Annotated in this window: 52 protein-coding genes; 29 read left to right on the top strand and 23 right to left on the bottom strand. The window is 55.6% G+C overall.

Going from position 1 to position 47,092, the window contains the following annotated elements; translation table 11 throughout:
* Window positions 1-242 precede the first annotated feature (242 nt).
* The 8 genes from ACR0M9_RS19415 to ACR0M9_RS19380 all read left to right on the top strand — a co-directional run bounded on the left by ACR0M9_RS19415 (window position 243) and on the right by ACR0M9_RS19380 (window position 6,055).
* On the top strand, window positions 243-464 hold the full coding sequence (locus ACR0M9_RS19415; protein WP_267367433.1) for a hypothetical protein: 222 nt from the start codon (window positions 243-245) through the stop codon (window positions 462-464).
* A gap of 240 nt (window positions 465-704) precedes the next feature.
* On the top strand, window positions 705-2,582 hold the full coding sequence (locus ACR0M9_RS19410) for a ParB/RepB/Spo0J family partition protein (RefSeq protein ID WP_480774406.1): 1,878 nt from the start codon (window positions 705-707) through the stop codon (window positions 2,580-2,582).
* Between the two features lie 50 nt (window positions 2,583-2,632).
* Window positions 2,633-3,499 (top strand): hypothetical protein, encoded by an 867-nt coding sequence (locus tag ACR0M9_RS19405; protein WP_480774405.1) that lies wholly within the window; start codon window positions 2,633-2,635, stop codon window positions 3,497-3,499.
* The gene (locus ACR0M9_RS19400; protein ID WP_480774404.1) at window positions 3,496-3,879 is read left to right on the top strand and encodes a hypothetical protein; all 384 of its coding nucleotides are present in this window, start codon (window positions 3,496-3,498) and stop codon (window positions 3,877-3,879) included. Before ACR0M9_RS19405 ends, ACR0M9_RS19400 begins: the two co-directional genes overlap by 4 nt.
* Before the next feature lie 54 nt (window positions 3,880-3,933).
* Window positions 3,934-4,167: a FitA-like ribbon-helix-helix domain-containing protein gene (locus tag ACR0M9_RS19395; protein ID WP_475214494.1), complete on the top strand. Its 234-nt coding sequence runs from the start codon at window positions 3,934-3,936 to the stop codon at window positions 4,165-4,167.
* The gene (locus tag ACR0M9_RS19390) at window positions 4,164-4,586 is read left to right on the top strand and encodes a PIN domain-containing protein (RefSeq protein WP_480774403.1); all 423 of its coding nucleotides are present in this window, start codon (window positions 4,164-4,166) and stop codon (window positions 4,584-4,586) included. Before ACR0M9_RS19395 ends, ACR0M9_RS19390 begins: the two co-directional genes overlap by 4 nt.
* A gap of 12 nt (window positions 4,587-4,598) precedes the next feature.
* A complete protein-coding gene (locus ACR0M9_RS19385) occupies window positions 4,599-5,141 on the top strand; it encodes a hypothetical protein (protein ID WP_480774402.1) in 543 nt (180 codons plus the stop codon).
* Window positions 5,142-5,857: 716 nt separating this feature from the next.
* A complete protein-coding gene (locus ACR0M9_RS19380; RefSeq protein WP_480774401.1) occupies window positions 5,858-6,055 on the top strand; it encodes a hypothetical protein in 198 nt (65 codons plus the stop codon).
* Window positions 6,056-6,335: 280 nt separating this feature from the next.
* On the opposite strand, the gene ACR0M9_RS19375 is transcribed toward ACR0M9_RS19380, so the two are convergent.
* The 4 genes from ACR0M9_RS19375 to ACR0M9_RS19360 all read right to left on the bottom strand — a co-directional run bounded on the left by ACR0M9_RS19375 (window position 6,336) and on the right by ACR0M9_RS19360 (window position 9,565).
* Window positions 6,336-6,533, bottom strand: a complete 198-nt coding sequence (locus ACR0M9_RS19375; protein ID WP_480774400.1) for a hypothetical protein — start codon at window positions 6,531-6,533, stop codon at window positions 6,336-6,338.
* Window positions 6,534-7,554: 1,021 nt separating this feature from the next.
* Window positions 7,555-8,196: a LysE family translocator gene (locus ACR0M9_RS19370; RefSeq protein ID WP_480774399.1), complete on the bottom strand. Its 642-nt coding sequence runs from the start codon at window positions 8,194-8,196 to the stop codon at window positions 7,555-7,557.
* The gene (locus ACR0M9_RS19365) at window positions 8,196-8,699 is read right to left on the bottom strand and encodes an anthrone oxygenase family protein (RefSeq protein WP_480774398.1); all 504 of its coding nucleotides are present in this window, start codon (window positions 8,697-8,699) and stop codon (window positions 8,196-8,198) included. The genes ACR0M9_RS19370 and ACR0M9_RS19365 overlap by 1 nt, the downstream gene beginning before the upstream one ends.
* Window positions 8,700-8,719: 20 nt before the next feature.
* Complete coding sequence (locus ACR0M9_RS19360; protein WP_480774397.1) at window positions 8,720-9,565, bottom strand: DUF6920 family protein; 846 nt, start codon at window positions 9,563-9,565, stop codon at window positions 8,720-8,722.
* Window positions 9,566-9,654: 89 nt separating this feature from the next.
* Between ACR0M9_RS19360 and ACR0M9_RS19355 the strand changes: the two genes are divergently transcribed.
* From ACR0M9_RS19355 to ACR0M9_RS19345, 3 genes are all read left to right on the top strand, one after another.
* Complete coding sequence (locus ACR0M9_RS19355) at window positions 9,655-10,287, top strand: TetR/AcrR family transcriptional regulator (RefSeq protein WP_480774396.1); 633 nt, start codon at window positions 9,655-9,657, stop codon at window positions 10,285-10,287.
* Entirely contained in the window at window positions 10,280-10,582 is a 303-nt protein-coding gene (locus ACR0M9_RS19350; protein ID WP_480774395.1) for a chorismate mutase, read from the top strand. The genes ACR0M9_RS19355 and ACR0M9_RS19350 overlap by 8 nt, the downstream gene beginning before the upstream one ends.
* Window positions 10,583-10,955: 373 nt before the next feature.
* Window positions 10,956-11,150 (top strand): hypothetical protein, encoded by a 195-nt coding sequence (locus tag ACR0M9_RS19345; protein ID WP_480774394.1) that lies wholly within the window; start codon window positions 10,956-10,958, stop codon window positions 11,148-11,150.
* A gap of 486 nt (window positions 11,151-11,636) precedes the next feature.
* Here the strand turns inward: ACR0M9_RS19345 and ACR0M9_RS19340 are convergent, their stop codons facing one another.
* Window positions 11,637-12,053: a MerR family transcriptional regulator gene (locus tag ACR0M9_RS19340; RefSeq protein WP_170574518.1), complete on the bottom strand. Its 417-nt coding sequence runs from the start codon at window positions 12,051-12,053 to the stop codon at window positions 11,637-11,639.
* Between the two features lie 70 nt (window positions 12,054-12,123).
* Here ACR0M9_RS19340 and ACR0M9_RS19335 point away from each other — a divergent pair, with 70 nt between their 5' ends.
* Genes ACR0M9_RS19335 through ACR0M9_RS19325 form a run of 3 tightly spaced genes read left to right on the top strand, consistent with a single transcriptional unit; the run spans window position 12,124 to window position 14,077 of the window.
* Window positions 12,124-12,894 carry a transglutaminase-like domain-containing protein gene (locus tag ACR0M9_RS19335; RefSeq protein ID WP_209599654.1) on the top strand — a complete coding sequence of 257 codons (771 nt, stop codon included), beginning with the start codon at window positions 12,124-12,126 and terminating at the stop codon, window positions 12,892-12,894.
* On the top strand, window positions 12,894-13,529 hold the full coding sequence (locus tag ACR0M9_RS19330) for a cation efflux transmembrane domain-containing protein (RefSeq protein ID WP_209599655.1): 636 nt from the start codon (window positions 12,894-12,896) through the stop codon (window positions 13,527-13,529). The genes ACR0M9_RS19335 and ACR0M9_RS19330 overlap by 1 nt, the downstream gene beginning before the upstream one ends.
* Window positions 13,529-14,077, top strand: coding sequence for a methyltransferase family protein (locus ACR0M9_RS19325; RefSeq protein ID WP_170574509.1), 549 nt, complete (start codon window positions 13,529-13,531; stop codon window positions 14,075-14,077). The genes ACR0M9_RS19330 and ACR0M9_RS19325 overlap by 1 nt, the downstream gene beginning before the upstream one ends.
* Before the next feature lie 285 nt (window positions 14,078-14,362).
* Here the strand turns inward: ACR0M9_RS19325 and ACR0M9_RS19320 are convergent, their stop codons facing one another.
* The 9 genes from ACR0M9_RS19320 to ACR0M9_RS19280 form a co-directional block, all read right to left on the bottom strand.
* The gene (locus ACR0M9_RS19320; RefSeq protein WP_480774393.1) at window positions 14,363-16,735 is read right to left on the bottom strand and encodes an autotransporter family protein; all 2,373 of its coding nucleotides are present in this window, start codon (window positions 16,733-16,735) and stop codon (window positions 14,363-14,365) included.
* Window positions 16,736-17,322: 587 nt separating this feature from the next.
* Window positions 17,323-18,150: a citryl-CoA lyase gene (locus ACR0M9_RS19315; protein ID WP_170417803.1), complete on the bottom strand. Its 828-nt coding sequence runs from the start codon at window positions 18,148-18,150 to the stop codon at window positions 17,323-17,325.
* On the bottom strand, window positions 18,147-19,343 hold the full coding sequence (locus ACR0M9_RS19310) for a CaiB/BaiF CoA transferase family protein (protein ID WP_170417806.1): 1,197 nt from the start codon (window positions 19,341-19,343) through the stop codon (window positions 18,147-18,149). The genes ACR0M9_RS19315 and ACR0M9_RS19310 overlap by 4 nt, the downstream gene beginning before the upstream one ends.
* On the bottom strand, window positions 19,343-20,788 hold the full coding sequence (locus ACR0M9_RS19305) for an aldehyde dehydrogenase family protein (RefSeq protein WP_170417809.1): 1,446 nt from the start codon (window positions 20,786-20,788) through the stop codon (window positions 19,343-19,345). Before ACR0M9_RS19305 ends, ACR0M9_RS19310 begins: the two co-directional genes overlap by 1 nt.
* Window positions 20,785-21,480, bottom strand: a complete 696-nt coding sequence (locus ACR0M9_RS19300; RefSeq protein ID WP_170417812.1) for a hypothetical protein — start codon at window positions 21,478-21,480, stop codon at window positions 20,785-20,787. Before ACR0M9_RS19300 ends, ACR0M9_RS19305 begins: the two co-directional genes overlap by 4 nt.
* Entirely contained in the window at window positions 21,477-22,487 is a 1,011-nt protein-coding gene (locus ACR0M9_RS19295; protein ID WP_170417815.1) for an agmatinase family protein, read from the bottom strand. Before ACR0M9_RS19295 ends, ACR0M9_RS19300 begins: the two co-directional genes overlap by 4 nt.
* On the bottom strand, window positions 22,484-23,359 hold the full coding sequence (locus ACR0M9_RS19290) for an arginase family protein (protein ID WP_170417818.1): 876 nt from the start codon (window positions 23,357-23,359) through the stop codon (window positions 22,484-22,486). Before ACR0M9_RS19290 ends, ACR0M9_RS19295 begins: the two co-directional genes overlap by 4 nt.
* Window positions 23,359-24,033 (bottom strand): hypothetical protein, encoded by a 675-nt coding sequence (locus ACR0M9_RS19285; protein ID WP_170417821.1) that lies wholly within the window; start codon window positions 24,031-24,033, stop codon window positions 23,359-23,361. The genes ACR0M9_RS19290 and ACR0M9_RS19285 overlap by 1 nt, the downstream gene beginning before the upstream one ends.
* Window positions 24,026-24,703, bottom strand: a complete 678-nt coding sequence (locus tag ACR0M9_RS19280; protein ID WP_170474326.1) for an arginase family protein — start codon at window positions 24,701-24,703, stop codon at window positions 24,026-24,028. The genes ACR0M9_RS19285 and ACR0M9_RS19280 overlap by 8 nt, the downstream gene beginning before the upstream one ends.
* A gap of 178 nt (window positions 24,704-24,881) precedes the next feature.
* On the opposite strand from ACR0M9_RS19280, the gene ACR0M9_RS19275 reads away from it, so the two are divergent.
* Window positions 24,882-25,589, top strand: a complete 708-nt coding sequence (locus ACR0M9_RS19275) for an IclR family transcriptional regulator (protein ID WP_170417827.1) — start codon at window positions 24,882-24,884, stop codon at window positions 25,587-25,589.
* A gap of 8 nt (window positions 25,590-25,597) precedes the next feature.
* Here ACR0M9_RS19275 and ACR0M9_RS19270 read toward each other — a convergent pair whose 3' ends face one another.
* Genes ACR0M9_RS19270 through ACR0M9_RS19255 form a run of 4 tightly spaced genes read right to left on the bottom strand, consistent with a single transcriptional unit; the run spans window position 25,598 to window position 29,518 of the window.
* A complete protein-coding gene (locus ACR0M9_RS19270; protein WP_170417829.1) occupies window positions 25,598-26,401 on the bottom strand; it encodes an ABC transporter permease in 804 nt (267 codons plus the stop codon).
* Window positions 26,402-26,411: 10 nt separating this feature from the next.
* A complete protein-coding gene (locus tag ACR0M9_RS19265) occupies window positions 26,412-27,314 on the bottom strand; it encodes an ABC transporter permease (RefSeq protein ID WP_170417832.1) in 903 nt (300 codons plus the stop codon).
* Window positions 27,311-28,399, bottom strand: coding sequence for an ABC transporter ATP-binding protein (locus tag ACR0M9_RS19260; protein ID WP_170417835.1), 1,089 nt, complete (start codon window positions 28,397-28,399; stop codon window positions 27,311-27,313). The genes ACR0M9_RS19265 and ACR0M9_RS19260 overlap by 4 nt, the downstream gene beginning before the upstream one ends.
* Before the next feature lie 60 nt (window positions 28,400-28,459).
* The gene (locus ACR0M9_RS19255; protein ID WP_170417838.1) at window positions 28,460-29,518 is read right to left on the bottom strand and encodes an ABC transporter substrate-binding protein; all 1,059 of its coding nucleotides are present in this window, start codon (window positions 29,516-29,518) and stop codon (window positions 28,460-28,462) included.
* Window positions 29,519-30,038: 520 nt separating this feature from the next.
* Between ACR0M9_RS19255 and ACR0M9_RS19250 the strand changes: the two genes are divergently transcribed.
* Window positions 30,039-30,671 carry a tyrosine-type recombinase/integrase gene (locus ACR0M9_RS19250; protein WP_093037018.1) on the top strand — a complete coding sequence of 211 codons (633 nt, stop codon included), beginning with the start codon at window positions 30,039-30,041 and terminating at the stop codon, window positions 30,669-30,671.
* Window positions 30,672-30,793: 122 nt separating this feature from the next.
* Here ACR0M9_RS19250 and ACR0M9_RS19245 read toward each other — a convergent pair whose 3' ends face one another.
* Window positions 30,794-32,455, bottom strand: a complete 1,662-nt coding sequence (locus ACR0M9_RS19245) for a caspase family protein (protein WP_170417841.1) — start codon at window positions 32,453-32,455, stop codon at window positions 30,794-30,796.
* Between the two features lie 998 nt (window positions 32,456-33,453).
* On the opposite strand from ACR0M9_RS19245, the gene ACR0M9_RS19240 reads away from it, so the two are divergent.
* The 5 genes from ACR0M9_RS19240 (at window position 33,454) to ACR0M9_RS19220 (ending at window position 35,982) form a co-directional block, all read left to right on the top strand.
* Complete coding sequence (locus tag ACR0M9_RS19240; protein WP_480774392.1) at window positions 33,454-34,326, top strand: DUF932 domain-containing protein; 873 nt, start codon at window positions 33,454-33,456, stop codon at window positions 34,324-34,326.
* 58 nt (window positions 34,327-34,384) lie between these two features.
* Entirely contained in the window at window positions 34,385-34,942 is a 558-nt protein-coding gene (locus ACR0M9_RS19235; protein WP_480774391.1) for a hypothetical protein, read from the top strand.
* Between the two features lie 62 nt (window positions 34,943-35,004).
* Entirely contained in the window at window positions 35,005-35,292 is a 288-nt protein-coding gene (locus tag ACR0M9_RS19230) for a hypothetical protein (RefSeq protein WP_170514446.1), read from the top strand.
* A 41-nt stretch (window positions 35,293-35,333) separates the two neighbouring features.
* Complete coding sequence (locus ACR0M9_RS19225) at window positions 35,334-35,582, top strand: hypothetical protein (RefSeq protein WP_480774390.1); 249 nt, start codon at window positions 35,334-35,336, stop codon at window positions 35,580-35,582.
* A 241-nt stretch (window positions 35,583-35,823) separates the two neighbouring features.
* On the top strand, window positions 35,824-35,982 hold the full coding sequence (locus ACR0M9_RS19220) for a hypothetical protein (protein ID WP_480774389.1): 159 nt from the start codon (window positions 35,824-35,826) through the stop codon (window positions 35,980-35,982).
* 10 nt (window positions 35,983-35,992) lie between these two features.
* On the opposite strand, the gene ACR0M9_RS19215 is transcribed toward ACR0M9_RS19220, so the two are convergent.
* A complete protein-coding gene (locus tag ACR0M9_RS19215) occupies window positions 35,993-36,241 on the bottom strand; it encodes a hypothetical protein (RefSeq protein WP_480618261.1) in 249 nt (82 codons plus the stop codon).
* Window positions 36,242-36,268: 27 nt separating this feature from the next.
* On the bottom strand, window positions 36,269-36,676 hold the full coding sequence (locus ACR0M9_RS19210) for a hypothetical protein (RefSeq protein ID WP_480774388.1): 408 nt from the start codon (window positions 36,674-36,676) through the stop codon (window positions 36,269-36,271).
* Between the two features lie 181 nt (window positions 36,677-36,857).
* Here ACR0M9_RS19210 and ACR0M9_RS19205 point away from each other — a divergent pair, with 181 nt between their 5' ends.
* The 6 genes from ACR0M9_RS19205 (at window position 36,858) to ACR0M9_RS19180 (ending at window position 42,465) form a co-directional block, all read left to right on the top strand.
* Window positions 36,858-37,277, top strand: a complete 420-nt coding sequence (locus ACR0M9_RS19205; RefSeq protein ID WP_480774387.1) for a hypothetical protein — start codon at window positions 36,858-36,860, stop codon at window positions 37,275-37,277.
* Between the two features lie 35 nt (window positions 37,278-37,312).
* On the top strand, window positions 37,313-39,127 hold the full coding sequence (locus tag ACR0M9_RS19200; RefSeq protein ID WP_480774386.1) for a relaxase/mobilization nuclease domain-containing protein: 1,815 nt from the start codon (window positions 37,313-37,315) through the stop codon (window positions 39,125-39,127).
* Window positions 39,128-39,214: 87 nt separating this feature from the next.
* Entirely contained in the window at window positions 39,215-40,252 is a 1,038-nt protein-coding gene (locus tag ACR0M9_RS19195) for a hypothetical protein (protein WP_480774385.1), read from the top strand.
* A gap of 224 nt (window positions 40,253-40,476) precedes the next feature.
* The gene (locus ACR0M9_RS19190) at window positions 40,477-40,770 is read left to right on the top strand and encodes a hypothetical protein (RefSeq protein WP_480774384.1); all 294 of its coding nucleotides are present in this window, start codon (window positions 40,477-40,479) and stop codon (window positions 40,768-40,770) included.
* Window positions 40,771-40,975: 205 nt separating this feature from the next.
* Window positions 40,976-41,590, top strand: coding sequence for a LysR family transcriptional regulator (locus ACR0M9_RS19185; RefSeq protein ID WP_480774383.1), 615 nt, complete (start codon window positions 40,976-40,978; stop codon window positions 41,588-41,590).
* 2 nt (window positions 41,591-41,592) lie between these two features.
* Window positions 41,593-42,465, top strand: coding sequence for a VOC family protein (locus ACR0M9_RS19180; protein WP_480774382.1), 873 nt, complete (start codon window positions 41,593-41,595; stop codon window positions 42,463-42,465).
* Window positions 42,466-42,982: 517 nt separating this feature from the next.
* On the opposite strand, the gene ACR0M9_RS19175 is transcribed toward ACR0M9_RS19180, so the two are convergent.
* Complete coding sequence (locus ACR0M9_RS19175) at window positions 42,983-44,458, bottom strand: NAD(P)/FAD-dependent oxidoreductase (RefSeq protein ID WP_480774381.1); 1,476 nt, start codon at window positions 44,456-44,458, stop codon at window positions 42,983-42,985.
* 305 nt (window positions 44,459-44,763) lie between these two features.
* On the opposite strand from ACR0M9_RS19175, the gene ACR0M9_RS19170 reads away from it, so the two are divergent.
* Entirely contained in the window at window positions 44,764-45,642 is an 879-nt protein-coding gene (locus ACR0M9_RS19170) for a TauD/TfdA family dioxygenase (RefSeq protein WP_480774380.1), read from the top strand.
* Window positions 45,643-45,661: 19 nt separating this feature from the next.
* The gene (locus tag ACR0M9_RS19165) at window positions 45,662-46,306 is read left to right on the top strand and encodes a LysE family translocator (protein WP_480774379.1); all 645 of its coding nucleotides are present in this window, start codon (window positions 45,662-45,664) and stop codon (window positions 46,304-46,306) included.
* Between the two features lie 109 nt (window positions 46,307-46,415).
* Here ACR0M9_RS19165 and ACR0M9_RS19160 read toward each other — a convergent pair.
* Window positions 46,416-47,092, bottom strand: a 677-nt coding sequence (locus tag ACR0M9_RS19160; protein WP_480774378.1) for a type IV secretory system conjugative DNA transfer family protein, incomplete at its 5' end; no start/stop codon positions are given.

Raw genomic sequence — 47,092 nt, 5'->3', positions numbered from 1 at the left:
CGCGTCGTCTCCATGTCAAAAAAACCGGTTCCTCCCACGCGCAAGCGCGCGGTTCCCTCCCATTTTTTTGCCACTCCGACCCCGTGACAGTCCCGCCCCAGGCCACAGGCAGGGCTTCGCCCTCCTGTTCTGCCAGCCGATAGATGTGGTCCATCTATCAGCTAACAGATCAGAAGGCCGCGCCCATTAGCGGATAGCCGGGAAACATCGGCAACCGCATCGCCACGAAAGAAAGAGTTGTCATGACTGAATATCGTCTTGGATCATCCGATTTGGTTCATACCCCCGGTCTAATTGCATGGGCCATCAACGGGTATCACTTCGCAGATGATCGTCCGGTCCTGCTGAACAGCATGTGCCAGAGCTTCCCATCTGTCCCAGCCACCGCCATCGAACAGCTTTTGTCCAAGGCCGTACCGTACACGGTCGAGGACAAAACGGTCGTTTTCAGCGTGGACGAATAGTCCGGTTCTGAAACGGCCAATGCGCAACCCGCGCACGAAAGGAGGTGAACACCATGAGCATTGAAATGATCGAACAGCGTAAGCGTGAAGCCTATGCGCTGATCAAAAAGGGAGGTCTCTCCGCCAAGATCGGCCTCGCCTTCTTGAAAACTCAAGCTGCCGCCTAAGCGGCCTCGCTCTACCCCGCAAGGGGTAGGGCACCAATAACAAAAACTTAGCCACGAAACAAGGACTTGCCCAATGAGCAAACACGAAACATTCACCGCACCGGAAACCATCGAAACCGTTGCCCTGTCCGATCTGTACCTGTCTGAAATCAATCCGCGTCAGGAAGTTGCCGACGAAGGCATTGCGCTGCTGGCCGAAAGCCTCGTCACGTGTGGCCTGATCCAGAACTTGAGCGGTCTGCGCGACAAAGACGGTAAAATCGGCATTGTCGCAGGTGGTCGCCGGTTTCGCGCCCTCAACATCGCTGTAACCGAGCGCGCCGATCTGGCGCAGGTGCCGGTCAAGATCACCGATAACCCCTTTGTGGCCGAGCAATGGGCCAATGCCGAGAACACCGCCCGCGAAGAACTGGACCCTATTGACGAGGTTCGTGCCTATGGGAAAATGGCTGCGAAATCCCTGTCTGTTGGTAAGATCAGCAACGCATTTGGCGTGACAGAGGCGCACGTGCGCCGCCGCCTTGCGCTGGCCGATCTGCCCGATCCTGTCTTGGATGCGGTCAAAGCCGGGGAAATCAGCCAAGGCATCGCCAAGGCAATGACCATTTGCGACGACGAGGCCAAAATCCTTGAGGCGCTGGAAGGCGCAATATCTGGGCGTTTGTATAACGAATACTACGTGCGCCAAGCCCTGACACCGGAATCCGTGCGCAACACAGACCGCAAGGCAAAGTTTGTTGGTCAGGATGCCTTTGAAGAGGCTGGCGGCACCGTCACCAGTGATTTGTTCCAGAACGAAACCCTGTTCAAAGACCCTGAATTGCTGGAACGCTTGTATTCTGAGAAACTGGACGCCGAAGCCGAAAAGCTGCGCGAGGCGGAAGGTTGGGCATGGGCCATGACCACCGACGACAGCAATCCCTATTTCTACGAGGTTCGGGATGCCCACGGGGTTGCCCAAACACCAGTGATTGAAGGTTTATTGACCGAGGAACAGGCCGAGCGGTTTGACGAACTGGCCGAGCTTGAAGAAGGCGATGCACTGGACGAAGCCGGTCAAGCTGAATTGGATGCTCTGCAAAAGGTTCTGGATGGTGAATATCAGCCAGAGCAGAAAGCGATTGCAGGGATCATGGTCTTTGTCCGTCACAATGGCGAAATCTCTGCTTTGCGTGGCCTCATTAAGCCCGAGGATCAGGCAGCGGCTATTGAACAGGAGTTCATCGAAGCCCCCTCAAAACCTTCTAAGCCCACTGCATCGGAAGCTGAAAAACCGGCATTCTCGCAGAAGTTCATTGACGACATGAAAGCGATCCGGCTGGCGGCTGTTCAAACGGCCATGCTGGACAAGCCCGATTATGTTCTGAGCCTATTTGCCTTCTATGCGACACCGGCATCCGGTCACTACACCAGCCTGTTCGGGTTCGGCTACGGCGGGGCGGAGAACAACACGCCCGAGATTGACGATCAGTTTGTTCTTGATCCGCGTCTTGGTGGTGAGCGGGATGAGGCCGCAGAGGAAGCCTACAGCCAGTTTCAGGAAATGGCCGGGAAAGGCAGCATCGAAGCGTTCAAGGCATTCCGCGATCTGGGCAAGAAAACCCGCAACGGCGAAATCACCGCGTTTCTCGCGCGGCGCTTTACAACCCAGCGGGCCGACTTCATGGCGGAAATCGCGGCTGATGTTGGCGCTGATATGCGCTCGATCTGGACACCATCAGAAACCAACTGCTTCAAGCGTTTGAAGGGCTGGCAGCTTGACGACCTCTATAAAGACCTTCTGGGTTTGCACATGGATACCGACGACTACCGCGCGTTCAGCAAGTCCAAGAAGGGCGAGAAGAACGAAGCGATGCACAAGCTGTTCAACGATCCAGAGCATCAAAAGGCTTTGCGCGTCACCCCTGAACAGAAGGCCCGCATCGACGCTTGGGTTCCCGAGTGCTTCTGAAACCAGCAGGGCAGGGCGCAATGCGCCCTGTCCACAGCAGGGATTTAACCATGTTCGACGCGACCCAATACAAACACCCGATTTGGCCCGGTGTCAGTGAGCCAGTTGAGAATGCCGACCTCAGAGTTCTTTCGTTGGGGGCAGGCGTTCAAAGCACTACGCTGGCGCTGATGGCGGCTCACGGCGAAATCGGCCCAATGCCTGATTTGGCTATTTTCGCAGATACCGGATGGGAGCCTAAAGCGGTTTATGAGCATTTGGACTGGCTTTCATCTGGGAACGTCCTGCCGTTTCCGATCCACCGTGTAAAGGCCGTGGACTTGCGCGCGCAAGTCCAGGCTCGCGCGGATCGCGCCGAAGGCCGATTTGTAACTATCCCTTATTTTCTGGGCCAAGGCGGGATGAACCGCCGCCAATGTACCCGAGAGGCCAAGATTGATCCGATCCGTGCCGAAGTTCGCCGCCTGCTCGGGGTTCCCAAAGGCGCGCGCGCGACCGCGTTTCGCGTAGAGCAGTGGATTGGCATCAGCACCGACGAAATGGAGCGGATCAAAGATGCGCCTGAAAGTTGGATCACGCATCGTTGGCCGCTCGTAGAGGCCCGCATGTCGCGCGGTGACTGTTCCGAGTGGTGCAAGCGGCATGGATACCCGGAGCCGCCCAAATCCGCGTGTATTGGTTGCCCGTTCCGCACGAATGCACGTTGGCTCGAATTGAGCATCAACGACCCAGACGCCTTCTTTGATGCTGTTGAGCTGGATGCTGCGATGCGCCGCAACGGTCCCGCAGCCGGGATGCGGGCGCTGGAATACATGCACCGATCTTGCCGACCTCTTGGCGACATCGACTTTGAAGCCGAAACAGGTGGGCCAGACTTTGATTTCCGCAGCGAATGTGACGGGGTTTGTGGAACATGACACGCTACATTTACACGACGCCCGGAACGCGGGTGCGATGGAGCAACGTGGCCGAATGGTGTGCGGCAGCGTGGAAATTGAACAGCCGTCGATGGTCGCGCAAAATGCGCCGTGACCTTGAAACCCATGCAATGTGTATGCCGCTGGACATGATCAAGATCGAGGATGATCTTGAGGCCATCGAGAGCGCCGTTTGGTTGCTTAAACATGGGCCGACCGGCTTGCAGCGCCCGCAGCGTGGCCACCGTGGCGACCATCCGACCACTGCTGTCATAGTGGCACTCAACAACCGCGCCGCAGTGTTGAGGCGCGAGGCTGATGTAATCCCGCATGGTGACAACTGGAAAGCAATGAAAGATGATAGCATACTTGATATTTGATTGCACTGCTATCAAATACACTGTATGCTATCACTACCCAACATGGAGGATGAAATGGCAAATCTGACAGTCAGAAACCTATCTGATGACGTTCACAGTCGCGTTCGGTTTGTCGCGGCAGAACGTGGCATCAGCACGGAGGAAGCCGCTCGGCAACTTCTCGATGAAGCGTCTCGACCAGCCGAAAAGGTTGGTGACGTGATTGTTGAATACGTGCAGGGCCTTAATGCGTTCTTGCCTGATATTGAACGCAGTGACGACAAAGCAGAACCGGCGGACTTCGGGTGATTATTTTAGACACAAATGTACTGTCCGACCCCATGAAGGAAACCCCTTCGCAGGCGGTGATTGGGTGGTTGAATGCGCTGCATAGCGCGCAGTTTTACACCACGACAATCACCATCTTTGAGGTACGATATGGGATTGAACTACTGCCTGACGGCAAGCGGAAAGCTGCGCTTTGGAAAGGCTTCGACTTTACGCTAGGCCGTCTCTGCGGCAACCGGATTTTGCCATTCGACCGTGCGGCTGCGGAAGCCCTTGCGACCATGCAAGCCGAGGCGAAAGCCTATGACGTGAAGTTGGCAGACGCGCAGATCGCGGCGATTGCAAAGACACACGGTTTTTCTGTAGCAACCAGAGACGTGAAGCCGTTTCAGTTCTTAGGCGTCAATGTTTTGAATCCTTGGGATCACCCATCCGATTGAGGGACTGAAAGAATGACAAAAGCCACCGCCGTAACGAAGGTTGAAAAAGCCGCTCGCCGCGTCTGGAAGTCCGCGCAGATGTATATTGCGTTCCACAAGGACCAGAATAAACGCCAACGCGACGAACCGAAGTTCTGGCCGCCGAAGAACGGCAGCGCGTCGATTCATGGTGCCCCTGCCGAGCAAGAGGCCATTGTTGTGGTCAAAGCCGCCGATCCAGAAGATACCCAAGATGTGCAAATCAAGCTGCATCCCAATCGGATTGTTGTGCGCCGCGATGCTGAAATCTGGTGGCAAGGGGTTGCTGTTGATGACCATTCTGTAACTGTCCGAATGGCAGACGGTACAATCATTGAGGTTCACCATGATGGTTCTGTCAAACGCCGTGCCGCTGAAGATGAAACCCATGTCGAAGCGGATGGCAGTATCTTCAAATGGACCGAACACGCTGAAACAACAATGACAGGTGACGGGATCGAGATGACCCGCCGCACTGAAGATCGGATTACCGCGATCACCTATGACGGCGTTGTCGATCGGGCGCGCAACCGTTAGCCTCAACGCGCTTTTTTGTTTTCCTCTCGTGGCGAGAGACCTTGGCCCGCTTCGGCGGGTCTTTTCTTTTTCGTTGTCCTGGCTTTGAGGTGCCGTTGTTGTCCCTTGGCACCTGGGGCCACGGCCCCACGTGCCGGCGCGACTGGTCGCTTCGCTTTGACGGCCGCCACGGCGGCCGGCACACCATTGCCGCGTTGCGCCTGGTGCTGCCCGGGCAGATCGCGTCCGGCTGTTAACCTGTCCCGCGAAACGCGGCCCAGGGCCGGACGGCCCAGCCTTTCGCCTACGCTATCGAGAAAGGGCGACTTGCACCGCCAATGCGCCCAATATCCATGTTCTGCAGGTCATTCCGCTTCGGGAAAGCCACCAGCTCGCGGATCTGCGCACAGAGCTTGTGTCAGATCGAGGTGATGTTGCCGCGTTTCCCTTTGTTCAGGTGTTCCGCTCGCAGCGGGCCCAGAAGTTCTTGCCTTTCACTCGGTCTGACAGCCTCAAACCCGTTGCCAGTGAAGATCCTCGTTCACGTGTTTCTTTCAAGATGAACATAATCGGGCAGTCGGAGTAGCCGCGCAGCCCCCGTTCCGGGCGCTCCGCTTCAACAGGTAATTTCCCCTGCGCTGATCGCGCATTCCTCGCGGGACAAATTACCTGCTGACAACTCCTTTATGCCCGCTTCTTGCATGTTCATCGAAACACTCAAAAACGAGGATCAAACAATGGCAACTCAAACTCTGAAACTGAACGTCAAAGCCGGTGAAAAAGATGGCAAGAACTTCTGGAACCGCTGCGGTGTCGCCTTTGTAAACACCGATGATCACGGCAACATCACCTCGATCCAGGTCAAGCACGATATGTTCCCCGGCGTCGAAATGGTGGCTTTCCCGAAGCGGAATGACGACGACGAGCAGAACTGAGGGAAGGGCAGGGCGGCGCAAGTCGCCCTTTCCTTTGCTCCGGCTCCAGGCTGGTCGGTCTCGCACACGAACCCGTGACGCTTTGGCGCTCATTTTCGCCTTGTTTGTAAAGGCTGGCTGTTCTACCTGTGGCTGAGTCAGGAATTACTCTGACACTCACGGATAGCCGCTGCAGCTCGTTTGCGTTTCCCCCTCGGAGTGCGCCCCAATTGCTTCCCCCAAGCATATCGGGCAGAGCTGTAGCGGCTTGCACCGCCACAACTTTGTACAGTAGCCCCAGCTACACACAGCCAGTCGATTTTGCATACACAATGCTCTTGTCGTGACCAACTGTGTCAGTCACCACAAGCTCAACTTCAAAACCTTCCCCATCAAAAAATAGACCGTCACCGAGTCGCGGTTTAGCTTCAAACGTGCGTGTAATTTCGTCTCTTGAGCCGTTCGCTCTTTTCAAAATCACCTTAAAATCTTCAGTCATAATCAGTTACTCCTATAAAATTATGCAGTAGTATTTATCTCCAAAGCTCAGCGAAATTGCCGTTTTTGCTTAGAAAAAACGTGTTTGAGCCAACTTTTTTGTAAGCAATGCGGTTTGGTGTTTGCCTTTGGTTTAACCAGCTCTGACTAGAGTAGTTGGGCAAATCCCGCGCCTATGGGCGCGTGACCGCGTGCTAGTCGGACGCCGGCAGACCGGCCTCCGACCCGAACCAATCAAGTGCGATCTCCCTGTGGCCCAGGTGCGGATAAACCTGTCTCATCCGAGCCAGCTTTAACCGCGGCCACAAGTCGCCTGCACATGCTTGTTTCGGCCCAAAGGGTAACGCCCGCTTTTGCAATAGGTCTGGGAGATCCGCGCGAGGCGCGCGGCTCGCATTGATTATTGGACAGGGCAGGGGATCGACGCGCTAAAGCGCGCTCACCCCGGCCCTGGCATTGTCCAATAGTGGGTCTGCTGTGACCGGCAGGCCGGTCCCATCATCCCGATCCGCCCGCATCCTGCGTCGGGCCGGTCAAGGGGCAAGCGCCGCGCGGTGCGCGTCGTCTCCATGTCAAAAAAACCGGTTCCTCCCACGCGCAAGCGCGCGGTTCCCTCCCATTTTTTTGCCACTCCGACCCCGTGACAGTTGTCGGGCGACACATAGTTTTGCCATTCATGATCAGCTAAGCTACTGATTTAGAACCGAGTGGAGGCGAGCTGTTACGCTGACTTTGCCATTCACGACTCAAAGATTTTCCATTGCCGAACGCGGCCGTTCGATCTCGGCGCAGCAAATACCATGAGAGCCCTGAGCTGCCGTCGACCGAGCTTTGGTCTTTCGCATGTGCGGCACGTAGCCTACCGCACATTCCGGACGTTTAGAACTAGGCGGCAAATGGTAGGTGAGCGGACAAAGTGCGCTTTCGCTGCGGTTGCGCCAAGGTCGGCTTCGGTAGCCAGGGCTGTTAAAAAAACGATTGTCTTCTCGGCCGCGAGCATCCTTGGTTTGAGCGGCAGAGACCTACACATCGGCGCGCTTCAGGAAGGTCAACGCAAGACCCAAGGCGACAAGAAGACTGCCACATACCCTGTCGATCCAGAGCGCCCCGCGATTGCTGAGAAACTGAACTGCTTTTGCGCCCAGTCCCGCATAGGCGGCCATGACGATGACATCGACCGTGATAAAGACCAGTGCCAGCGTTACATATTGTTGAAACACAGGCTCTGTCGGTTTGAGGAACTGCGGCAGGAAAGCAGTAAAAAACAGGTATCCCTTGGGGTTTGTGACCGCGACAAGAAAGCTCTTTCTTAAAACCGCTCGGTTGTTGCGAAGCGCACCCGATCTCACGTTTTCGGACGGGTTCGCGACTGGCCCCAACTGACCGGATGATCGCATCATTTGCACGCCCAGCCAGACGAGGTAAGCGACGCCGATCCATTTGACGATGCTGAACCAAAAAGCTGACGCGGCAAGAACAGCTCCGAGTCCTAAACCGGCTGCCGTGATCAGAACAGCATCAGAGATAGCAGCCCCGGCAATACCGTACCCTGCCGTAGCGATGCCGAACCGTGATCCATTGGACAAGGCAAGTAGAACAGTCGGACCGGGTGTCATAACGACAACGAGCGCCAGAAGGGTGAATGTCAGAAGTGACAGTTCCATCACGTAGACTCCAAGTTTAGAAAGAAAATAGCTAGGCCAGTCAGGATTAGGCAAACTCCGCTCACCAGAGTGCGAAGCAAGTTCCAGACCTGCCAGGAGGTTGAGTAGTTTTGCCAAATACCTTGGGCGGCCCCGATATCCGAAGGCACAACGACTTCTGCCAGGGCTTCATTCATGGGGACATTCACCGTCGCTGTGACGAAGAAGGCCCCTACGATGTACAAAATGGCAGCCAGTCCAAAGAGCACGGCTGATTTTTTTCTGGCTTGCCGGGCGGCGATGATGGCCGTTGCGCCCAGAATGACTGGTGTCAGGAAGAAGGCCGGGAAGAACACCACGTTTCGGACCGAAGCATTCATCGCTTGCATCGCGGCAATGGCTGTTCGTGGATCCGTCGCGTCCAACCCCCACATTGTTGAACAGACCCAGGCGTAGAAAAACCCGAAGATAGCGCCGATGCTCAAGAGCGAGAGCATCGACATGAAGGTGAGAATTTTTGGCATTGGTCTGGCTCTTTGCAGGGTCATTCGAAAGTGAACCCAGTCAACTGTGCATCAAAGAACGGGTAGACTTCGCCGTCTGCCATGCGCGAAATAACAAAGGCATGGGGGATCATTACGCCGCTTATTTCGCGGTAATCTGAACGTGTGACATGTTCACCCGAGCCGTGATAGGGCGTATTCAGATCGCCGTCCTCTTCAGCCACCATATGTGTGATGGCGCCATTCTCGGCGAAATGCACAATCATCGTAGACCGAAGCCCATCGGCGGCGACAATGGCGCGCGCGCTGTTAGCGTTGATCGGTTCCCATGTGACCGGCCCACCGGGCAAGAGCGCCTGTGGAAAAAGGGCACTTTCCAAGAGCCAACGGCGCAGTGAAACAACATTGAGTTCAGGCGTTTCGCGCTCATCCACGACCGACAGTGTAGAGAGAATCTTCGCCTTCATCTCCATCTCGCCGTCGGCAAAGTAATCATACGCACGGGCCCAGATGCCAGGGAGGATCGGCGTGGTCGCCGAGAACATAAGCGCCGGTTCCGAAATAGCGATTACCTGTTCTGCCGTGGTGAAGTTGAACCCGTCTGTCTGTGGACGTCGGAATTCTCCCTCGGACGTGAGCCGCACAAGGCGCGCCTCTGGGACCCCGTTGGGGAATGCAAAGTCGAAGTAGCGTTGGACGGGCGAGGGCAAGGCGTCCAGATCGATCTGACCTAATGTCGCAAAGTCGGACGGGCGGGCCCGCTCTGCGATGTGGGACTGGAACGCGGAGATGTCTCTTTCGGTCCTGTAACTGCCAATCCCGATTGCGATGCCAGCGCCCAGGGCCAAAACGGCAACGCTACCCAGTGTCCATTTCAGAATACTCATGACTTTTTCCTCATGCTTAAAAACGTAATAGATATTACGGTTGCACTTATCCGTAATATTGGTTACGGTTTCTGTCAACAGGCTGGAGAATGATTTTGCGTGAAGAGAAACGATCCCTGCGCCAGCAACAGATCGAGGCGGCTGCCTACGAGGTGCTGGAGGCCAAAGGGTATGGGGGCACGTCCATGCAGGGCATTGCCAAACAGGCCCGCGCATCAAATGAGACCTTGTACAATTGGTACGGGGATAAGCAGGGGCTGTTTCGTGCCCTCGTCACGCGCAACGCGGAAGAAGTGAAGTCACACCTGGAAGCTGAATTGGAAACCGACCATGACGCGCTTACAATTCTGGGAACGCTGGGTCCAAAGCTTTTAGACTTACTGACAGGTGATCGCGCCGTTGCCCTCAATCGCGCCGCAGCAGCTGATAGCAGCGGTGAACTCGGCGCGACACTTTCAAAGGTCGGGCGCGAATCCGTGTTTCCCTTGTTAGAGCAGGTGCTGCTTCGTGCACGGCGCGAGGGTCAACTGAACTTTGAGACATCGGGAGAAGCTGTTGACCTCTATCTGGACCTGTTGATCGGCGACCAGCAAATCCGGCGTGTGATCGGGCGACTCCCAGCTCCAACAGCGGAATTTTGTGTGGCGCGCGCTCAGAGAGCTGTGAGCCTTCTTCGCCAGCTCCTTAGCAACCAAGTTACTACTGAAGAAAATCATGAGTAAACTTATTCCGCCCGAGGCCTGCACAACTATGGCTGAGCTTCGCGTTCAGATCGACGCCATTGACGTCGAATTGCTCACCCTTCTGGCCACCCGCACCGGCTACATCGACCGTGCTGTCGATTTGAAGAAGATCGAAGGCTTGCCTGCAAGGACAACAGATCGCGTGGCCGAAGTGCTTGAAAAAGTAAGCAAGACGGCATCCGGGAAGCAACTGGACCCCGAACTGGCCCGAAGGCTCTGGGGCGAACTCATTGAGTGGTCAATTCAACGCGAGATCAAAGAGCTTGGGGCCTAGCAGGAGAAATGGCCAAACAATACAAAAGCTTAAACGCAAACTTGAAAGACTTCATTGAACGGCAACAGATTTTCTTTGTTGCGTCCTCCACCCAGACCAGCCGGGTCAATGTCTCGCCTCGTGAAACGGCTTCGCTCCGGATATTGGACGATAACTCAGCCATATACCTGGACAGAACCGGAAGTGGGAACGAAACTGCGGCGCATATGCTGGCGGATGGCCGACTTACATTCATGTTTTGTGCGTTCCACGGTCCCCCAGAATTCTGAGGCTTTACGGGGTCGGCAAATCAATCGGTAGGGAAACACCGGAATTCAAGCAACTCATCGCTCAACATTACGGTGGTACACCCCCCCTGGGAACAAGGCAGATCATGCGGCTCGACTTTGATCTCGTGCAAACCTCCTGCGGAAACGGGGTGCCGCTTTTTGAATACAAAGGGGAACGAGCGGCGATAGAGAATTGGCACCAAAGCAAGGGGCCGGACGGCATTCAGGCCTATTGGAAAGAAAAGAACCTCAGCAGTATGGATGGCCTGCCGACCGGGTTGCAGCTCGACGATGAGTAGAGCGGCCAGCGGTTCAACAAAGTGGATAAAAAAGTGTCAAAAATCATATGGATGTCAGACCCCCATTTTGTTGTATTAGGCGAGGTTTAGGGCATTGATCCAAGAGCGCGCCTGCACGCCGCCATATAGGAAATCAACGCCCATCATGCAGACGCGGCGTTCTGCATTGTTTCAGGGGACATGGTGGATTGTAGAGCCTCAGTAGAAGTGCATTTGGTTCTGTCGCGTTTTGTCCGGTCTTTTCCTATAGCCGCCTTTGGCGCGAAGTGCAGCATTTGTCAGAGTGGGCTCTGTGCCGTCATTCTCTGCGGCTTGCAACGACCGGCGGTTTGAGCCCACAGCTGCCGTCGACCGAGCTTTGGTCTTTCGCATGTGCGGCACGTAGCCTACCGCACATTCCGGACGTTTAGAACTAGGCGGCAAATGGTAGGTGAGCGGGACTTTGCCGACGTTTGGCTATACGATGTGATAGTCTGCTTTACCTTTTCAGTGATCGCGCTCGCAAAGGCCATGATCCGACAAAGAAGCCAGGACATAGCAGTCTTCGGTCACTCCGCCGCCATCGCAGCCGTTGGAAATCCGCACCAGTTCTTTCTCAAGCGCGCGGAGGCGTTTGATCTTTGCGCGCACGTCCGAGAGCTGAGCCGTCGCAATATCATTGGCCTCTGCACACGACCGGTCCGGGTGGCCCTGTAGCTCGATCAAGGCAGCAATAGCTTCAATCGAGAAGCCGAGGTCGCGGGCGTGCTTGATGAAGCTCAGGCGCTCCAGCCCCGCCGCATCATACCGACGCTGATTGCCTTCAGTCCGTTCCGGTGCGTCGAGAAGCCCAGACTCTTCGTAGTAGCGGATTGTTGGAACCTTGACGTTCGTGCGCCGCGATAGCTCGCCAATGGAAAACATGAAAATACCTCTTGAACCTCTAGTCACTAGAGATCGTATATCAGTTGGGACGCTGAAACCAGAGTGAACCATGTCCCAGAAATACCTCGCCGAAACCCCCATACTCGATTTTCGATCCGATGCGATCCAGGCATTGATCGCCGAGCGCGGGTGGTCTTCTCTTGACCCCACCGCACGCATCGGCACGGCCTATGATTTCGTGCGGAACGAAATCCTGTTCGGATACAACAGCGACGATGCGCTGCCTGCCTCCCGAGTGCTGGCGGACGGCTATGGGCAGTGCAACACCAAGGGCACGCTTCTGATGGCACTGCTCAGGGCGTTGAATATCCCTTGCCGGTTTCATGGTTTCACCATCGACAAGGGCTTGCAGCGTGGCGTTGTGCCAGAGTTGGTTTTCCCGCTGGCCCCCCGAAGCATCATCCATTCCTGGGTGGAAGTTCTGATCGACGGCAAGTGGATCAATCTCGAAGGGTTTATCCTCGATCAAGGCGTTCTGGGAGCGCTTCAGGAGACCTTTCCGGATCGCACGTCGCTCTGTGCCTATGGCGCGGGGACAGATTGCCTTCAGGCCCCGCCCGTCGAGTGGTCTGGCCAAAGCACATACATCCAGAAGACCGGGATCAACCACGACTTCGATGTCTTTGACAGTCCGGATGATTTCTACAAGGACCACCACCAGCTGTCCGGTTTTCGCGGGTTGCTCTATCGTCTTGTCATACGGCACTGGATGAACCGGCGCGTGGCGCGGATCAGGCAAGGCTATGTGCCAATCATCCCCGGCGGCGCAGAGAACCTTCTTCCTAAACAGGCACCAATCATTCTAAAGGAGGCCGTGTGATGTCAGGGTGTTGTGGACATGACGCTAAGTTCGATGGCGTATCGGACGACTACAAACGGCGGCTGTGGATCGTCATCGCGCTGAACGCGACGATGTTTGCCGTCGAGATGACAGCAGGCCAGGTCGCACAGTCGCAAGCTCTGAAGGCTGACGCCCTCGACTTCTTGGGCGATGCTCTGACCTATGGCATCTCACTTGCTGTCATCGGTGCTTCGATCCGCGCGCGGACGAATGCAGCGCTCGCCAAGGGCATCAGTCTTCTTCTGATGGGCCTGTGGGTCTTCGGCTCGACAGTCTACCGGGTTTTCTATGTCGGCGTACCGGAAGCGGAAATCATGGGCGTTGTCGGCGCTCTGGCTCTGGCGACAAACCTTGCAAGCGTCCTGCTGCTGGTCAGCTACAAGGACGGGGATGCCAATGTGCGCTCTGTCTGGCTCTGCTCGCGAAACGACGCCATCGGCAACGTCGCCGTGATGTTAGCAGCTTTGGGCGTATGGGGCACGGCCACCGGCTGGCCCGACCTGATCGTCGCTGCGATCATGGCCAGCTTGTTTCTGTCCTCAGCGTTCCAGATCGTGCGCCAGGCGCTCGCTGAACGCCGTGAGTTCAATTCACACAATCATGCCGAAGTCTGATGGAGGCCTTTCTTGCTCTTCTTGGCTTGGGGATTGCCGCAGGAACCTTGGCCGCGCTCGTTTGGTCGTTTGCGCGTCCATCGCGGCGGCTCTGGCCCCCGGAAGAATACACGATCAGAACGCCTTTCCTTGTCTGGGTTCCAACATTCACTTTGTTCGGCGTGCTTGTTCTGCTTGGCATTCTTGGATGGGCGACCCTGCCATTTCCAGACTGGATGCGGTTCTGGATCGGGGTGCCTTTAATCCTCACCGGAAACGCAGCCGTCTGGTTTGAAGTTGTACGCTTTGGCATCGCCCAAACCGGCGGTGCCGTTGGGCATCTGCGAACCGACGGTCTTTATCGCTACTCCCGCAATCCCCAGTATGTCGCAGATATCTTCATGGTCATCGGATGGATGCTGCTGACGGCGGCACCGCTGGTCTTTCCGGTCGGAAGTGCCGCGGTCCTCGTGCTGTTGGCTGCACCATTCGCGGAAGAGCCATGGCTGCGCGCGCGCTACGGCGCGGACTTCGAGGAATACGCCTCCCGCGTTCGGCGTTTTCTCTGAAGCGGTCATTCGCCACAACGCAGAAACTTGGGAGGTATGGGCTCTGTGCCGTCATTCTCTGCGGCTTGCAACGACCGGCGGTTTGAGCCCCGAGCTGCCGTCGACCGAGCTTTGGTCTTTCGCATGTGCGGCACGTAGCCTACCGCACATTCCGGACGTTTAGAACTAGGCGGCAAATGGTAGGTGAGCGGGACAAAGCGGACGTCCACTGGGTTCGATTGTGAAGGCACAACAACGATGGTCGGCGTGTGTGATTCCTAAGGTTGAAACAACCGTACGGACAATTCAGAACCGAACACTTAAATTCGCACCTAGGCCATGTTCTTGGCCATTGGAGCGAACAGAATAGCCATATCCTGCCGTTAGTCTTGCCAGATCAGAAATCTGATAGCCCAGTCCAAGCCCAAGAACGAAACCATTGGCGCCTCGGTTTTGTCCGACTTGCGTGAATGTCCCAAATATCGGGCTCGTGACAGTGATTTCGTGCTCACTGTCCTTGTTGGCAAAAAAATCATACTCGTAACGAGCAAAGGCCATTGGGGTTAGCACGCCATTCTCTGTCAAGAAATCCCGCTGGTAGTCAATTCCAATAGAAGCGACCAGCGATTCTGCGTTCGCTTTTTCAATCGAGTAATTGAAATCACCACCGCCAGTCTCTGTGCCTGAACCTTGTTGGATACGCCCGTAGTTCAATCCAAAAACCGTAGAAACCCTTGCGCCGCTCTCCAGGTTAAACAACTTCCGTGCCTGGATACCGGCGTGGATTCCCTCTTGGTCCAAATCCGATTTAGCCTCGCCCCCCGTAAAGCCATCAACAGAAGGGTTGTTCCGCTTGGCATCAGTTTCACCGAACATGTAACCGATCAGTCCGGAGAACTCCCAAGTTCCGGTTGTTGTACGCCCATACACGCCCACATGATAGCTGTCGGTCGAAAAGTCCTGATCGACTTGATCGTGTTCATCCATGGAGGATGTCCCAAATCCTGCGTACACGCCGACCACGCCTCTATCGGTGCTTGCGACATCCGCTCCGACCAAAATGGTGCCCAGCGAATAGTCGAATGTCCCGAGGCCTTTACTTCCATCAACGTCCCCGCTCACATACGCTGTGTCGATCCACCAGCGCCGATCAGAGCAGTCTATTGCTCCGCTAGGGCTCTGGGCCAAGTCGATATCGCCTGCTGCAACGGGTTGATCCTCGTTGCTGAAGCCAACTGCTTGATACTTGCGGCAGTCAGCGTGGCTCAGCACGGTGTTGGTTATCAGGTCAAGTTGCTCCAGCCCAACGGTCAAATTGGAGGAATAGGGTTCTGCGTGCACACGATTAAACCCAGCTAAACCTGAATTGGTGAGCGTGTTAACGGTATTACCCAGGGTTGAGCCGTTGGTCAGGTTGGTTCCAGGTGACGTGTTTGTGGTGTTAGCCACCGCACCAGCAAGGTTGCTTGCGTTGGGAGATCCAACAACTGATGGATGTTGCGGTAAACTCGAGACGGGGAGAGTCGAAAACGTTATGTCGATTCTACCGTCCGCGGTTGGCGTGTTTGAGATACTCAGACTGGATAGGGCGGGCAAAGATCCTCCTGCAACAAGAGTTGGGGAGTTTCCATCGAAACGCGAGGCTTGAAAAACCGTGTAGTCGTTGCCAGCAGCATAGTCCTGCGCAGTCAGGCCGGGACGAGCGGCTTCGACTTGTATGGTGGCGCGGTTAATCCCTGTAACGGGCCCGTTGGATGACACCAAGTCGGCTTTCTGACCGGCCGTCGGATCGACTTCGCTTAAAAGTCTTGACCCAGTTTCAAAAGCGATTCCGCCACTATTGTTGAGCGTACCAATTGAAAAGCCCGGCGAAAGTACCCCTCCGTTCTTAACTGTGAAGTTGAATGCGTTCACGGTTCCCGTTCCGGCAAGCGTGCCAAAATTCTCAAAGTTTACGGTGTTCAAACTGCTTGCGGCATCAAGCCGAATAGTCGTGCCTGCGGCTATCGTCATATCACTGGTTGAAGAAATCAAACTATTCGTCAGTGTGAAATCAGAAGCTTCAGCAACCCGGGTTTGGATATAGTACGCCCCGAAAACCACTTCGGTAGCCCCCATAACAGTCAGGTTGTCGTAGGTTAACGGTCGGTCTGACTGGAAGTAAACTTCAGTGGGGTCGATATTCGCGCCGTTGAACGGAACGAAGGTCATTGATCTGCCGGAACCAATCGAAGTTCCAATGAGGTTCACTCTGAGCTTCCCGCTGATGTTTGTTGCCAACGCTTCCCGGGATACAAAGTCTCCGCTGCCTGCGGCGACATCAACATTCAGAAGAGTTAAAACTGAAGCATTGCTTGGAACGGTATTTTGGCCAGGAACATACAACTCAATTTCACCTGAGGACGTGATAGAGGAGTTACCAATTGTAAGTCCTGTTATGGGTCCGTTTGGGATCGGCAGACACGTGCGTTCCGTCGTTGAAATTGTTTGATTAACGCGAGTGCTTTCAGATCCGGATGAATATTCTATCCGAGGAGAGCCCAATTCTACGCAACCCTGTGCGCTTTGGGCCTGCGCGTCTTCCACCACTAACACATAAGCCAAGACCCCCAGTGACAACTTAATAATTAATGCACGCTGAACGCTTAGTGCCGCAAGTGTCGGGCCCAGTGTTTCCATCAGCTTTCTCCTCTTACTTGATAAGCGAGAGTACACCCAATTGTGATACACGGTGAGTTTTGTGAAATGCTCAAAAAAGTCAAACGATTGACCGCTTCGGGCTCGCCGCCGCCATTCTCTGCGGTTCGCACCGAATGGCGGTCAGAGCCCATTGCCGACCTCGACCAACGCGCGGACCTGCGCTCACGCAGCATGACGGTGCGGCCCATTCCTGCCGTTGACCGAGGGCGCGCATCGCTGCGGTGCGGCCCACCAGACCGGACTTTAGCTGCGACTGCGAAATCCAGCGATCGACAAACTCACGCATCGCGGACCAAGTGTGAATTCGCCGCGCTTGTCGCGATGGCAGCTCGGTGCGCTTCGCTGACGTCAGAACAAGCGTGAAAATGTATCGATTCTCGCCTGGATTGAAATACCTTCAAAGACAACACCAAAGAAGTGAATCTTTGTTCAGACTAACATGTTGGGTCTGCTTCTAGGGGGGGATGCCCAATGACCGAGACCGGCAAAACAGTCCACACGCCAGTGGCGCTTCAATGCCAAGTTCGGTGTGAATTTAGGCGTTCGCACCATCAATGGTCATCGGGTTAGCGCTCCGATTTGACACCAATATATTCCGGCAGATAACGCGGCGGCATTGGCCCCTTGTTCCGCCCGCCCTGTTGAATCTGTTCCCAGCCATGAGACAAGACGCCAACCGAGCGGGAAAGACAGAACAATCCCCGGGAAAGCGGTGCCGGGAACCCCAATTCGCAAAAGATAACAGCCGTGGCCCCATCGATATTCATCGCGATATCGGCACCGCGCTTACGTCCGATTTCCGTCTGTATAGCTTCACCGATATCGGCAAATCGCCCTTCTACAGTGCCTGACATCGCGGCCTCGCGTACCAACGCCATCAATCGCGGTGCGCGGGGATCGACGGGCTTGTGGAAACGGTGGCCAAAACCCGAGACGATCTTGCCATTTTCCTCACACCAGGCGGCGATACCGTCGCGGACGGCAACTTCCTGTTCAGCGCCGTCATCCATCCGTTTGGCGACGTCGAAATAAAGCTCGGCGCATTGTTCACCGGCGCCGCCATGCACGTCACCCAACATGTTGACCCCGGTGGCCATGACGTTGTTGAGCCCCAGCCCACAGGTCGCGGCCATACGCGCTGCGGCTATCGATGGCGCCTGCGGACCATGATCCACGCCCGCCACCAGCGCGCATTCAAAAAGCGCCGCCTGTTCTGGCGTGGGCAAATTGCCGCGCACCATGAGCCAGATCATCTGAGCAAAGCTGACGTTTCCGATCAGGTCCTGGATCGGGTGGCCGCGAAAGGCGATCCGCCCCGGAGCCATGTCGATAATTTCGGTGCGCCACCAGTGGCAAATGGCATCGGCGTCATTGCGTCCTGCGGGGTCCGTCATATCGCGCCATCCTTTGCCAGTTTTTCAATGTCTTCCGGTGAAAGACCTAACTCGCTCCAGATTTGAGAGTTGTGCTGCCCCAATGTGGGCGGTGGTGCATCGACGGTGGGCGCGCTGCCGTCCAATTTGATCCCGGTCGTGGCAACCTGAATGTCGCGTCCGACGCCGGGGACGTTTTCAAACTGGTCGAGGAAACCGCGGTCTGCAACCTGCGGCATTTCCAATACTTCCGGCACTGTCAAAACCGCTCCTGATGGCACACCAATGCTATTGAGTTCCTTGGCCCAGTCGCGCGGTGACCGGGTCTTCAACACGGTCTCCAGCTCAGTTTTCAGAGCCAGCCTATTGCGTTTGCGATCCTCGCGCGTGGCATATTCAGGCCGCTCGCGCAGCGCGGCCAATCCCAGGTGGTCCGTCAGTAGCTCCCATTGCTGGTCTTTGTTTGCGGCAATGTTGATCAACCCGCCCTTCGCTTCAAACGCACCGGAAGGCGCCGAAGTGGGGTTTTCATTGCCATTGGCAGTCGGATTGACGCCGGCGATCAGATAGTTCGACACCACCCAGCCCATTGTCGCCAGCACCGATTCCAGCATCGACACATCAATAAAGGTGCCGCGCGGATTGGCGTTCAGAGCAGATGAAATCGCAAAGGCTGCGGTGATGCCCCCCACAGTGTCTGCCACCGGATATCCAACGCGCAGCGGCGCGCTGTCGCTATCCCCGGTGATCGACATCACACCCGAGGTTCCCTGTATGATCTGGTCATAAGCCGGGCGGCGTATCCACGGGCCCTCTTGGCCAAAGCCGGAGATAGCACAATAGATGAGGGTCGGATTGGCCTCTTTCAGGGTCTGGTAGCCCACGCCGAGGCGCGTCATGACGCCGGGCCGGAAGTTTTCAACCACGACATCTGCAGTTTCGACCAGTTTCAGAAAAATCTCTCGACCCCGTGGGTTCTTGAGGTTGACCGTGACCGATTTCTTGCCCGCGTTCTGGGCGAGAAAGGACACGCCCATGTTGACTTTGTTCAGCTCTGGGTCGGCCCCCAGTTGGCGGGCGAGATCGCCCCGACCGACGGCTTCGACCTTGATAACCTCGCCGCCCAGATGCGCCAGATGATGACAACAGAACGGACCGGCAAGGACATTGGTCAGATCAAGAACACGAATGCCCTTCAAAGGTGTCTGCGACATTATCCGCGCCCCGCGTGTACAACCTTGGCCGCCGTGAAAAACTCGCGGCAATAGCTGCCTTTTTCCGGTGCACCATAAGAGGATCCCTTTCGGCCCGTAAAGGGTGCGTGGAAATCCATGCCGGCGGTGGGCAGATTGACTTGTATCATGCCTGCTTCGGCGTTCTGCGAGAAGTGATCGATTTTGGCGGGATCCCGCGTGACAATTCCTGCGGACAATCCAAATTCGCAGTCGTTGGACGTGGCCAGGGCGGCGTCGTAATCCGGCACGCGTAACACGGCGGCGATGGGCCCAAAGATTTCGTCTCGTGCCACGGCTGCGTCGGGTGACACATCCGTAAACAACGCAGGCGCAAAGTAATGGCCGGTTGTTTTGGATTTGACCTCGCCACCACCTGCGGCAAGCGTTGCACCGTCATCCACAGCCTGAGACACGTATCGTTTGTCGATGGCGAGCTGCGCTTCACTGGCGACCGGACCAATCTGGGTTTCCGGAGCGCGCGCATCACCGATCCGAAGGTCTTTCATTGCCGCGCAAAGACGGTCAACAAATGCGTCGTGAATGCCCTCGGTCACAATCAGGCGGGAAGACGCTGTGCAGCGTTGTCCGGTTGAGAAAAAGCTGCCCTGAACGGCGCAGTGCACCGCCAGATCCAGATCGGCGTCATCCAGCACGATCAAGGGGTTCTTCCCCCCCATCTCCAGCTGCATTTTCGCTCCTCGCGCAAACAGCGCCGCCCCCATATGGCGACCGACGGGTGTGGAACCGGTGAATGTGACCCCGGACACCTTGGGGTGCGTAACGATTGCCTCCCCAACCTCACGGCCTTTTCCCATCACAAGGTTGAACACCCCCTCAGGCACGCCCGCACGGGCAATAATATCGGACAACATCCATGCCGATCCGGGCACCAGTTCGGCAGGTTTGAACACAACCGTATTGCCATAGGCCAGAGCGGGTGCGATTTTCCATGCGGGGATCGCCAGTGGGAAATTCCAGGGCGTGATTACGCCCACAACGCCGATTGGCTCGCGTACAACATTTAGCGACACACCTTCGCGCAGAGATTGGTAGGTGTCGCCGGTCGCACGATACGCCTCAGCCGCGAAATATTTGAACAAATGCCCGGCGCGATGCGCTTCGGCCTTGGCTTCGGGCAAGGTTTTGCCCTCTTCGCGGGCCAGCATATCGCCCAGCTCGTCTACACGGGCGAGGATTTCCGACCCGATCCGGTCGAGCGCTTCGAACCGGACCAGAGGCGATGTCTTGCGCCAATTCGGCAGGGCCGCGGCCGCGGCCTCGATTGCGTCAACCGTTTGATCGGCGCTTGCCCGGGCATACTCGCCGATCGTGTCGTTCAGGTCGGACGGGTTGACATTGGGGGCCGCGTCGCTGCTAGCAACCCATGATCCGGCGATAAAGTTGGCAAAGGGGTTTGCAGTCATAGCGCTTCCTCAAGAACTGGTCGCCACCCGATATCTTCATGCCGGTGGTCCACAGTATTCACGTAAAAATAGGTCGGGCCATGATAGCCCCTGCACACCCGCCCATCGGCCCGTCTGGCAACCGGTTCGGCGGTCCAGCTGACCGCGCCGAACCAGTTCCACAAACGGTTATGAGGCGAGGTCAGATGATCCGGGCAAAGCGGTGCTGTACTATTGGCCGGGTCCGGTTGCGGAGCGTTCAACGCCCCGCTGCCCCCCACCAGCGCATCCCATTCATTGGGGCGCGTCGCCCCCTGAAAAGGGTCACTACAGGGCGTATCCCCCCCCGTAAGCAACCGGCAGCGAAACAGGCGTCCATCAATCGACAGCTCTGTGCCATGGACATACCCCGCATCATCCAGATCCTGCCAGCTGACGCGGCTCATAAGCATCCGGTCGGCGACCATCAATCTTCTTCCACCGTCCTCAAATAGATGCCAGTTCAGGCGCAGGTTCGGGTCTTTGGGACTGTCGGTGAGCGCCCAGTTGTCCCAATTCGGGTCGCGTTCAAATTCCGGTAGGTTCCCGGGTTGCAGGCCCTCGTAAGGGCAAAGCGCTGACAGGTCTGTGATCCAGGGCCGTGTCGCGGGCGCAAGTGTTTTTCCTGCATGGGAAAACCCACCCAGCTGCTCTGTTCCTTTGTAGTCCATCATTGCTCTGTCACCGCCCCGGTCACAGGTTGTGTGCGGAAGCGACGCAGGATCCGGAACAACATTTCTGCAGCCAGAAATTCGGTACGCTCCGACGGATCAAGAGGAGGGGACACCTCAACAATATCCAGTCCACCCAACGGGGCCTCGGCCAGCCCATCCAGCAGATCGTAATACTGACGCGGTGTAATACCGCTATGAACGATTGAGCCGGTGCCGGGGAGGTAGCCAGCGTCCATCGCATCGATGTCGATTGACAGATACAGTTCGTCACATCCCTTCATGGCATGCTCCAACGCCTGACGAATTGCCTCTGCCGTCCCCAATTTATGTACGTCGCCAGCCGAAAACACCCGACCGCCCTGCTCTTCGATCAAGGCGAGTTCACCGCTGTCGACCCAACCGGTGATCCCGACCCAAACCATATTGGACACGTCGACATTGGGCAGTTCGGAAATCCGACGGGCATTGGTTGCGTGGTTATGGCTGCCCCACGCGCCAAGCCGGTCAGAGAAATCCAGATGACCGTCGATCTGGATATACCCAAAACGTGCATTTGGTGCGCGTTTGGCCAACCCACGGGAATAGCCAAGGCAGGCCGGGAAGCTATTATAGTGATCACCGCCCAGTGCCAGAGGGATCGCCCCTCCAACGCTCAGCGCCTCGGTCATTGCGGCAATGGCCTCGGTGGTTGCGTCTACATCCTCAGGGGTGATCACTGCATCCCCGCAATCCACGAGCCAGTCGCTGGCCGTTGCGCTTCTTTGGCCCGTATCTGGATCAAAACTGACCCCCTGCGGTCGCATGGATTGCAATACCGTCGTTGCCTTACGCAGCGCCTCGGGACCAAACCTGGTTCCGAGCCGGCTTGAATGTGTCCAATCGCTGGGCATACCCACCACACCGATTTGGCCCGGACGGACGTCGGCGGCATCGAGCAGAGGCCCATCAAACAGCCGATACCCCGGTTGTGCCAGAGGCGGGAGAAATGTCGTTATCGCTGCAGTCATGTCAGTACTTTTTCCTTGGAAGTTTGGCGGCGCGGAAAATCAATCCCAAAGCCGAGGCGCGCATAGATAAACGCCAGAAGAGCCGTGACCATCAGGCGTTGGCCAACCTTCACGACACCCATTCCGGGACGGTTCGGATTCAGACCGGTCAACATAATGGCGCTGACCTCGTGCCGTCCCAAAAGCTCAAGCCATTGCACCACCGTCGCAAGATCGCAGCCCCCCAAACGGGGCCGATCACAAAGCGCACTGAGCGATGTTTCAAACACCGAGAGATCAAACCGAACAAACAACGGCTTTGATGGATCCCGCCACTCTGAAAACGCGGCACGCTGCGCGGCAGTATCTCTATTTACCGGCGTGGTCGTTCCGTTCGGCAAGGGCGCAATATGAAAATCGCGCGCATCGGCTGGTGTACCGCCAAGCTGCACTGTCTGACAATGAGGGAGCGCGCTCCGCGCCGTCTCGGACATGCGATCTGATCCGCCCAAAAAGATTGCACAGGCGCCATTGTCGCTGATCTGACGCATGGCCGCCTTCAAGGCCGCGTGGATCGCATCTTCGGACCCCGGTGCAATATCTCCGAGATCACAAAGCCGCTCGTGCAGGCCATCGGTACTGATATCCTGACGCGCATCGATATCTACGGGGTGACTGAATTGTGGATTTGCGTGCCAACCGAAATAGACCGAGGTTTCGCGTAATGCACGCGGCGCCAGAGATTGCCCTGCATGAGGTGCGTTTGTATCTTCAAACGGGATGCCCAGTACGGCCAGATCTCCAGACCGGACGTCGCCGATTGCTTTGGTCTGAGAGCGCATGAACGACAGATGCCCTGCCATGCGCGGCAACGGGGCCGAACGTAGAGGCATCAGCCTGCTCCTTTCTCAAGACGAGCTGTGACCGCTTGCAGGATCGCCAGTGCAGCGCGGGTTTCAGCCTTGCCACGGTTGTCCAGTTCCGGGGCAAGCCCAAAAACCGCAGCCGCGATGGTATCGCCCGGGGTGGCGTCAATTTGCGCGATCATTTGTGCTGGTGACATTCCCGTCAGGCGATGCGGGTGCGATACCCATTTGCCCGCAAGCTCTTGTAAATCCACAGACAGGATGACCGGTTGGGTGCGGGGCAAATGGCTCACTGCGCCGCCATTGACCCCAATGATGGGAACATCCGCACCTGTGACCTGTCTTGCGGCGACGTCAAGCGCTTCCAAACCGCTGGAATCGCCGCCTACCAACACCATGCGGGCACCGGTTTCAAGAACCGATTCACATTGCGAGGCAACTGCGAGAAAATGCTTGTCAGGTTCTAGCGGAAAGACGTTCACGTCCCCAAGGTCAATTGCATTCGCGGGTGTTACTGTGGGGCAGGACGCATACCGAAGCTGGCGCGCGAGATAGCGTTGCCCTGCCGATGGCCGGGCGAGATTGTCACAAAAATAGCCTGCAATCGCGACCTGACCGGGCACGAGATCTTCCAGATCGCCAATGGATGCGCCCAGAAAACTGGGGATCGCGTCAAACTGTATTTGCGCCGCTTCACTCATTGTGCAACGCCGCGTTCAGGGTTTCGATCGCCGCCAGTTCCGACATTCCCCTGGTGTCGCGCGCAGGCGCAAGGCCGGTGATCACAATCGCCTGCCATTTACAGGACATGGCACCAATGACGGAAACCAGCGTTTCAGGTTTCATCCCGCCGGGATTTAGGCCGACGCTGCCAGCTGCATGCCCCAGATCAATGACCGATATGTCGATCCACAAGACAGCGCGCTCGGGCGTGTCAGAATAGTCGCCGTGCCCTTCATCCAACTGCCGCGCGGTGCGCCAATCCATCTTGCGCTGGCTGATCAGATCCCAGACACCAGCAGGTTGATCGCCGTTCAATCCCACCCAGATCGTGTTGGCTGTTCGCGTCGCGATATCACGCCGGGCCAACGGCATGGCCGCGACAACTGGCAGATCAGGCAAGGCCCCCAGCACACCCGAGGCGACATCAGACGCGCCACCCAAGACAACGGGTACAACACCGTGATCCACCATTTGCGTCACAAGTTGTTCCAACGCGGCAGGCCAATCCCCTGACAGGTCCAGATTGCCAAGATCCCGACCATCTACAGGCAGTCCGATCCCAAGTTGGGCAGTCATTTTGCGCAGCGCATCGGGTGCCAGAGAGGTGCCGGATCGGGGCCCGGTGTTAACTTCGCTCGGAACGCCCATAACCCCAACACAATCAGCCTTACATTGCGAATGAATGCCAAAAGGAAGGTCCGCATAACCAGCTGTTATCATTTGTTTCCGCGCGCTATTCATTGCCAGACGCCTTCGTTATTTGCGATTTCCAATTGCGCTCAAACCGGCTATAAAAAGCGACGGATTTGCGTCGAAAGGTCTGCCTATGCCCGACAAGCCCCGATCCCCTGACGCCAATGGTGGTGTCGAAGCGGTAGAGCGCGCATTGCGTGTGCTGGACATCTTTGAGCCGGGCGATGCAGGCCTCTCTTTGAAGGAGGTTGCGGACCGCAGCGGGGTCAACAAGGCGACAATTCTGCGTCTGAGCGTGTCGCTTGAAAAGTTTGGTCATATTACGCGAGACGCCGAGGGTCTGTTTCACCTCGGGCCGTCTTTGTGGCGTCTTGGATCCGTGTTTCGCCAAAACCTGCGGATGGGGCCAATTGTGCGACCGGTGCTTGCGAATTTGGTGAATGCGACCGGCGAAAGTGCGTCGTTTTATGTGCAACGCGGCAACTCTGGCGTGTGCCTCTACCGGGTCAATTCGCCAAGGCTTGCGCGGGATCACGTTCAGGAGGGCGAGATCATTCCGCTGAGCATGGGCTCTTCGGGTCAGGTGCTGGATGCTTATTCCATCCGGCAGGGAAAACAGGCGGCCAGCATCCGAAAGGCCGGGTATTATCTCAGCCTTGGTGAACGCGATCCTGACGTCGCCGGACTGTCGGTTCCTGTTCTTGGGTTCGAAGATGAATTGCTGGGCGCGATCAGCTTGTCCGGCCTGCGCGTCCGCTTCAATGACACAGCCGTCGAAAAGTATCGCGCGGCGGTCCTTGATGCCGCCCGCCAGATTCGGGTGGAGTTTGGCGAAAAATAAGACCCGCATCATTGTGCCTTGTCTTTCCGACGCCCGATCATCTGCACACCGATAAGCGCCGTGATGGACACGACAATCAGACAGGTCGAGATCGCCGCGATTGTCGGATCAAGCTGATCACGCAGTGAATTGAACATGCGCCGGGTGATTGTGGCGTTTTCCCCGCCCGAGACCAGCATCGAGATCACAACCTCGTCCAGCGACGTGATAAATGCCAGAAAAGCCCCTGTCTGGATCGAGAATTTCACCTGCGGTACGGTGATTGTCCACAATGCGTATGCACGGGACGCCCCTAAGCTGCGCGCTGCAAGCTCCTGATCGAAATCATAATTCTGCAATCCCGACATCACCGTCACGATCACGAATGGCAGCGCCAGCGCAGTATGGGCGATCACGATCCCGGTCAGTGTGTAATTGAGCCCCAGCTTGGCATAGAGGCTGAACACTCCAACAGCGATCAGGATCACTGGCACGACAATCGGCATGATCACAAGGATTTGAGCCGCGCTCCTGATACGAGGCGCAGAGCAATGCAGACCATAGGCACAAAGTGAGCCCAGGGGCGTCGCGATTGCCGTGGTCAGCGCCGCCGCGATCAGCGAGGTCTTTGTTGCGCTCATCCATTCCGGCGACGTGACATAGGCCACGTACCAGCGAAACGAGAGCGATGTCGGCGGGAATTCCAGATAGGATGCCCCCGAAAACGACATCGGGATAACGATCAGCGTGGGCAGGATGAGAAAGAACAGCACAGCAATGCCGACCACTGTCAGCCACAGGCCGTCGATTTTACGTTGTCCGACTTGTTCCATTTTCAGATCCTCAGCGCATAAACAGTTTGTCGAGCCCGAAGACACGGTTCATCAGCCAGATCATCGCCAGCGCCAGCAACAGCAGGACCACGCCCAGGGCTGATGCGGCCCCCCAGTTCGAATAGACTGTGATGGTGCTTTCGATACGCTGCGCCAGCATCTGAACCCGGCCACCGCCCAGCAAAGCCGGTGTGACAAAGAACCCAAGCGACAGGATGAAAACCAGCACGATGCCGGCAAAAAGGCCCGGCAGGGACATTGGGAAAAATACCCGCCAAAAGGCCCCGCGCGGGCTGGAACCAAGGCCCACGGCGGCTCGGACCAGGTCGCCGTCAATATTGCGCATAGTGGCGTAGAGCGGCAGAACCAAAAAAGGCAGCATGATATGCACCATGCCAATGATGGAGCCGGTCAGATTGTGCGCCAGTTGCAGCGGTTCTTCGATAATGCCAAGTGACATCAGCGACGAATTGATGATCCCATTGCGCTGCAAAAGCACCAGCCACGCATAGGTCCGCACCAGAACCGAGGTCCAGAAGGGGACCAGCACAAACACCATCAGAATGGCCGCTGTTTTGTTCGGCATCTTTGTCAGCCAGTAGCACAGCGGGTAGCCGAGAAGGACGCAAATCACCGTCACGGCAATGCTGATCTGAAACGTGACGACAAAGGTTCGCCGATAGAGAGCACTACTAAAGATGCGCGTGTAATTTTCCGTGCTCAGTTCGCCTGCCGCATTGAAAAACGACAGCGAAGACAGCCAGAAAATCGGCAGGAAGACGACGATCAAGATCGTCAAAACCGCAGGCATCGAAAGCCCAAGAAACGTCAGTTTTTCGCGGCGTTCTTCGGATTTGAGCGTGCTGGCATTCTGAAGAGTCCCAGCACCTTCATACGTCTCGGCGATACTCATGCCACATGTTCCGGTACGATGATCGTATCTTCGGGATGCAGGGCAAGGCCGATTTGCTCTCCCTTCGACGGCAACCCGGTTTGGCCCGCGCGATTGGCAGGCACACGCACATTGATCTGACCAGCGCTGTCGTGCTGAACGATCACTAGAACGCTGTCGCCCTGATAAATGATGTCATGCACTTGGCCGGACAGGTCATTGGCGGCGTCTGGCACCGCGCCTGCTGTGACTTCCAGCAACTCGGGCCGGATGATCAGACGATGGCCTCCGCTGCCCAGCGCAATAGGCGTATTGGATTTCAGAACGCGCTCGCCAAGCTGCGCCGTGTCATTCGCTACACTAACCGGCAGGGAAATGGATTCCCCGATAAAATCCGCCACAAAGAAACTATGCGGCTGGCGATAGAGCCGCTCAGGCGTCGCGATCTGTTCGATCCGCCCATGATTGACCACTGCAATCCGGTCCGACATCGTCAGGGCTTCGCGCTGGTCATGGGTCACGTAAACGACAGTTGCATCCAGCTTTTCATGCAGCGCCTTCAATTCGATTTGCATATGTTCGCGCAACTTCTTGTCGAGCGCTGACAACGGCTCATCCATCAGAATGATCTGCGGCTCAAAAACCATGGCGCGGGCAAGGGCCACGCGCTGTCTTTGTCCCCCGGATAATTGCGTGATGCGCCGGTCGCCATAACCGCCCAGCTGCACGGTCTCCAGCGCGCGCTCGGCGCGGGCCTTCTGATCGCTTTTGGACACCCCGCGAATTTTCAACGGATAAGCCACGTTTTCTGCGACCGTCATGAACGGAAACAACGCATAGCTTTGGAACACCATGCCAAGGCCGCGCTTGTGGGGCGGCGTTGCAATCATTTCCTGTTCGCCAAACCGGATCGACCCGCCATCAGGACGCACAAATCCGGCCAGCGCCATCAAAAGCGTCGTCTTGCCGGAGCCTGATGGCCCCAGCAATGTCAGGAACTCGCCCGCGGCGATGTTCAAAGACACGTCATTCAGCGCTTTGACCGATCCGTAGGCCTTGCACAGGTTGGATATATCGATGGGAAGGGAGTGGGCTGCAGGTGACATGGGGGCTCCTAACCTGACAAAAATGGGCGCAGCACAAGATGTGCCGCGCCCAGATATTTTTTACTGTTGGATCAGCGTGTCAAACTCTTCGGTCAACTCGCCCAGCTGGCCGATGTAAAAGTTCGGATCGACCAGAAGCTGCTTGCCATAGTTGTCGGGATGTGTGTTGACCTTCACTGCCATCTCATCCGAGATTATCCCGGTGCCGAAGGCACCCGAATTCACCGGACCCAACGGCATGGTCACCGCCAGCCTCGCCTGTGCTTCGGCGCTCAGCAATTCGTTGATAAGGCGCATCGCGTTGTCTTTATTCGGAGCCCCCTTGGGAACCAACAAGCAGTCCACGTCCATCGTGCCGCCATCAAAGGCATAGGCCACATCAATGCCCGACGCGATCACGCTTTCTACGCGGTTATGGCCCATATGGATCACGTCCACTTCGCCGTCACGCAGCAACTGCGCCGATTGCGACCCGCCGCGATACCAAACGGTAACTTCGGGGGCAATCTCACCCAGCTTGTCCCATGCGCGCGCCTTGCCCTCATTCGTGGCCAACGTGTCATAGATCTCGGCCATCGGCACACCATCCGCCATGAGCGCGGCTTCGAGGTTATAGTTCACCTTGCCGTGCATACCGCGCTTGCCGGGGAAGTTTTCCAGATCCCAGAACTCTGCCCAATTGGACGGGCCATTGTCGCCAAATGCATCCTTGCGATAGGCAATCACCTTGGTGAAGTTGATGAAGCCGATGTAATTGTCATGGATCAGCTCTTTCGGAATGCCTGTGGTGTCAACAATCGAATAGTCGATCGGCTCAAGGCTGCCTTCCCGGCTCAGGGTTTCACACGAAGGCAAATCCTGTTCTGTAACGTCCCATGCAACGGCACCCGCCGTGATCTGCGCGCGCACGTCCTGAATGCCGTTTGTCGTATCTTCCTTGACAGTGATATTCAGCGCACCAGCGGCAGGTTCCAGCATGGCTGAGCGCAAGGCATCCTGAAACGAGCCTCCCCAGGACGCAAACACGACCTCTCCCTCGGCAAAGGCAGGCGAAGCAATGGCCAGGCCACCTGCCACTAGCGCCGTGGTGAGCTTCAGTTTTTGGTTATCTTTCATCATGTCAGGCTCCTCCCGAACTGTTGGTTGGTTTGTGGCTTCGCGACATGCGCGGCTCCACATAATCATTCGCAATCGTTTCATCTAGCAAAACGTCATTTCAGTTTTACTAGAGCTGATGTTGGAATTGGTCAAGGATTCTTTTGCCCCGTAGGATTCACACTCCCGTTTCCTGAGCATCAGAGCCTGGAAAATCTCGCAATTCGCGCATTGGTGCAGCATTCATCTGGGTTCGATCTTGCACATATGGCGTCTGAAGCGATCTTCGTCTGACCCGAAGTTAACTGCCACCGATTGAAGCATTTGGTGGAACGTGCGGACCGCAAACTCTCACTCGCTTTGCGTTGATCCGCGAATTTGAGTGGCAGCTTCTTGACAGTATGCGCCAATTGATCCTGACGACAGAATTGGTCAATTTGGGCTCAGCCCCGACCTCGGATGCGACGCAGCATCCCGTGATATGGAGGCATCGTCAACGTCAGGTTGTCGTTGTGGGAGGGCATGGCGGATCGGAGGATCAGTCATGGAAACACCAAACTTACCGGCCATTCGTGCGCTTCGCCCGGCTTGGAACAAAGGGCGCATCGTTGGGCAAAAACGGCCACTGAAACCAAAACACGTCTGGGCAATCCGTGTTCGACTTGAACTCGCCGAGAACCATCGGGACCTGGCGCTGTTCAATATGGCAATCGACAGCAAACTGCGTGGCTGCGATCTCGTGAAGATGAAAGTCGTCGACGTGATGGCGTCCGGCCAGATCAAGGAACGAGCTTCGGTGTTGCAAAGCAAAACGCAGAAGCCGGTTCGTTTTGAAATCTCCGAAGGCACACGCGCCTCGGTTGAAAAGTGGATGGAAGATGAGCTCATGGTCGGCTCGGAGTACCTATGGCCGGGTCGTTTCCATGAACGCTTGCACATCTCGACACGCCAGTACGCCCGGATCGTCCGGGATTGGGTCACGTCGATCGGTCTGGAGGCCAGTGCATACGGAACGCATTCGATGCGGAGGACAAAAGTCACACAGATCTACAAGAAGACCGGCAACCTGCGGGCGGTCCAGCTGCTACTTGGGCACACCAAGATGGACAGCACCGTCCGGTATCTCGGTGTTGAGCTGGAAGATGCGCTTGCGATCGCAGAGGCCATTGAAATCTAACAACTTGGGCCGTCTTCGCGGACGGCCCAAACAAGACCTTGGCGAAATCTGCGGCGAACAGCGACGAGGAGCCCAGAGCGACGGTCTTCTTGCGGAGCAGGCAAGGACATCGCTTTAAAGTTTCAACTGACACGGCGTATTAGAAAATTCAGAAAAAACTGCCCGTCAATCCTGCGCGGCTCGTAGACAAGCCTTCTTCCTGGCGAAAGTCCTTCGGGCAGTTTGACGCTTATATTGACCTTATAGGGTGTCGCCTGCCCGAAATGCGAACTCAATGTGAAGCGCAATTTCAACTGACCGGAGTCATCGAATTTGCCAGTGAAGTCCCTAAACCAAGGCCCTTCGGCCGCAAAGCCTTGGGCAGATAGCAAGGTCAGCTTGTCTCCATTGCGATTGATGCGCAAGGCTGCAAGTGGCTCGATTTTTCCGGGGAAATAGGCCTTGTCGGGCCGACTGGTTGTTTGCCAATAATCATCGTCCCATCTGCGTCTGATTAAGACAATGTAGTCACCATCAAAAGTCGCGAAAGACGGCGCGACCAACTGATTACAGACTCTTCCTTGCTCTCCTCGAAGTGCGGCAAGAGTTTCACTGGTCTCGAGGCTCTCAGGCGTCAGTCCAAGATTCTCTCTAGCGCTGATATACCGAGAGAAAGCAGATCTCGTGCGTGGGCCCGCAACACCGTCCGCTGTGCCAGCGCTGCAGCCAACGCGATTTAGCTCAGTTTGTATATCACGGATCAGGCTGCGCGTCTCTGTATCATCCTTCGCGCTTTGAGGCGATGTCGGCACAAGAGCTGCTACTTTGTCTCGCGCAGTACTACTGTTGCCCGGCACTTCGTCCTTCTGGTGCTCAGCAAGCAAGTCGTCCCGCAACGAAAGGGCGAGCGCGACTGCAAAATGATCCCTTTCGCCTTCGTATCGCTCCAGAAACATCTCGATCGCATCAAGCCTTCCGAGCGAACGCGCAAGTTCAAAGTCCGCATAAATCTGGTCTTCGACACGCTCAATTTCTTCCTCTGGCGTCGAGCCTGCAGCCGCATCTGGAACAAGAAAAATGTCTCTGGCGGGAAGCGAGCCATAAGTAAATGGCTCCTGATAGCCTTCTGTCAGAGTGTAAACCCTGTCGCGGACTCGCCGAAACAACTTGCCAATCTCAAGTCCGGGTTCCTCGATGTGGTTGAGCAGAGCCTGAGCATAGGGGCTGTTGCGGCCATCGCCGTCAAGCGCCAGCGTTCCGCTCCTTGCAGCATATCCAACCAACACACCTCCCGGATCGATACGTGCAAGTCCGCGTCCAATTGAGCGGGTGCTGTTTGTGCGCTCCATAGTCGCGAGGAATGGATTGTTGCGGCAGGCGTCAACCAACACGATCTTCAAGCCGGGTGCGCCCGCGATGGAGCTAATCAATGTGTTGAGGCGGATTGCCTCGAGTTCGATGTCACGGTCGCTCCGCAGTTCCGCACTGACAGGGATCAGGAAGTTCGTGTTGTCCAACTCGATGCCGTGGCCGGCGAAGTATACGATGACCGACTCGGCGTTTTTTGCCTTTTCTCCAAAGTCACGTATGGCAAGGCGCATGTCGCGGTAATCCAGATCAAGACCTGTTGTGACCTCAAACCCGATCCTGCGCAATGCCTCTGCAATGTCGATCGCATCATTCGACGGGTTTTTGAGATTGCTGACATGTTGGTAGTTCGCATTGCCAATTACCAAGGCAACTTTGTCCGCCAGCACCATCGCAGGCAGAAAACAAAACACAACTGAGAACAGGATACGCTTCATGTGAAATATCGCCGTTAACGCGTCTACCATATGAACGTTTCCACACTTTCGGAATTCAATCAATATGACCGGCGTGGACAAGCTCTAGCTCGGCTTAGGCCGCATAGCGGAGTTCGGGATTGACACGACGAAGGTTCGTTTCCCGCCCATTGCGCCAGTTTCGGCATGGACCATTCATATGAAGTACGAACTCGGAGCCGCCTTGCGGCGGGACAGAAAGATGCTCGCTTGGGAAGCTATCTAAACGTCAGCTTCCGCATTTCCTGCGAGCATGCGTAGCGACTGCAGCGAACTTCCACTTCCCGCGCTCCCGGCGGGTTGCTTCGCGCATGCAGCGGGTTATTCGCGCTTGCAGCGAATGTCTGCTTGGTGGCCTCTTATCTTACCTAACAGTTTGCTGGCGCGGCTTATGTCGGGAAGGTCCCGCTTGGTGTGATTTCGTCCAACTGAGATTGAATGTCTGCAAGTGGTGGCGGGGTGTATCGCCCCGCCGCTTCTGTTCGTGGGCCAGCGGGATTTGGACAAGCCAAACGCCCCTGGCCGTCAGGGGGAAAGCGCTGCCTTCCCCCTCGGGCAACCCTATTAGACAGGGCCGTGTCCTCAGCTGCGCCTGCGGGCCGCACCACCCCTGTCGAATAGCATTGCCTCGCCCCCTTTCGCGTTCGCCACGTGGCAGATCAGCAGGAACAGGCAGCTTCGCTGTCTGATCTGCAAATCAGCCCTGATTTTCCAAAAGGAGGTCAGGACCAACGAAATCGGTTTGGGTGATGGATGGAAGATGTGAGGCCAAAAAAGGAAAGGTTCTGTCGCTGGTGGCAGAACTATGTGTCGCCTCACAACAGTCCCGCCCCAGGCCACAGGCAGGGCTTCGCCCTCCTGTTCTGCCAGCCGATAGATGTGGTCCATCTATCAGCTAACAGATCAGAAGGCCGCGCCCATTAGCGGATAGCCGGGAAACATCGGCAACCGCATCGCCACGAAAGAAAGGAAGTTTTTCTATGGGTTACAATCGTTACATGAGCGGAATGTCCTGCGGTGGTCTGGTCACAGGGGAAGCCTTGACCGACGATCAACTGCGCGCCGCCGTGCCCTCGATCTTCGCAACCGAAGCCCACGAAAGCCGGTCTGACCGCTTTGTTGTGGTGCCGACAATCGACGTTCTGACAGGACTGCGCAAGGAAGGGTTTGACCCATTCTTTGCTCAGCAGGCCAACACCCGCATTGAAGGCAAAGCCGAGTTCACCAAGCACATGCTGCGCTTGCGTCACCGTTCGATCACCAATGCCGAAGGCGAAGCCTTTGAAATCATCTTGGTCAACGCCAACGATGGAACCAGCAGCTATCAGATGGTGCCGGGGTTCTTTCGGTTCGTCTGCGCCAATGGCTTGATGGTTGGTGACAGCTTTAACGAGGTGAAGGTGCGCCATTCAGGTGACGCCATTCATGAGGTTATCGAAGGCGCTTACACTGTATTGGAAGATGCGCCCCATGTGGCAGAGCAGGTCGAAACGTTCAAAGGTATCTCTCTGGACGATGCCGAGCGCAAAGTGTTTGCAGAAGTGGTGCATGAACTGCGCTTTCCCGAGGCTCACAAAGAAGATGGAAAGCCCGCGCCGGTTCAGGCTGACGCTCTGTTGAGAACCCGCCGCAATGCCGACCGCCTGACCGATCTGTGGACCGTTGGCAATGTTCTGCAGGAGAACGTCATCAAGGGCGGGCTGCATGGTCGTGTCAAAGATGCCAATGGCCGCACACGCCGACAGCGCACCCGTGGCGTCAAGGGCATCGACCAGAACAAAGCCCTGAACCGGGCCGTCTGGTCTCTCACTGAAAAGATGGCAGAGCTGAAGGGCGTAAGCCTCGCCGCCTGAAGAACAGCGCGCGGCTCGATCAGGGCCGCGCATACCCCCCTGACTCGGAGCAGAGACCATGCAAGCAAACATCATCAACACAGTCGCCCACGAGCGTTTCAACAATTTGCCGGTAGGTGACACGCTGGAAAAATATGAGTGGTTTACCATTGCGCCGGTACGTCACGACGAAAGCGAACAGGCAACCGTTCAATGTGAAGCTGGATGGGCCGAGTTCTGGACGATCTACGGCTGGCATAAAGACGGGTCCGACGAGGACGCCTGTTTTGTGGCCGACGCGGTACACGACGAATTTGGCCCCCGTGACATCGTGCGGATCGCGCGCCAGATCGCCAACGAGACCGGCAAAGGGTTCATGGCTGGCGACATTCACTATGGGTACTACCCCCGCAACGGCGAGGGTCCGATTGCCGTCACAGATTTCAAAGAGATTGCCGAGGATCTGACGCACGCAATTCACGAGGCGAACGAGGACGAGATTCCGGACGAGGATCAGCGCGTCGATGATTTTGACAATCACCCGCTGGCCGATCTGCGCGAGGCGTTTGTCGATTACTCCGACTATTCGGGTTCTGACCAGCTCGACCCTTATCAGCCCGAGACCACCGCCCACTGAAACCTTGCAAAGCCGGGAGGCCGCTAAAGCGGCCCCCGCCACTTGCCCGATGGAGAGCAGAAATGCAGCAGCTTGATTTGATACCGATGGCCCCAAGCGAGAAGGGAACACCAGGCGCAAACTGGTGGGCCGGTGCCTGGGAATGCCGAAACTTCGACGGGTTTTTTCAAACCCGTGAGCAGGGCCGGGGACCGTGGAAATTCGTGATCTACGGTTTTGGCGACGACGATGTTTCTGTCTACGGCGTCAACCCGTTTGGTGAGCTTGTCCACCAGAGCGTGCCCATAGACGGGCAGGATCGCATCACCATTCTTGGCCGCAAATATGGCCGGGACAACTGGCAGCACTAAGCCGGGCGAAGCCCGAAAACTGAAACGGAAAGGACCGTTCAATGTATGCCCATTGTTTCCGATCTGGACACATCGAACTTTCCGAGCATCCCGACATCGAGGGCGGGATTTGTATTGGTGAAGGGACAGAGGACGAGCTGACCCCCAAACTGGATGGACGCGCCCGCATGTCATGGAATGACACGTGGTTGGTCCCCGGAGTGCCGGAGGCCGAAACCGGGGATGAGGCGCTAGACGCCACCATTCGGTTCAAGACTCGGATGGATGAACCGCTGCCAGAGGCAGGGTAGATGCGCCGCCAGTTCACCTTGCCGGGTCTCGATCAACCGCGCCGAATCCGGCGCGTTTTGATGCACGCGGCTGATGTGGGTCAAGCCCCCGGTTTGATGCCCGGTTGGCGAACCACCAAGGGCGGGCACTTCCTATGCGGTCAGTGCGGTCATGACGCCGGATGGTGTTTTGACATGACCGATACCGAAATTCGGCGGGGCGTTCCGTGCCCGGTCTGCAACCCCCAAAAGGAGGATTCCGATGCTTGAGAAATGTGTTCATCACACCATCGACGTTGCTGTTGCCGGTGCCCTTTTGGTGGCAACAGTTTCAGCGTTTTGCTGGCACGCGGAACAGCGCGCCACTATCGAGGTTTGGAAGTCTGACCGTGCCGCCCGACTGACCGTCGCGCGGGACTGACCCGGCCCTTTCAGCGCGTCCTGTTCTTCCTATCATCGACCATCCGGGCGAGGTCCGGATAGCCCGCGCCGCATCGGTTGTGCAGGGCCAGCCCGTCCTTTTCTCGGTCGCATGTTTTGGCGATGATCTTGAGCGCCGAGGGCAGCGGCGTGTCAGCACCGACCAGCTCAATGAACCGCTTTTTCGGGTACTGCCCGTACCGCCCGCAGGTCTTGCAGTTGATCCGGACCAGCTCAAACGGATAATCCCAAGCCCTCACAGCGTACAACCCCCGGTAGTGCGTTTTTCACGCGGTCTGAAAATCTTCAACCCTTCCATTCTCAGCATCTAGCCCACGGGTCCGTTCAGAGCCAGCGTAAAGGCTGGCCGCTCGGTCGCCGTTCGCGCTACCCAACGCGAAGCCGCGAAACTGCCACCGTGCGTAGATCCCGACCGAGACACCCTGACCAGACGCGCGACAGCCGGTCAGCTCGTCGGGTCGCGCGGCTGCAGCCCAGCCGATTTGTTGGCACTCTGACCTGAACGGCAGAGCCAATGCCAACTCGTCGGCACCCGCCGCCAGAGCGTCGGGAAGTTGAGCGCGCCCAGGCGCGCGGAAAATGCAGATCGCATTTAACGTGCCGGAAAGTGACGGGCGCTGTTCGGGCAGCCCACGCTTTGCGTGATTGCCCTGCGCCTGTCCACCGGCACCCACGCCTGTTTAAGGAAAAGGGACGGAACCCTTTTCCCGGCGTGGAAATTGACTCCTAGAGCAAAGTTACTCCGATCACGATTTGAGAAAATACGAATTTCTAAAATCCCATCGGTTTACTCTAGGAGATCATGACAGGATAAGGTGGTTGTAATACAAAATGCCCTTTGCTATTTTCTGAGACATGAGCAAGACCAGCGACACCACCGTCTTTTCCGTTCGGCTAAGGTCTGATGCCTTAGCGAAACTCGACGTTGCTTGGAGGTCTCTGGGATTGCGAAGCCGTAACCAGGTCGTCCATCGTCTCATCTATCGACTGATCGGCTACCTCGATCCGGACCCTGCATTAGTGGATCTGTGGCAGAAGCATCTGCGCCAGATCCAAGGCGGATATACCAACCTCAACCAGCTCGCTAAGTCCGCGAAACGCGGCACCGTGATCTGGACCGACGATGACCGTCAAGATGTGGAAAACCTGCACCGCGCAATCATCGAGCACCGGCGCGATCTGAAAGCACTGATCGTTGCAGCTCGTGCGAACCGTCAGCCTGACTCGGCTATTCGGCGGCTGCTAAAAGATGACAACTGGGAACCTGAGCAGTGACCATAGCGGCAAGGAATTTGACTGCCGGGGAGCTGATGGAACTCGCATTCCGTGACGCTCAAAAAGGTGCTGATCGGTCTAAGCAGATCAATCAACAGTTGCAGACCGCCAAGCGGATGAAGTTCATGGTTTCGCGGGGTTCATCCGTCAAAGCGCGGCTTGGCGCTGTGGTTGGAAAGCCCGAGGCAGTCGTGAAACACGTCCGCAAGGGTGGGGTGAAAAACGCTCAGGAACTTCGCCGCCAGATCAATTATCTGACCGTCAGGGCAGAGGGGGTTTTGGACATTCGAGAGAACGGCGTGACCCCGATGAATGCCGAGGAAATCTCGGACTTGATCGAAGAATGGGACACGGGTTTCACGGGCAAAACGAACTTCGGATACACCCGGCATATGATCGTATCCTTTCCTGAAGGCACCTATCCGGAGGCCGCACATCAGGCCGGATTGGAGTTCGCTGACCGCCTGTTTGGAAGTGGCGATTTTGGCGACAAGTGGGACTATCTGACGGTGTTCCACAACGACACAGATAACCCCCATGTCCACATCGTTGTGAACAACCGTGGCGTCGAGCATGGGCAGTGGTTGGCTATGGGTATGAGCAGCGAAATGAACATCGACGTTCAGCGCTCTATCCAGGTCGAGGTTGCTGAGGAGTACGGAATTGAGCTGACCGCAACGACCCGCCTTGAGCGCGGTTTGCGGCAGGAAGTCGAGACCGACACATGGAAAGTTCAGGCCGGTATGTCGGTTGTTGAAAGCACCCCGGAAGTCGAAGTTACGGCCCGTGACCGGGCTGCAGATGTGATGACTTTATCCATCGCAAGAATGTCCGATCTGTTTGATGAGCGCGCCAACGCCATCAGCGAAAAGATCGAAGAGTTTGCCATCAAGCTCATAGAAGGAGAGGAACCTATGGTATCGAGAATGGAACATCTGCTGGATCAGGCTCATCATTTTGATGACTACGGTGAGCCGGGAGGCCCCGAATACAAGTCACCAGCGCTGATGCGCGAGCTGCGTCAGCACATCGCATTAGGCGGCGATGAGGAAACAATCAGCCCCGATCTGAAGGCGCGTGTAATCCAGCATATTGACGATCACCAGCATATCGCGGAGAGCGGTGGAACCCTCTCGGCGATGGCTGATATTGTCGATCACAAAGACTATCAATCCTCCGAAGACTACTCGCCGCCAGCGGTGCGCTATGACGCCTACATGCGCGATACACTAGGCGAGGATGCCAGTGACAATTGGTCGAAGAAGTCCGCCGATATTCTGCAGTCCATCGAAAAAATGGAAGGGCTGGCGCGCGAAGTCGAAGATCCCCATCTGCGCGTCTCAATGGATATTCAGATAGGTGAGCTGAAAGGGGACGTTGCGAATATGAGGCCCAACGATCCCAACCTGCAAGCCTTCATCATGGAGGACAGGCGTTATTCAACGCTGATGGATACGGCTGAAATGGATACCTTGGATTATCCGCAAGCCGAGCAATGGGTCGAGATCCGCAAGGAAGTCACTGACACGGCCAACAGCTACGGCCTCGATGGTGAGGCGTTTGTTGCCCGTTTTGGCAACCATCACAACGTCACATTGGGAACGACTATGGAATGGCGTAGCGACGATATTTCGACCGCAGCGGCCCACTTCCAGGCTCAGGGTTTGCCGGATAGCCAGGACCGCGCCGAGGCCGTTGTCGATGAGCTGCACCAAATAGCCTCTACCAAGATCATCGCAATTTCTGAGGAACTTTCGGACGTTCACGCCCATGCAACGCACCCACTCTTGCAAGGGCGCGGCGACGATACCGGTCACGGCTTGGAGGACGATGACGGACACAGCTTATAAGGATTACACCCGGTCTGCCTGATGAGCGCGCCAACGCCATCTGCAGGACCATCACAGAGTTATCCATCAACTCGAAAAGGAAAAACTATGGTTTCGCGTACAGACTATCTTTTGAACGAAGTCGAACACTTCGCACCCTATGCCAAGTTCGACCAATCCGCGCCCCGAGAAGATCGCGTTTCTGAGCAGATCGACATCATCACGAAAGAGCAACGGAGTATGGGGTATGACAATGCCGCCATCGGTGGCCGACTGGATGACATCGAGGACCAGGCCAACCGCCGTGTTGACGAACATACGGCGCAAAAGGATCTGGTCGAAGAACTGAAAATCGAATTGGAGGCTGCGGAGAGGTCAGGGGAGCCGGTAGATCTGAACGATATGCAGGCTTTGGTTTCTCAGCACATGAACGAAGCTCAGGAATACGACCTGTATCACCCCTACTATTCCTCCCTTGCGGATCTGTCCGGCGATAAGGGTTTTCAGGATTCCGACGACTACCAGTCGCCCGGTGATCGCTATGTTCAGTATATGCAATCCGCTCTGGGTCAGGCCGGTTTCGAGAACTACGAACAGCAGACCAAGGACATTGTGAACTCCATCGAGAACATGGAGGCTCTTGCACGAGAGGTCGAAGATCCGCATCTGCGTGCCGCAATGGACGTGCAGATCGGAGAGCTGAAGGGCGATGTTGCCGAGCTACGCCCATATGACACCGACCTGCAGGCGTACACTGTTGCTGACGACAGTTACACCACATCCATGAATGCGGCCGAGCTGGATAACCTGGACCCGACAGAAGCCGAAAAATGGCTGGCAGTTCGTGACGACATTGTTGCAACCGCCAACAGCTTCGGACTCGATGGAAACAAGTTCCTGGCTCGCTACAACGATCACGACAGCGTTTCAGTCGGCACCACGGCAACTTGGCGAGATGCGGACATTTCCACCGCTGCCGCCCACTTTAACAGCCAAGGCGTTCCGGACAGCTACGAGCGCGCCGAGGCCGTTGTCGGTGAGCTGCACCAAGTTTCATCCAGCAAGATTGCCGCGGTGGTGCAAGAGATTACCCATACCCGCGAACAGGCCGCCCACATCCATGAAGATGATGGTCACAGCCTTTAACCACGGAGGACATGATAGATGATCGTTCGCACTCTGATCTTGCTCGCCGCCGTCGCAGGGACTTGGTACGCAACTAAAACGCACACAGAAAAGCGCCTCTCAACTGGGTGGCGGCTTGCGGTAGTGAAATGTGTTGCAGGAAACAGCGAAATTGCAGAACTGGAACAATGCGTCGTCCAGGCCGCACGACCACCGGCTGCGGCTTCTGGTGCAGGAGGCCAATGATGCTGGCGACAAACCAAAACCATTGTGCAGTACCTTCAACTGCACGGATTGCGCCGATGATGGGGCATAACAATCCGCCACCTGAGAAAGTCATCAAGCCGTCGCCCGACAGTGTGTTCGGGCTTCGGGCTGCATGGCTTCGGTTCGCGGAAAAGAGAGAGATAATCCGTCTTGCTAAGCTGCACGTCCGGATCGAGCGGAAAGAGCAAGCTCTGAAGGAGCTACGAGCCGAACGCACCACAATCATGAACCGGTGTATCCGGCGAATGCGCCGTGCCTCTGGCAAGAACTGAAAGTACGGGTTTGCCCGTCTTGCGGATTGGGGGGCGGTCCCCTACCGAATCAACCTCCAGACTTTTGATTTCACTGCTCTTGTAGTTGTCATAGCATTTTCCAGCTAAGCTAAAAGTAATCAAGATCAGGCATTTGTAGTGGCATAGAAAATCTAACTCAACCATTGAGTTATCCTGTGCGATCAATGTCCTAAATGGAGTTTTCATGACCTATCGCCTACCACCGCTAAACAGCCTAAAAGCTTTTGAAGCCGCCGCCCGCAACAAAAGCTTCAAGGCCGCTGCAATTGAGCTTGGAGTGACATCCGGTGCAATCAGTCAACTCGTGAAGAAGTTAGAGCTTGCACTTTCTATCGAGCTGTTCACGAGGCTCACGAATGGTCTTATGCTGACGCCAGACGGCGAAAAGTATTTCAATCGCATCGCCGGAATCTTCGAGCTACTCACAGATGCGACCGATGAAATTGCCCCTGATCACAACGGGCGAAAATTTAGCATCGGTTTTGCCTCCGAATTATATGACCGGCTTCCAAGAGGATGGGCGCGATCCACAAGTGAGCTTCGGCATGCAGTAAGGGATGTGGTAAACGACACCGATCCGGCGCGCGTTTGGAACGGAGAGCTGGATTGCATTATTACTTTCGACGGTGATAGCCGCGACGACTTATGCTCACGAGAAATACTATACAGACATGAAGAACCATCTGGTCGTGAAGTGGTTCTTCAGTCGAAGCCAGGTTTAATAAACTGCCGTCAAACTGATGAAATCGCACTCTCAATCCGAGAGTGGCTTGTCAGAACTCAACAGCAAGTTGAATGACAATGGATACGAGATCATTGGACCACGCCGTTGTTGCTGTAAACGGTTTAGACTCCGCCCAGGGCATTTTCGAAAGGCTCGGATTTACCATTGCTCCAACGGGTGTGCATCCCTTCGGCACACACAACGCGAATATCTATTTTAGAGATGGGTTCATGATCGAGCTGCTAGCTGTCAATGAGCCAGACATCTACCGCCAGTCCGCTGATGAACACAACACATTTACAAGGAATGATTCCGAGTTTCGAGCAATTGTTTGGCAGCAAGGGATCTCACATATCGTAGTTGCCTCAAAAAGTGCATCTGCGGATCACCAGGCGTTCTTGGATGCGGGTATCTCAGGTGGTCCCATTGTTGCGTTCAGTCGTGATTTTACTCACGCAGACGGTAGAAAGGCGAAGGTATCAGCCAAGCTCGCATTTGCAACACCAAAGCAATCCAAAGCCACGTATTGGTTTTCCTGCGAGGACATAGAAGCACCCAGTTCGAGCGACTCAACACTTTTCGACCATCCAAACGGGGCACAGCGGCTTCTTGAAGTCGTCACCGTCTCATCACAACCAACTGACTTATCATCGTTTCTTGAAACGGTCTATCAAGTGAAGGCCGATAATAGCCCGTGCGGGTCGCTTAGAATGGCACTACACAATGCGTGCCACTCTGTGTTGCAGCCGGATGCCGTTGCAGAAAGATTTGGCGTTCATGTCCCCCCACTTGAAACTGCGTGTAGACATGCTGGTCTGGTTTTTAAGGTTGGGAACCTGTCGGCAACGTTACGCAGTTTGAAGAAATCAGGATTTGAGATTCAGGAGCATCAGAAGCAAGTGATTGTTTCACCGTTCTCGTGCTCCCATCCCTTTTTGGTGTTCAAGTAGGCTTAGCCAGACTGAGTGTCCATTTTTGATCGTTGTGCTTCAATAGCAGCATTGATAGGTGGCCGTGGTATCTGGCATCGAATTTGTAAACCTGCCGCTGTTCGGACTATTGAAATTGGGACATTCAATCCGTGGCGTAGCGTAAAGCCAAGATGAGAAACGCAACTCTCTATCTCAGTCAGGTCTTTCCTAAATCCAGAAACAGACGCCCGACGATGCAGCTCGTTCACTGAAATTGGGCAGCCTGAGTTTTCGAGTAATTTCTCGGCAACAAAATAGTCAAGTTTTCTTAAACGAACACCTTTGTCATTGAACAACACGCAGAGCGTTTGCGGTGAACAGCGTAAACCGAAAATGCCGTTATTGGTTAGACTCGACAAGCGCATAATAACTTGCCCTCTTGAAAAAAGACATCAACGCAGCTCAGCAATCCCCGCAAAATGCGGGGGTCGCCTGTTCGTATCTGCCATTTGGAATGGAAGTTATTTCAATGGTATTCCGTGGAGTTCGGGGACTTTTACTCTGCGGCCTTGGCTGACCTGGACGCGCGCCCAGCCATAAACCGGGAAATGTGTTCTGCGCCTCGATCATGATCATGCGCGTACCAGAGAACATCCGGGCCAAGCGCAAAGTCGATGTTCAGCTTGTCATAAATTCTCAGCGCTTTATCCCTGTAGATGCCTTCAAGAACACGGGTTGGCATCTCGCACGAATCGGACTTCGTTTCATACCAAGTGGCGATGCTGTTTTCCGTGTAATCTTCGATAGATTGTTCGCGTGTCCTTGTTGGGATTGGATCACGAGTCGGCGAGAAGATGGGGCTGAGAATGCCTTCCTGACCTGCCAGCTCGTTTGCAACGTGACGTGCAATCAAGGGCGCGCTATGAAAACCATCACGGTATGTGCCCGTCATAAGGTATAGCCCTTGCACTGGTAGCCAGCCGATCAGAGGGAAACCGTCGAATGTGATTGGTCTACACCCCCGCAACCATTGCTCGATATTGTGATGGGCGATTTCTTCATCCAATTGTTGCATCGAGTACATGGAAAGATACCTTAAATCTTCCAGCCAAGCCACATTCTCAACATCATGCACAACCCGGTTCGTGGAGCCCAAATATTCCCGCCCGTCGCCCGAAGGAACAACGTGCAGCCCGCAAGCAAATCCACGGTTTGGCGTCCTTACGACACTTTCGAACGGCGTCCCTTTTGTTCGCTTGGCCAGCATCCCTAAACCAAGGCCGGGGAATGTCGGCAGAATTTCGATGCCATCCGACGCAGTGCCGATCAGCCGTTCGCTTTGAGCGCCCGCTGCAACCACAACCATTTCACTGTCGATGCGCGTCCCATCGCTCAGTTTGACACCGCTTGTTTTTCCGCCATCGGTTAGCAGCTTAACAACCGTGTTATCGACAATCTGCACGCCCAGGTTCCGCAACCGCATTTCCAGAGCGCCCAAAACACCTCTGGCGTCAATAGCGCCTTCGTTGGGCAAGTGAATTGCGCGGAAGGAGCGACAATCGGGCCGTGGATTGTATCCGACGATACCGTTAGCATCGACCTCTTCCCAAGGTTCACTGTATTGGTCCAACGCGGAAAGAATGGCATCGAAATTGTGGGAATCGAGTGTATGCCCAATTGAGTTCAGGATGACATAGGTATCTTGCGACACCCTCAGTTCTTTGGAGCCAGGGGCGAATGGTTGCAGGCGCGCCAATGTTTCGTCCCAAAGCTTATGGGCTTCTACGCCAACCTCGAATCTGGTTCTGCCCGCATCTGTTCGAAGGGTGTCTGCGGTTACTTCGGCAAAACAACCCAGCATCGCGCCTGCAGCTTGGCTTGCGCCGGTTTCTCTCGCCTGCGGCCCAACCACCACAACATGCTTGTTGCCATCACGTTCCTTTATTTCTTGTGCCAAAAACAGGCCCAAGGCACCGTTTCCGACAATCAAAACATCCACCGCACCAAAATTAGAATTTACTTCCGAGGTCATCTAAACATCTCCAAATCAAACAAGAATCGAGCGGAGTAATTTCCACTCATGGTGGCATTTGGTCCCCAAGGTCTTGAAGATGTTGACTCAGAAAATCTCGGTCAGGCGAAAAGCAACCTATCGCGTAGGGTCAAGGGCGCTGACGTGTCCAAGCGTCAGGACCAGAAGTGCTTTCTAACCATTGGCCTCGTCATGACAAAGTAGACGAGCATAGCAAGAGCTTTTGACCTGTCTCCTTGCGCGTCCTCACCCTTTTATCTGTCTGCCATATGGCACATGTGGCGACGCAATAGAGGAAATTACTGATGATTACCGTGCAAGTTTTAGAGCAGTTCAAGGCGCAAGGCGAAAGTGCAAACGTCTGCCCTATTGAAAAGCCGTTCCATTACAAAGAACTCGCAGAAGATTTGACCTTTGAAGCATTTTCACCGGAAACGATTACCGCAATGTGGTCCTCTCTTAGCCGGGATGGATACGTGTTGATAAACACCGATCTAGACGATTTTGCACCAAGAACCCCTACAAGTCTTGCCGAAACATATAGCGGGCCATTCTATGGGGAAATCATGCTGGCTATCGTTGGGCAGATAGTCGGTGAGATTCAGAGCCTGAGTCACCAACACAACGGTCGTCTGTTTCACGATGTGATGCCTATCGAAGAGAAAAGAGAGCATCAAACCTCGGGCAGTTCTGATGTGCTTTTGGAGATGCACACTGAGTTGTCATTTGTGGAAGATCCACCGGAATACCTGTTGCTGTTTTGTGTTAGGCAAGATCAGGCCAAAACAGCCGAAACGCACCTTTACGATTCTCGCAACGCGCTCGCGTCAGTAAGCGATGAAACTTACCAAAAACTGTCGTCGCAAGCTTATAGATTCCGGGTTGATGACAATGCCACCGGGGACGTTCAGCCATCGGAAACGCCAGTCGCAATTATCGACCGATACACTACAAAGCTGCTCCGTTTCGATGTGGATACCTGCATTCCAGTGGATAATTCTGCTAAAGAAGCATCGTCTGAACTCGAAAAGGCGCTGTTATCACTAAAATCATCAGTCAGGTTGGCGGCTGGTCAACTCCTGTTGGTTGACAACAAACGTATGGTCCATTCCCGAGGTGCGTTTGCCGCACATCACGACGGAAATGACCGGTGGCTAAAGCGTGCGTTGGTGCGAGGGCATTGATGGAGGTGGGAAAACAGCTTTGAACGAGGTCTTATTTCTCAGTTTCCTGGCCGCAACGCTGGTGATCATGATCACTCCGGGTCCGTCTGTTGCATTGGTCACCAGCCAGGCCATCAGGTACGGACCTAAGATCGCCTTGTTAACGCTTGCTGGTGATGCCGCAGGCACCACCATTCACATCATCATCGCAACGGTGGGGCTGCAATTTTTGATTTCAGCAGCAGGCTATATCCTTCCTTGGATGCAGGTTCTGGGTGGTGGGTATCTGCTATTCCTAGCCTATCAGGGTTTTGTCGAAACTGATCACGATGGCCAAACTGAGCCAACGAAATCAGATGGCGTATCCGCTCTTTTTGGTGGCTTCATCGCTTGTGTGACAAACCCGAAGGCGATCATCTTTTTTGTGGCTCTATTCCCTGGATTCATCGACCCAACCCTAAATGTTGTGTTCCAATCCGCTGTCTATGGCGTGACTTTTATTATTCTCGACGGACTATCCATCGTGATGTACGCAGCAGCTACGGTGTATTTGTTTAAAACCAGTGTTTTCAGCGGGATAAATCATCACAAACTGAGTGCGACAGGGATTTTGTTGATTGGGCTGCTTCTATGCGTGAAAGGGATGGTTGAAGTTGCCGAGATCATAACCCCATCCACTCAATGAGAAATATCCAATGTTCGGTGATGGGAGAGTTCGACCGAGACCGTGTTGGGTCAGTGTTGTGACGGAAAAGTCAAACGTCTCTGACGTTCAACAGATATGGTCAAAGCCATCAAGTAAGGGCCCTGCTGCCTGACTGCTTTGCCCTCATTTTTTTCATCGCCAAATCCTTCGCTGACTGGCTTTTTCGTTTTACGACTGTGCGCTGCGCATCAAAAGCCGCCTGTAATTCAAGGTCTTTTTCAGAAACCTCTCTCACCGGGGCAGGGGCCGGTTTCGCTTCAGCCAATGCCTTCGCCGTGTCCCTGGCTTGCTCTACAGCCAGATCGAGGTGTGTGCCCTTGATCTTCGGTGTTTTGCCGCCAAGGAACTGCATGAAATACGGATCTTCAAAGTACCTGATCTTGTTTGCAATCACCGGCATCTTGCCCTCGCGGATCAGCACAACCTCATTTTCAGGCAATCGGCCAACGTGTTCGGGCCGGAGCAGGCGTATGCCTTCTTCGCGTTCCGATATGCTGCCCATTTCCATTTTGCCGAGTGCCCGAGACTTCGACTTACTCATGACCGTTTTGTCACCGATGGACCTGGACACGTGCTCGCGCACCTCTGAATCCTCAGAGGCCGCAAACATCTGCGTCCCGGCGTTTGCCAGCATCGCCCGTACACCTTCATGCCCATAAATGTCCTGCAGGCGAGACAGCGTTTGCGAAATCACGATGATCCGGCCACCGAACGATCGCATGGTGTCATACGCTTCAACGACGCGCTCAAGATGGCCGAGGCGCT

The sequence above is a fragment of the Ruegeria sp. CH2 genome (assembly GCF_056537065.1).
This window is presented reverse-complemented; position numbering and strand designations above follow the sequence as displayed.

What these genes read in the sequence shown, in the direction of transcription:
- ACR0M9_RS19415 (WP_267367433.1), top strand. Translation starts at nt 243, where the DNA reads ATGACTGAATATCGTCTTGGATCATCCGATTTGGTTCATACCCCCGGT.
- ACR0M9_RS19410 (WP_480774406.1), top strand. Translation starts at nt 705, where the DNA reads ATGAGCAAACACGAAACATTCACCGCACCGGAAACCATCGAAACCGTT.
- ACR0M9_RS19405 (WP_480774405.1), top strand. Translation starts at nt 2,633, where the DNA reads ATGTTCGACGCGACCCAATACAAACACCCGATTTGGCCCGGTGTCAGT.
- ACR0M9_RS19400 (WP_480774404.1), top strand. Translation starts at nt 3,496, where the DNA reads ATGACACGCTACATTTACACGACGCCCGGAACGCGGGTGCGATGGAGC.
- ACR0M9_RS19395 (WP_475214494.1), top strand. Translation starts at nt 3,934, where the DNA reads ATGGCAAATCTGACAGTCAGAAACCTATCTGATGACGTTCACAGTCGC.
- ACR0M9_RS19385 (WP_480774402.1), top strand. Translation starts at nt 4,599, where the DNA reads ATGACAAAAGCCACCGCCGTAACGAAGGTTGAAAAAGCCGCTCGCCGC.
- ACR0M9_RS19380 (WP_480774401.1), top strand. Translation starts at nt 5,858, where the DNA reads ATGGCAACTCAAACTCTGAAACTGAACGTCAAAGCCGGTGAAAAAGAT.
- ACR0M9_RS19375 (WP_480774400.1), bottom strand. Translation starts at nt 6,533, where the DNA reads ATGACTGAAGATTTTAAGGTGATTTTGAAAAGAGCGAACGGCTCAAGA.
- ACR0M9_RS19370 (WP_480774399.1), bottom strand. Translation starts at nt 8,196, where the DNA reads ATGGAACTGTCACTTCTGACATTCACCCTTCTGGCGCTCGTTGTCGTT.
- ACR0M9_RS19365 (WP_480774398.1), bottom strand. Translation starts at nt 8,699, where the DNA reads ATGCCAAAAATTCTCACCTTCATGTCGATGCTCTCGCTCTTGAGCATC.
- ACR0M9_RS19360 (WP_480774397.1), bottom strand. Translation starts at nt 9,565, where the DNA reads ATGAGTATTCTGAAATGGACACTGGGTAGCGTTGCCGTTTTGGCCCTG.
- ACR0M9_RS19355 (WP_480774396.1), top strand. Translation starts at nt 9,655, where the DNA reads ATGATTTTGCGTGAAGAGAAACGATCCCTGCGCCAGCAACAGATCGAG.
- ACR0M9_RS19350 (WP_480774395.1), top strand. Translation starts at nt 10,280, where the DNA reads ATGAGTAAACTTATTCCGCCCGAGGCCTGCACAACTATGGCTGAGCTT.
- ACR0M9_RS19345 (WP_480774394.1), top strand. Translation starts at nt 10,956, where the DNA reads ATGCGGCTCGACTTTGATCTCGTGCAAACCTCCTGCGGAAACGGGGTG.
- ACR0M9_RS19340 (WP_170574518.1), bottom strand. Translation starts at nt 12,053, where the DNA reads ATGTTTTCCATTGGCGAGCTATCGCGGCGCACGAACGTCAAGGTTCCA.
- ACR0M9_RS19335 (WP_209599654.1), top strand. Translation starts at nt 12,124, where the DNA reads ATGTCCCAGAAATACCTCGCCGAAACCCCCATACTCGATTTTCGATCC.
- ACR0M9_RS19330 (WP_209599655.1), top strand. Translation starts at nt 12,894, where the DNA reads ATGTCAGGGTGTTGTGGACATGACGCTAAGTTCGATGGCGTATCGGAC.
- ACR0M9_RS19325 (WP_170574509.1), top strand. Translation starts at nt 13,529, where the DNA reads ATGGAGGCCTTTCTTGCTCTTCTTGGCTTGGGGATTGCCGCAGGAACC.
- ACR0M9_RS19320 (WP_480774393.1), bottom strand. Translation starts at nt 16,735, where the DNA reads ATGGAAACACTGGGCCCGACACTTGCGGCACTAAGCGTTCAGCGTGCA.
- ACR0M9_RS19315 (WP_170417803.1), bottom strand. Translation starts at nt 18,150, where the DNA reads ATGACGGACCCCGCAGGACGCAATGACGCCGATGCCATTTGCCACTGG.
- ACR0M9_RS19310 (WP_170417806.1), bottom strand. Translation starts at nt 19,343, where the DNA reads ATGTCGCAGACACCTTTGAAGGGCATTCGTGTTCTTGATCTGACCAAT.
- ACR0M9_RS19305 (WP_170417809.1), bottom strand. Translation starts at nt 20,788, where the DNA reads ATGACTGCAAACCCCTTTGCCAACTTTATCGCCGGATCATGGGTTGCT.
- ACR0M9_RS19300 (WP_170417812.1), bottom strand. Translation starts at nt 21,480, where the DNA reads ATGATGGACTACAAAGGAACAGAGCAGCTGGGTGGGTTTTCCCATGCA.
- ACR0M9_RS19295 (WP_170417815.1), bottom strand. Translation starts at nt 22,487, where the DNA reads ATGACTGCAGCGATAACGACATTTCTCCCGCCTCTGGCACAACCGGGG.
- ACR0M9_RS19290 (WP_170417818.1), bottom strand. Translation starts at nt 23,359, where the DNA reads ATGCCTCTACGTTCGGCCCCGTTGCCGCGCATGGCAGGGCATCTGTCG.
- ACR0M9_RS19285 (WP_170417821.1), bottom strand. Translation starts at nt 24,033, where the DNA reads ATGAGTGAAGCGGCGCAAATACAGTTTGACGCGATCCCCAGTTTTCTG.
- ACR0M9_RS19280 (WP_170474326.1), bottom strand. Translation starts at nt 24,703, where the DNA reads ATGGGCGTTCCGAGCGAAGTTAACACCGGGCCCCGATCCGGCACCTCT.
- ACR0M9_RS19275 (WP_170417827.1), top strand. Translation starts at nt 24,882, where the DNA reads ATGCCCGACAAGCCCCGATCCCCTGACGCCAATGGTGGTGTCGAAGCG.
- ACR0M9_RS19270 (WP_170417829.1), bottom strand. Translation starts at nt 26,401, where the DNA reads ATGGAACAAGTCGGACAACGTAAAATCGACGGCCTGTGGCTGACAGTG.
- ACR0M9_RS19265 (WP_170417832.1), bottom strand. Translation starts at nt 27,314, where the DNA reads ATGAGTATCGCCGAGACGTATGAAGGTGCTGGGACTCTTCAGAATGCC.
- ACR0M9_RS19260 (WP_170417835.1), bottom strand. Translation starts at nt 28,399, where the DNA reads ATGTCACCTGCAGCCCACTCCCTTCCCATCGATATATCCAACCTGTGC.
- ACR0M9_RS19255 (WP_170417838.1), bottom strand. Translation starts at nt 29,518, where the DNA reads ATGATGAAAGATAACCAAAAACTGAAGCTCACCACGGCGCTAGTGGCA.
- ACR0M9_RS19250 (WP_093037018.1), top strand. Translation starts at nt 30,039, where the DNA reads ATGGAAACACCAAACTTACCGGCCATTCGTGCGCTTCGCCCGGCTTGG.
- ACR0M9_RS19245 (WP_170417841.1), bottom strand. Translation starts at nt 32,455, where the DNA reads ATGAAGCGTATCCTGTTCTCAGTTGTGTTTTGTTTTCTGCCTGCGATG.
- ACR0M9_RS19240 (WP_480774392.1), top strand. Translation starts at nt 33,454, where the DNA reads ATGGGTTACAATCGTTACATGAGCGGAATGTCCTGCGGTGGTCTGGTC.
- ACR0M9_RS19235 (WP_480774391.1), top strand. Translation starts at nt 34,385, where the DNA reads ATGCAAGCAAACATCATCAACACAGTCGCCCACGAGCGTTTCAACAAT.
- ACR0M9_RS19230 (WP_170514446.1), top strand. Translation starts at nt 35,005, where the DNA reads ATGCAGCAGCTTGATTTGATACCGATGGCCCCAAGCGAGAAGGGAACA.
- ACR0M9_RS19225 (WP_480774390.1), top strand. Translation starts at nt 35,334, where the DNA reads ATGTATGCCCATTGTTTCCGATCTGGACACATCGAACTTTCCGAGCAT.
- ACR0M9_RS19220 (WP_480774389.1), top strand. Translation starts at nt 35,824, where the DNA reads ATGCTTGAGAAATGTGTTCATCACACCATCGACGTTGCTGTTGCCGGT.
- ACR0M9_RS19205 (WP_480774387.1), top strand. Translation starts at nt 36,858, where the DNA reads ATGAGCAAGACCAGCGACACCACCGTCTTTTCCGTTCGGCTAAGGTCT.
- ACR0M9_RS19200 (WP_480774386.1), top strand. Translation starts at nt 37,313, where the DNA reads ATGGAACTCGCATTCCGTGACGCTCAAAAAGGTGCTGATCGGTCTAAG.
- ACR0M9_RS19195 (WP_480774385.1), top strand. Translation starts at nt 39,215, where the DNA reads ATGGTTTCGCGTACAGACTATCTTTTGAACGAAGTCGAACACTTCGCA.
- ACR0M9_RS19190 (WP_480774384.1), top strand. Translation starts at nt 40,477, where the DNA reads ATGCTGGCGACAAACCAAAACCATTGTGCAGTACCTTCAACTGCACGG.
- ACR0M9_RS19185 (WP_480774383.1), top strand. Translation starts at nt 40,976, where the DNA reads ATGACCTATCGCCTACCACCGCTAAACAGCCTAAAAGCTTTTGAAGCC.
- ACR0M9_RS19180 (WP_480774382.1), top strand. Translation starts at nt 41,593, where the DNA reads ATGGATACGAGATCATTGGACCACGCCGTTGTTGCTGTAAACGGTTTA.
- ACR0M9_RS19175 (WP_480774381.1), bottom strand. Translation starts at nt 44,458, where the DNA reads ATGACCTCGGAAGTAAATTCTAATTTTGGTGCGGTGGATGTTTTGATT.
- ACR0M9_RS19170 (WP_480774380.1), top strand. Translation starts at nt 44,764, where the DNA reads ATGATTACCGTGCAAGTTTTAGAGCAGTTCAAGGCGCAAGGCGAAAGT.